This is a genomic window from Pseudobutyrivibrio sp. JW11, from assembly GCF_900115355.1.
Classification (GTDB): domain Bacteria; phylum Bacillota; class Clostridia; order Lachnospirales; family Lachnospiraceae; genus Pseudobutyrivibrio; species Pseudobutyrivibrio ruminis.
In genome coordinates, this window is the sequence record NZ_FOWB01000003.1 from 173015 (window position 1) to 230685 (window position 57671).

At 39.5% G+C, this 57671-nt stretch carries 56 protein-coding genes and 2 tRNA genes (1 of these 58 cut by a window edge); 47 read left to right on the top strand and 11 right to left on the bottom strand.

The window, feature by feature from the left end; all coding sequences use genetic code 11:
* Positions 1-9 precede the first annotated feature (9 nt).
* Positions 10-339 (top strand): rhodanese-like domain-containing protein, encoded by a 330-nt coding sequence (locus BM102_RS04665; protein ID WP_090479381.1) that lies wholly within the window; start codon positions 10-12, stop codon positions 337-339.
* A gap of 143 nt (positions 340-482) precedes the next feature.
* Here the strand turns inward: BM102_RS04665 and BM102_RS04670 are convergent, their stop codons facing one another.
* The 5 genes from BM102_RS04670 to BM102_RS04690 form a co-directional block, all read right to left on the bottom strand.
* Complete coding sequence (locus tag BM102_RS04670; protein ID WP_090479384.1) at positions 483-1340, bottom strand: hypothetical protein; 858 nt, start codon at positions 1338-1340, stop codon at positions 483-485.
* 205 nt (positions 1341-1545) lie between these two features.
* Positions 1546-1773: a hypothetical protein gene (locus tag BM102_RS04675; protein WP_090479387.1), complete on the bottom strand. Its 228-nt coding sequence runs from the start codon at positions 1771-1773 to the stop codon at positions 1546-1548.
* Positions 1774-1811: 38 nt separating this feature from the next.
* A complete protein-coding gene (locus BM102_RS04680; protein WP_090479388.1) occupies positions 1812-3227 on the bottom strand; it encodes a Y-family DNA polymerase in 1416 nt (471 codons plus the stop codon).
* A 147-nt stretch (positions 3228-3374) separates the two neighbouring features.
* Positions 3375-3887: an ECF transporter S component gene (locus BM102_RS04685; protein ID WP_090479391.1), complete on the bottom strand. Its 513-nt coding sequence runs from the start codon at positions 3885-3887 to the stop codon at positions 3375-3377.
* 12 nt (positions 3888-3899) lie between these two features.
* Positions 3900-4655: an amidohydrolase family protein gene (locus BM102_RS04690; RefSeq protein ID WP_028235459.1), complete on the bottom strand. Its 756-nt coding sequence runs from the start codon at positions 4653-4655 to the stop codon at positions 3900-3902.
* A gap of 216 nt (positions 4656-4871) precedes the next feature.
* On the opposite strand from BM102_RS04690, the gene BM102_RS04695 reads away from it, so the two are divergent.
* From BM102_RS04695 to BM102_RS04715, 5 genes are read left to right on the top strand one after another with little or no spacing between them, the layout of a single operon-like run.
* Positions 4872-5432, top strand: a complete 561-nt coding sequence (locus tag BM102_RS04695) for an ECF-type riboflavin transporter substrate-binding protein (protein WP_090479394.1) — start codon at positions 4872-4874, stop codon at positions 5430-5432.
* A gap of 60 nt (positions 5433-5492) precedes the next feature.
* The gene (locus BM102_RS04700) at positions 5493-7202 is read left to right on the top strand and encodes an ABC transporter ATP-binding protein (protein WP_090479397.1); all 1710 of its coding nucleotides are present in this window, start codon (positions 5493-5495) and stop codon (positions 7200-7202) included.
* Complete coding sequence (locus BM102_RS04705; protein ID WP_090479400.1) at positions 7192-8025, top strand: energy-coupling factor transporter transmembrane component T family protein; 834 nt, start codon at positions 7192-7194, stop codon at positions 8023-8025. The genes BM102_RS04700 and BM102_RS04705 overlap by 11 nt, the downstream gene beginning before the upstream one ends.
* Positions 8026-8040: 15 nt before the next feature.
* On the top strand, positions 8041-8892 hold the full coding sequence (locus BM102_RS04710) for an SAM hydrolase/SAM-dependent halogenase family protein (protein WP_090479403.1): 852 nt from the start codon (positions 8041-8043) through the stop codon (positions 8890-8892).
* 1 nt (position 8893) lies between these two features.
* A complete protein-coding gene (locus BM102_RS04715) occupies positions 8894-9736 on the top strand; it encodes an SAM hydrolase/SAM-dependent halogenase family protein (RefSeq protein WP_090479405.1) in 843 nt (280 codons plus the stop codon).
* 104 nt (positions 9737-9840) lie between these two features.
* On the opposite strand, the gene BM102_RS04720 is transcribed toward BM102_RS04715, so the two are convergent.
* Positions 9841-10875 carry a GGDEF domain-containing protein gene (locus BM102_RS04720; RefSeq protein WP_090479408.1) on the bottom strand — a complete coding sequence of 345 codons (1035 nt, stop codon included), beginning with the start codon at positions 10873-10875 and terminating at the stop codon, positions 9841-9843.
* A 635-nt stretch (positions 10876-11510) separates the two neighbouring features.
* On the opposite strand from BM102_RS04720, the gene BM102_RS04725 reads away from it, so the two are divergent.
* Entirely contained in the window at positions 11511-11879 is a 369-nt protein-coding gene (locus tag BM102_RS04725) for a desulfoferrodoxin family protein (protein WP_044937227.1), read from the top strand.
* A 49-nt stretch (positions 11880-11928) separates the two neighbouring features.
* On the opposite strand, the gene BM102_RS04730 is transcribed toward BM102_RS04725, so the two are convergent.
* Positions 11929-12486, bottom strand: coding sequence for an alpha/beta fold hydrolase (locus BM102_RS04730; RefSeq protein WP_090479411.1), 558 nt, complete (start codon positions 12484-12486; stop codon positions 11929-11931).
* 182 nt (positions 12487-12668) lie between these two features.
* On the opposite strand from BM102_RS04730, the gene BM102_RS04735 reads away from it, so the two are divergent.
* The 4 genes from BM102_RS04735 to BM102_RS04750 are packed head-to-tail and all read left to right on the top strand — an operon-like array spanning position 12669 to position 16058.
* Positions 12669-13346, top strand: a complete 678-nt coding sequence (locus BM102_RS04735; protein WP_090394453.1) for a polyphosphate polymerase domain-containing protein — start codon at positions 12669-12671, stop codon at positions 13344-13346.
* A 20-nt stretch (positions 13347-13366) separates the two neighbouring features.
* On the top strand, positions 13367-14038 hold the full coding sequence (locus BM102_RS04740) for a DUF4956 domain-containing protein (protein WP_044937233.1): 672 nt from the start codon (positions 13367-13369) through the stop codon (positions 14036-14038).
* Between the two features lie 12 nt (positions 14039-14050).
* Entirely contained in the window at positions 14051-15520 is a 1470-nt protein-coding gene (locus BM102_RS04745) for a carbohydrate-binding domain-containing protein (protein ID WP_090479414.1), read from the top strand.
* Between the two features lie 34 nt (positions 15521-15554).
* The gene (locus tag BM102_RS04750) at positions 15555-16058 is read left to right on the top strand and encodes a shikimate kinase (RefSeq protein ID WP_090479421.1); all 504 of its coding nucleotides are present in this window, start codon (positions 15555-15557) and stop codon (positions 16056-16058) included.
* On the opposite strand, the gene BM102_RS04755 is transcribed toward BM102_RS04750, so the two are convergent.
* Positions 16055-16759 carry a hypothetical protein gene (locus BM102_RS04755; RefSeq protein WP_044937238.1) on the bottom strand — a complete coding sequence of 235 codons (705 nt, stop codon included), beginning with the start codon at positions 16757-16759 and terminating at the stop codon, positions 16055-16057. The genes BM102_RS04750 and BM102_RS04755 overlap by 4 nt on opposite strands.
* 188 nt (positions 16760-16947) lie before the next feature.
* Here BM102_RS04755 and BM102_RS04760 point away from each other — a divergent pair, with 188 nt between their 5' ends.
* The 7 genes from BM102_RS04760 to xylB all read left to right on the top strand — a co-directional run bounded on the left by BM102_RS04760 (position 16948) and on the right by xylB (position 24618).
* Complete coding sequence (locus tag BM102_RS04760; protein WP_090479423.1) at positions 16948-18204, top strand: DUF6273 domain-containing protein; 1257 nt, start codon at positions 16948-16950, stop codon at positions 18202-18204.
* 10 nt (positions 18205-18214) lie between these two features.
* Positions 18215-18973, top strand: coding sequence for a GNAT family N-acetyltransferase (locus BM102_RS04765; RefSeq protein WP_090479426.1), 759 nt, complete (start codon positions 18215-18217; stop codon positions 18971-18973).
* Entirely contained in the window at positions 18973-19803 is an 831-nt protein-coding gene (locus BM102_RS04770) for an AraC family transcriptional regulator (protein WP_033153513.1), read from the top strand. The genes BM102_RS04765 and BM102_RS04770 overlap by 1 nt, the downstream gene beginning before the upstream one ends.
* 2 nt (positions 19804-19805) lie before the next feature.
* Positions 19806-20780: a ribonuclease H family protein gene (locus BM102_RS04775; protein ID WP_177194903.1), complete on the top strand. Its 975-nt coding sequence runs from the start codon at positions 19806-19808 to the stop codon at positions 20778-20780.
* Positions 20781-20906: 126 nt separating this feature from the next.
* A complete protein-coding gene (locus BM102_RS04780) occupies positions 20907-21527 on the top strand; it encodes a zinc ribbon domain-containing protein (protein WP_090479432.1) in 621 nt (206 codons plus the stop codon).
* Between the two features lie 144 nt (positions 21528-21671).
* Entirely contained in the window at positions 21672-23156 is a 1485-nt protein-coding gene (locus BM102_RS04785; RefSeq protein ID WP_090479435.1) for an L-fucose/L-arabinose isomerase family protein, read from the top strand.
* Positions 23157-23160: 4 nt separating this feature from the next.
* Positions 23161-24618, top strand: a complete 1458-nt coding sequence (gene xylB, locus BM102_RS04790; protein WP_090479438.1) for a xylulokinase — start codon at positions 23161-23163, stop codon at positions 24616-24618.
* Positions 24619-24706: 88 nt separating this feature from the next.
* On the opposite strand, the gene BM102_RS04795 is transcribed toward xylB, so the two are convergent.
* Positions 24707-24778: transfer RNA gene (locus BM102_RS04795), tRNA-Glu, on the bottom strand.
* A 270-nt stretch (positions 24779-25048) separates the two neighbouring features.
* On the opposite strand from BM102_RS04795, the gene BM102_RS04800 reads away from it, so the two are divergent.
* The 14 genes from BM102_RS04800 (at position 25049) to BM102_RS04875 (ending at position 38884) form a co-directional block, all read left to right on the top strand.
* The gene (locus BM102_RS04800; protein WP_090479441.1) at positions 25049-26188 is read left to right on the top strand and encodes a glucose-1-phosphate adenylyltransferase; all 1140 of its coding nucleotides are present in this window, start codon (positions 25049-25051) and stop codon (positions 26186-26188) included.
* Position 26189: 1 nt separating this feature from the next.
* On the top strand, positions 26190-27308 hold the full coding sequence (glgD, locus tag BM102_RS04805; protein WP_044937248.1) for a glucose-1-phosphate adenylyltransferase subunit GlgD: 1119 nt from the start codon (positions 26190-26192) through the stop codon (positions 27306-27308).
* Positions 27309-27414: 106 nt separating this feature from the next.
* The gene (locus BM102_RS04810) at positions 27415-27681 is read left to right on the top strand and encodes a dihydroxyacetone kinase (RefSeq protein WP_044937250.1); all 267 of its coding nucleotides are present in this window, start codon (positions 27415-27417) and stop codon (positions 27679-27681) included.
* A 26-nt stretch (positions 27682-27707) separates the two neighbouring features.
* Positions 27708-28988 (top strand): amidohydrolase family protein, encoded by a 1281-nt coding sequence (locus BM102_RS04815; RefSeq protein WP_044937253.1) that lies wholly within the window; start codon positions 27708-27710, stop codon positions 28986-28988.
* Positions 28989-29201: 213 nt separating this feature from the next.
* Positions 29202-29888 carry a F0F1 ATP synthase subunit A gene (locus BM102_RS04820; RefSeq protein ID WP_044937255.1) on the top strand — a complete coding sequence of 229 codons (687 nt, stop codon included), beginning with the start codon at positions 29202-29204 and terminating at the stop codon, positions 29886-29888.
* A 195-nt stretch (positions 29889-30083) separates the two neighbouring features.
* The gene (atpE, locus tag BM102_RS04825; protein ID WP_015548814.1) at positions 30084-30305 is read left to right on the top strand and encodes an ATP synthase F0 subunit C; all 222 of its coding nucleotides are present in this window, start codon (positions 30084-30086) and stop codon (positions 30303-30305) included.
* Positions 30306-30343: 38 nt separating this feature from the next.
* The gene (gene atpF / locus BM102_RS04830) at positions 30344-30826 is read left to right on the top strand and encodes a F0F1 ATP synthase subunit B (protein ID WP_090394462.1); all 483 of its coding nucleotides are present in this window, start codon (positions 30344-30346) and stop codon (positions 30824-30826) included.
* A gap of 2 nt (positions 30827-30828) precedes the next feature.
* Positions 30829-32844, top strand: a complete 2016-nt coding sequence (gene atpA, locus BM102_RS04835; RefSeq protein WP_090479444.1) for a F0F1 ATP synthase subunit alpha — start codon at positions 30829-30831, stop codon at positions 32842-32844.
* A gap of 3 nt (positions 32845-32847) precedes the next feature.
* Complete coding sequence (gene atpG / locus BM102_RS04840; protein ID WP_044937265.1) at positions 32848-33858, top strand: ATP synthase F1 subunit gamma; 1011 nt, start codon at positions 32848-32850, stop codon at positions 33856-33858.
* 12 nt (positions 33859-33870) lie between these two features.
* Positions 33871-35271 (top strand): F0F1 ATP synthase subunit beta, encoded by a 1401-nt coding sequence (atpD, locus tag BM102_RS04845; RefSeq protein WP_044937268.1) that lies wholly within the window; start codon positions 33871-33873, stop codon positions 35269-35271.
* Positions 35272-35274: 3 nt separating this feature from the next.
* Positions 35275-35688, top strand: a complete 414-nt coding sequence (gene atpC / locus BM102_RS04850) for an ATP synthase F1 subunit epsilon (RefSeq protein WP_044937271.1) — start codon at positions 35275-35277, stop codon at positions 35686-35688.
* A 307-nt stretch (positions 35689-35995) separates the two neighbouring features.
* Entirely contained in the window at positions 35996-37141 is a 1146-nt protein-coding gene (locus BM102_RS04860; RefSeq protein ID WP_090479449.1) for an MFS transporter, read from the top strand.
* Positions 37142-37399: 258 nt separating this feature from the next.
* Positions 37400-37479: transfer RNA gene (locus BM102_RS04865), tRNA-Leu, on the top strand.
* A 556-nt stretch (positions 37480-38035) separates the two neighbouring features.
* On the top strand, positions 38036-38884 hold the full coding sequence (locus BM102_RS04875; RefSeq protein ID WP_143085458.1) for a hypothetical protein: 849 nt from the start codon (positions 38036-38038) through the stop codon (positions 38882-38884).
* Between the two features lie 88 nt (positions 38885-38972).
* Here the strand turns inward: BM102_RS04875 and BM102_RS04880 are convergent, their stop codons facing one another.
* The gene (locus tag BM102_RS04880) at positions 38973-39932 is read right to left on the bottom strand and encodes a P1 family peptidase (RefSeq protein ID WP_090479459.1); all 960 of its coding nucleotides are present in this window, start codon (positions 39930-39932) and stop codon (positions 38973-38975) included.
* Positions 39933-40093: 161 nt separating this feature from the next.
* Here BM102_RS04880 and BM102_RS04885 point away from each other — a divergent pair, with 161 nt between their 5' ends.
* From BM102_RS04885 to BM102_RS04925, 9 genes are all read left to right on the top strand, one after another.
* Positions 40094-40453 (top strand): GntR family transcriptional regulator, encoded by a 360-nt coding sequence (locus BM102_RS04885; protein WP_074788734.1) that lies wholly within the window; start codon positions 40094-40096, stop codon positions 40451-40453.
* Positions 40453-41166 carry an ABC transporter ATP-binding protein gene (locus tag BM102_RS04890; RefSeq protein ID WP_090479462.1) on the top strand — a complete coding sequence of 238 codons (714 nt, stop codon included), beginning with the start codon at positions 40453-40455 and terminating at the stop codon, positions 41164-41166. Before BM102_RS04885 ends, BM102_RS04890 begins: the two co-directional genes overlap by 1 nt.
* Positions 41166-41906 (top strand): hypothetical protein, encoded by a 741-nt coding sequence (locus tag BM102_RS04895; protein WP_090479465.1) that lies wholly within the window; start codon positions 41166-41168, stop codon positions 41904-41906. The genes BM102_RS04890 and BM102_RS04895 overlap by 1 nt, the downstream gene beginning before the upstream one ends.
* A gap of 127 nt (positions 41907-42033) precedes the next feature.
* Entirely contained in the window at positions 42034-43449 is a 1416-nt protein-coding gene (locus BM102_RS04900) for an efflux RND transporter periplasmic adaptor subunit (protein ID WP_177194904.1), read from the top strand.
* 9 nt (positions 43450-43458) lie between these two features.
* On the top strand, positions 43459-44211 hold the full coding sequence (locus tag BM102_RS04905; RefSeq protein ID WP_033153562.1) for an ABC transporter ATP-binding protein: 753 nt from the start codon (positions 43459-43461) through the stop codon (positions 44209-44211).
* Positions 44211-45497, top strand: a complete 1287-nt coding sequence (locus BM102_RS04910; protein ID WP_090479471.1) for an ABC transporter permease — start codon at positions 44211-44213, stop codon at positions 45495-45497. The genes BM102_RS04905 and BM102_RS04910 overlap by 1 nt, the downstream gene beginning before the upstream one ends.
* A gap of 261 nt (positions 45498-45758) precedes the next feature.
* Positions 45759-47279 (top strand): efflux RND transporter periplasmic adaptor subunit, encoded by a 1521-nt coding sequence (locus BM102_RS14165; RefSeq protein ID WP_143085459.1) that lies wholly within the window; start codon positions 45759-45761, stop codon positions 47277-47279.
* Positions 47280-47289: 10 nt separating this feature from the next.
* Positions 47290-48021 (top strand): ABC transporter ATP-binding protein, encoded by a 732-nt coding sequence (locus tag BM102_RS04920; protein ID WP_044937303.1) that lies wholly within the window; start codon positions 47290-47292, stop codon positions 48019-48021.
* Positions 48015-49301: an ABC transporter permease gene (locus BM102_RS04925; protein ID WP_090479474.1), complete on the top strand. Its 1287-nt coding sequence runs from the start codon at positions 48015-48017 to the stop codon at positions 49299-49301. Before BM102_RS04920 ends, BM102_RS04925 begins: the two co-directional genes overlap by 7 nt.
* A gap of 34 nt (positions 49302-49335) precedes the next feature.
* Here BM102_RS04925 and BM102_RS04930 read toward each other — a convergent pair whose 3' ends face one another.
* Positions 49336-50973 carry an ABC-F family ATP-binding cassette domain-containing protein gene (locus tag BM102_RS04930; RefSeq protein WP_033153566.1) on the bottom strand — a complete coding sequence of 546 codons (1638 nt, stop codon included), beginning with the start codon at positions 50971-50973 and terminating at the stop codon, positions 49336-49338.
* A gap of 165 nt (positions 50974-51138) precedes the next feature.
* On the opposite strand from BM102_RS04930, the gene BM102_RS04935 reads away from it, so the two are divergent.
* The 6 genes from BM102_RS04935 to BM102_RS04960 all read left to right on the top strand — a co-directional run.
* Positions 51139-53442, top strand: a complete 2304-nt coding sequence (locus BM102_RS04935) for a RelA/SpoT family protein (RefSeq protein WP_090479476.1) — start codon at positions 51139-51141, stop codon at positions 53440-53442.
* A gap of 1 nt (position 53443) precedes the next feature.
* Positions 53444-54067: an MBL fold metallo-hydrolase gene (locus BM102_RS04940; RefSeq protein WP_090479479.1), complete on the top strand. Its 624-nt coding sequence runs from the start codon at positions 53444-53446 to the stop codon at positions 54065-54067.
* On the top strand, positions 54064-55503 hold the full coding sequence (gene hemZ / locus BM102_RS04945; RefSeq protein ID WP_090479482.1) for a coproporphyrinogen dehydrogenase HemZ: 1440 nt from the start codon (positions 54064-54066) through the stop codon (positions 55501-55503). Before BM102_RS04940 ends, hemZ begins: the two co-directional genes overlap by 4 nt.
* The gene (gene hisS / locus BM102_RS04950) at positions 55494-56753 is read left to right on the top strand and encodes a histidine--tRNA ligase (RefSeq protein ID WP_090479485.1); all 1260 of its coding nucleotides are present in this window, start codon (positions 55494-55496) and stop codon (positions 56751-56753) included. Before hemZ ends, hisS begins: the two co-directional genes overlap by 10 nt.
* A gap of 10 nt (positions 56754-56763) precedes the next feature.
* Entirely contained in the window at positions 56764-57582 is an 819-nt protein-coding gene (gene larE / locus BM102_RS04955) for an ATP-dependent sacrificial sulfur transferase LarE (protein WP_090479488.1), read from the top strand.
* Between the two features lie 81 nt (positions 57583-57663).
* On the top strand, positions 57664-57671 hold the beginning of the coding sequence (locus BM102_RS04960) for a tRNA threonylcarbamoyladenosine dehydratase (RefSeq protein ID WP_090479491.1). Its footprint extends 736 nt past the window's final position; 8 of the gene's 744 nt are visible here — the first part of the coding sequence; the start codon lies at positions 57664-57666; its stop codon lies off the right edge, out of view.

Genomic DNA, 57671 nt, shown 5'->3' on the forward strand with positions numbered 1-57671 from the left:
GGGGTGAATATGGGATTATTTAATCTTTTCAAACATGTAGATATTAATGCTGAAGTAGAGGCTATGAAGTCTGTAGAAAACGCAGTGCTTCTTGATGTGCGAACCGAAGAAGAGTATTCAGGAGGACACATTCCAGGAAGTAAAAATGTGCCAGTTGAGAATATAGAAAAGGTAGTGGATGTCATTAAGGACAAAGACACGCCTGTTTATGTATATTGCCTTCGTGGTTCCAGAAGTGCTTCTGCAGTATGTGCTATGAAAAAGATGGGATATACAAATGCTAAAAGTATCGGTGGCATCGCATCTTACAAAGGAAATACAGTAATAGGAAGCAAATAATGGGGTACATTAATTGAGATTATAGCGGACTAGTAGTTCACTGTAGATGTTATCCGCTAGAGTGGATTACTATGTTTTTCGCTTATCTTTAAACTTCTCGATATAACAAATTAGGCTGCCTTTTATTATTATGTATGTCTGTTTTATAATTTTCCATTAGCTTTTTTCTTAACATCCTCTACTGATAGATCATTATATTTCGATACGAAATACTCTAAAGAATATACACTATCATCTTTCACTGGAAAATGAGCAAATAAAACATCCCCAGTATTTTCATTTCCAAGAATCACTACAAGCATCAAATCATCCTCTGAGTATTCTTTTTCCCCTGCTATGTAATAGTAAATATCTTCATCCTTGAAATCATTTTTTAGAGTACTAATAACTGCTGTAAGATTGCCAGTTTCCGTGGCTGCGTTTTCTTCTAATTGTTGTTCAAGCTCATTTTCAAATCGAATTCTCTCCTGTCGTGCGCGTATTTCTGCACCTATAGTATCAGGCGCAACAATTAAAATTGGTATAAGAAATAGGATAATCGTAGTACGCCATTCTTTAAAAGAAATAGGCCTATCCATTTCTCCGTTTATAATACCTTTTATTATAGGTATCGAATCACTGTCATATAATTCTTCCGTTTTATATAGTTGACGAATATCTGCCATTCTTCGTCCTGATTTACATATAAAACCTATTGGGAAGGTGTAAAATAAGCTTAGTAACATTATTCCAATTCCCATTGTCAAAATCAGAAAAGCTGTATCTTCTGGACTCACATTTTCAAAGGTGTACTTAACAAGGTACGCAATCCCGGCTAGTATCGAAAAAATAAGCATAATTGCAAAAGACAAAAACTGTATTGCTAACATTTTCCATTTATTCTTCTTATAGTTTCTATACTCTTCTAGTGTTATGTCACCATTTGTATACAGTTGATTAAAGAACGTATTTAGTTCATCATAATAACCACCAGCAGCTATTTTTTTAATAAATTTTATCATCGTCATATACTTTCTTTAGAATACCGCTTTGTAAAACATCTTTCTTTGAGGATATTTTACCGAATTCATATGGAAAATATGTGTTGATGTCTCCTAGTCCAACAAACTACCCCAAAAGTTTTTTGCACTATTGTAAAAGATATTTTCATAATCCTTATTGGATTGCATTCTTTACTGAAAAATGGATTTACACATAGTGAATCTCCTATGGATATTCTTCTGCAGGTACATGTTCTAAGTCAGAGTAATTTGCTTCAAACGATTGCTCTGTACTTGCGATTTCTTCATTAAATCCTTTCAGTGCATCGAAAGGGCTGAATATTTTGGCACGTCTAGATAAATCCATAGCCGGATGTTTGATTGAAAAATCATCAAAAGGAGAGTGCTTTGGTTTGCCTCTTTCATACACTTTTCTGTATCTATCTGTAATCATATCATTTCATCCAATTTCATAAAATATAGGTTATTAAATTAAGCTTTATGTCCGCCGATTTGAACATTTCGCTCTCTTGTGGTAGCACCTTCTAGAAGGTTAATGCCTTTTAATATTGCATTTGCTCCATACCTAGTCCTTACCTCTAACAGTGCAGAATGAATGAGCTGCTCTTTGTTAAGCGCTTCATAGTCAGTGAATAGATCCATTTGAAAATAGCCACCGTCATTTTGGACATTACAAGCACATATGCCAAGTCGGCGGAATAGTATTCTATGGTCAGTTTTCTTTATCACATCATTCATGATTGCTTCAATTACTAGCTTAGAAGTGTTTGTCGCATTACGAAGGTTTACTGTGCCATTAGAATGTGCTGGATGGAGTCTACCATACCAATCTATAGCTAGTGGCCCATCGTAGTGAGGGCAGTATTCAAGACTTTTGTAGTCGTAGCTTACCCACCAGGTAAACTTTGAAGATACCAGATTCTTCTTATACATGTCGCAACATAGGATATCAATCATCTCTTTTAGGACAATACATGCCTCTTCGTACTTATATGGTCTAGGCAATACTTGTCCGTTGGAAAGAGAGTGGTTATCTGATTTGTAGTTTTTAATATCATGCATTGTAACAGGCTCGATTCCCCAAGCATGATCTATTAGTATCTCTGCATCAATGCCAAAGGTTTTATAAAACCACTCCTCATCTAGTTGAGATCGTTCTGCAACATCTCCCATGGTGAACATCATATTTCGTTCCAAGCGACGGGCCTTACCATTACCTATTTGCCAAAAGTCTGTGAGGGGTTTATGTGGCCATAGTAAAGTCTTATATGAATCTTCGGTAAGAGCAGCTATGCGGACGCCATCTTTATCGGCAGGAGCCTTCTTAGCAACGATATCCATGGCTACCTTTGCGAGATATAGATTTGTTCCAATCCCAACGGTGGCAGTAATGCCAGTTTGCTTGAGTACATCACTAATCATTGTCATAGCCATGATGTGAGCGGGGCTTTGGCCAGATTTTATAGCTGCAGTTTCATAAAGATGTAAGTAGGGTGTGCAATCAATGAAACTCTCATCGATGCTGTAAACATGGATGTCTTCTGGGGCTACATATTTAAGAAAAATACCGTAAATCTTGGCTGATACTTTCTCATATTCAAGCATACGGGGGACTGCAGTAATATAAAGAACCTTAGTATGGTGGATTCTTTCGTATTTCTCTATGGCTTGTTTTGCTTCAAATAGTCTAGGTCTACTTGGGACGCCTATAGCCTTGAGGGCAGGTGAGACTGCCAAGCAGATGGTTTGGTCGGTTCTACTTCCATCAGCGACTAGAAGGTTAGCTTTAAGTGGATCAAGACCTCTGGCAACGCATTCTACAGATGCATAGAATGACTTCATATCTATAGCTATGTAGCAGTTGGGGATTAGTAAATGCTTAGACATATCCAGTTGTCTTACCTCCTTGATAAAACGCAAACATACTTTCCGAAAATATGTTTGCTTTTGTAAGTAGATAATAAACCCGAACATGCATTCTTGTAAATCGAACAAATTATAAAATTTATTTAGTGCCAGTAAACTTAAAAAGGCCTATGAAATCACATCTTCTAACCTAATCTTGTTTTTCATCAATCCATAAAGGATATTTCCAAGTATTATTCCGCTTAATGTCTGAAGGCTAAGGGTTAGAAGAGTAGATAGTGCATAAGCAAGGCCAAACATAGGTATTTTTATAAATGTATATAAGGCTATGTGTACAAGTCCTCCAATTATAGCTCCAATCAAAAGGTTGTATTTAAAGTTCTTAAATAACTTAAAGGCAATAAATCCCATCACAAGAACCCAGGCTGCTTTAAAAGCCATTGTAGGCAATACCCAAGCTGTGTATCCGCCGATGAAATCGGCAAGGCCAGCGCCTAATGCTCCTGCTATAGCACCTTTTTTGGTACCGAGCAGGCATGTTGCAAGAATAATCATGCAATCCCCTAAATGAGTGTATCCAAAGGCTGTTGGAATCTTAAAATAAAAGGTCCCAATAAATACTAAAGCAATCATAAGCCCAACTACAGCAATATCTTTTTGATTATATCTTGTCTTTTCCATGAATGTATCCCCCTAATCTAAAAGTGATCCTAAAAAGTTCTTTGCATTGTTATAGAATATGTTCTCATAATCCTTTTCTTTTAATGGGCAAGAAAGAATCTTTTGGATTTCCACCTCTGGTGCATGAAATGGCGTATCTAGTCCAAACATAACTCTGTCATTTCCCACGTTTTTATAAGCATTGAAAATCTGAGCAGTCATTGAAGTGCCAGAAGTTTCAAGCCATATATTTTTATATCTTTTAGCAATAGTCTGAGCTGCCTCAACATATATTCCATGGCCATGCCCCATATGAAGCATTACAAATTTACATTTTGGATGTCGCTCTGCTAAAAGCCCTATCTGCCAAGGCAATGAGAAAGGTTCATGTCCTGAATGCACAAAGAAAGGCACATTATAGGATTCACAGATTTCAGCTACTGGATCTACTATTGGAGAATCAGCAGCATAGCCATCGAATAAAGATTGTATCTTTGCCCCCTTGCAGCCTTTATCACGAATTAAATATTCTAGTTCGTCATAGGCAGCTTGTTCTTTTGTGCAATCAACCCAAGGCACTGGAATAATCTTGTCTTTAGCCTTTTCATAAGCTTCTAGAATATCCGCGTTTTTAGAAGAATCAGAGGGGCATAAGACTGTCTTTTCTATATTAAATTTATCCATCAAATCAATAACTAAATTAATATCCCCACTAAAGTTAAATGGATTACCCCAGGTTCCAATATGCGAGTGCATATCAATCTTTTTAAAATCAGTAAATTCATACATAACAAGTTCTCCTCCTTTTGTTGGAGAAAATATTATAGGATTCCTGTGCACTTTGAAATGTCTAGTTTTGATTATTTTTTAGGGGTCAGTTTCAAAGGACTGCGTTATAAATATAATTTATAAATCATTCTCATTTTTTCCTGAGATATAAACAGTTGACCAGATAGTGGAATAGATTTATATTTACTACAAGATTATAAGAAGGGGGAATTAATAATGAAGAATAATTTTTCTACAAAAACAATTGTTGCTACTGGATTAGGTGCGGCCTTATTCCTAGTATTATTTATGTTTGTAAAGGTGCCTTCTCCAGTGCCAGAGACTAATCTGCAGATTGCTTATGGCGTATCTAGTTTTTTTGCAGCCTTGTTTGGTCCAGTTGCAGGACTTTTGGTAGCATTTGTAGGACATGCACTTTCTGATTTTATTCAGTATGGCTCACCATGGTGGAGCTGGGTTGTGGCATCAGGTGTTAGCGGATTTATTTCAGGATTTGCGGCAAAGAAAGTATCATCTGCAGTAGAAGAAGGAAGATTTGGAAAAACAGAAATCATTTTCTTTACAGTATGGGTTGTAATAGCAAATGCAATTGCTTGGATTCTGGTTGCGCCTGTCCTTGATATTGTTTTATATAGCGAACCAGCAAATAAAGTATTCATTCAGGGAGCAACAGCTTTTGTTGTGGATGCCATTGTTTCTGTAGTCGTAGGCATTATACTTTTGAAGGCTTATTCTGCTACAAAAACAAAAAAAGGAAGCCTGGCAAAAGAAGATTAAGCTAAGAAATAAAAGGGGAGGCTAAGAGGCCTTCCCTATTTTTTATTGAGGTTAGTATTGATGAATGATGTTTTAATAGAATTTAGGGATTATAGCTTTCAGTATTTTGAACAGAGTCAGCCCACCCTTAAAAACATAAATTTGAAAATAAAAAAAGGGGAAAAGGTACTGATACTTGGACCTTCTGGCTCAGGAAAAAGTACTCTTGGCAACTGCATAAATGGACTGATTCCATTTGCCCACAAGGGAAAGATAGATGGAAAGCTATTTGTGGATGGAATAGAAAATAAAAATTCCAGCTTATTTGAACTGTCCAACCATGTGGGAACGGTTCTTCAGGATAGTGATGGACAGTTTATTGGACTAAGTGTCGGCGAAGATATTGCCTTTGCCCTGGAAAACGATATGGTTGAGCAATCACTGATGCATGAACGTGTGCAGAAAATTGCCAACATTGTTGATATGGGGCAGCTATTAAACCAAAATCCCCACGATTTAAGTGGAGGTCAAAAACAGAGGGTATCATTAGCAGGAGTTATGGTTGATGATGTAGACATTCTTCTTTTTGATGAACCTCTTGCAAACCTTGATCCTAAGACTGGAAAAATAGCAATTGAGCTTATTGATTCCATTTCCCAAAATGATAAAACTGTCATCATAATAGAACATCGCTTGGAGGATGTGTTACATAAAAAGGTTGACAGGATTGTAGTGATGAATGATGGCTCCATTGTTATGGACGACACTCCAGATAATGTACTTTCCAGCGATATTTTGCATAAATACGGTATACGAGAGCCCTTGTATTTGACTGCAGCAAAATATGCCAAGATTGATATTGTGCCTGAATTGAAGCCTGCATATTTGGAAACCTTTAATGTAGAACTATGCAAGGACAAAATTAGAAGCTGGTATGAATCAAATCATGTCCGGGAGCAAAAGGAAAATAATTCACCACTTTTGGAAATTAAAAACATCTCCTTTTCTTATGACGGTAAAAGACCAATTCTTCAAAACGTAAATGCGATAATCAATGAAGGAGAAATGGTAAGTATAGTTGGCAAAAATGGAGCCGGAAAAACAACGCTTTCTTCTATTCTTTGTGGGTTCATAAAGCCTGACGAGGGCACTGTACTCATGGAAGGCAAAGACTTATCACAATACTCTATTTCTGAACGAGCCGAGTATATTGGAATAGTAATGCAAAACCCTAATCAGATGATTTCGAAGACAATGATTTTTGATGAGGTTGCATTTGGTCTTAGAATAAGGAATGTTGATGAGGACGAAATAAAAGAAAAGGTTCATGCAGTTCTAAAAATCTGTGGATTATATGAATTTAGAAATTGGCCAATAAGTGCTTTAAGCTTTGGACAAAAAAAGAGGGTTACGATTGCTTCGATTTTGGTATTAAATCCTAAAATACTTATTTTGGATGAGCCAACAGCAGGGCAGGATTTCTTCCATTATTCAGAAATTATGGAATTCCTTAGAAAGCTAAATGAGAATGGGCAGACTATTCTGCTAATAACCCATGACATGCATTTAATGCTTGAATACACAAATAGAGCAATAGTTATATGTGATGGAAAGAAGCTTGCAGACAAAAAATCCTATGAGGTATTGTGTGACCTAGATTTAACAGAAAAGGCAAATCTAAAGGAAACCTCATTATTTGATTTAGCGTTGAAGGCTGGAATTGATGATCCATTAAGCTTTGTGGAGTGTTTTATTCATTATGACAGGAGGGTTAGAAGAAATGAAAATTAAGGTCTTTTCTTACAGCAGTCTTGATACCCTTATTCATAAAATGTCTGGACTTTCAAAGCTTATATGTTTTTTGCTGCTTACAACAGCAATTATGGCTACGTATGATATTAGAATAATTATTGGCATCATGATATTTTCCTATGCAATGATGAAAATATCTCAAATACGGTTTTCTCAAATCAAAATGATGCTAATTTATGTAGGGATTTTTCTTGTATTTAATTTTATTCTGACCTTTTTATTTGCTCCAAAGTATGGAGTTGAGATATATGGTACAGAGCACGTTTTAGTTAATGTCCTTGGAAATTATGACATTACAGTAGAACAGCTTTTTTACCAGATTACCAAGACGGCGAAATATCTGTCTGTAATACCGCTTGGTATTATTTTCATATTAACCACCAATCCAAGTGAATTCGCATCTTCACTAAATAAAATAGGTGTAAGCTATAAAATATGTACCTCATTGTCTTTGACCCTTAGATATTTTCCTGATGTGGCAAATGATTATAACACAATATCACTAGCTCAGCAGGCTAGAGGTCTGGACATGAGTAAAAAAGCAAAAACCTCCGAGCGAATAAAAAATGTAGCTGCCATTTTAGTACCTCTTATTATGACAACCATGGATAGAATTGACATAATATCTAATGCAATGGATTTGCGTGGTTTTGGAAAGCATAAAAAGCGAACCTGGTATGCAGCCAAGCCTTTGAGAAAGGTTGATTATATAGGAATATTGATTTGTTTATTAATATTTTTACTTACATTATGGGTGAGATTTTTTATTAATAAAAGTATCTATTACAACCCATTCATATAATTAGGAGGAAAAGTGATGCAGGAAGTTTTACCAATTATGGTTTTTCAAACAGATTTTACATATAAGGAGGGGGCTGTAGCTGCAATGTACGGGGCAGTGCGCAGTGTTTCAAGGGATGTTGAAATAGTGACTGCTACCCACGAAATCCCACAATATGATATATGGTCCGCTTCCTATAGATTGCAGCAATATGTGCAATTTTGGCCTAAGGGAACAGTTTTTGTCAGTGTTGTTGATCCTGGAGTTGGAACCAGTAGAAAGGCATGTGTGGCACTGACTAATGACGGATATTATATTGTTACACCAGATAATGGAGCACTCACCCATATAAAAGCAAAGCACGGAATTAAAGAGGTCAGGGAAATTGATGAAAGCATAAATCGCTTAAAACAGACAGAAGGAACATCAGTATTTCACGGAAGAGATTTGTTTGGCTATTGTGGTGCCAGATTGGCTTCTGGAATAATTTCTTATGAGCAGGTTGGCAATGAATATAGTGTAGACGATATTGTAACACTTGATATTTCAACACCTGAAGGCAGCGAGGGATATCTCAAGGGGATAATAGAAATAGATGATCCTAATTTTGGAAATTGCTGGTCGAATATTCCTGTGGCAGAAATGTTTGAGAATGGTTTTTCCTACGGAGATGATGTGGCAATAACTGTTACTAAGGATGGAAAAAAGCTTTATGATCAAATTACCAGATTTGGTAAAACCTTTGGAGATGTAAAAAAGGGTGATGCTATTCTTTACAACAATGAATTGATGAATGTGTCACTTGCTCTTTCACAGGGGAGCTTTATGGAAAAATATAAGGTTTACTTTGGACCAGAATATATTATAGAAATCAGGAAGGTAAAATGATATGAGTAAGTTATTAGTTTTTCAAAGCGATTTTGGATTATCAGACGGTGCCGTTGCTGCCATGTACGGAGTAGCACTATCAGTTGAGCCTACTCTTAAGATCTACAATCTTACTCACGATATACCACCCTTTGACACTTTTGAAGCATCCTACAGATTGTTTCAGGCTGTTCCATTTTGGCCAAAGGGAACTGTCTTTGTTACAGTAGTAGACCCTGGTGTTGGAAGTGAAAGACGAAGTATTGTTGTCAAAACAAAAAGAGGGCAGTATATTGTTACTCCTGATAATGGCTCCATATCACATGTTAGTCGTGTAATTGGTATTGAGTCAGTAAGAGAAATCAGTGAGGAAGTTGGAAGGAGAAAGAATAGTGAGAATTCATATACGTTCCATGGAAGGGATGTGTATGGCTACACGGGAGCCCTTCTTGCTTCAGGTCAAATTTCTTATGAAGAGATTGGATCAGAGATACCTGTAGAAGAAATCGTCATAATGCAAGGCATGTATCCAGAAATTGGTGAAGATTTCATTGAAGGAAATATTGAAACCTTAGATGTACGATTTGGCTCATTGTGGACAAATATTGGACGAGAAGCCTTTGAAAAGATGTCATTTAAGGCTGGTGATTTGGTGGATGTGACAATTACCAGGGGGGAAACAACCATTTACCATTCTTTCGTGCAGTATGTTAATACCTTTGCTGATGTTAAAATTGGAGAAGCATTAATTTATGCTAATTCAATGGATTATATGGCTCTTGCAATAAACCAGGGAAGCTTTGCCAAGGCCTATAATATCGGAACAAGAGACCCTTGGAAAATCAGATTTTCAAAAATCTCTTAAGATAAGATAGGCATACACAAATGACACAATATGAGGAATTAGGCTATTGTATATATTAAAATGAAAAGTCCTTAGAAACTTCGGTTTCTAAGGACTTTTTCTTTTTATCTCACTACTTGATTTTTTCCATGGTTCTTTCCGTAGTATAGCTTTTCATCTGCTTCACTAATCCAGGTTTCATTTCCCTTGGCGTCGCTAGTTGTACAAGCAGCCATACCTATGGTTATTGTTACCTTTAGAGGAAATCCGTTGAATTTAAAGTCATAGGCTTCAACCTCTTTTCTCCTCTCATCAAAATAGGCATATGCATCATCTTCACTATCAAATTTTGCAAGTACCACAAACTCTTCGCCACCCCAGCGGCAGCAATTATCAATTTCGCTTTTTAAGACCATGTCACCTAGCGTAGATAATACGTAGTCACCACAATTGTGACCATAGGTATCGTTTATGCTTTTAAAATTATCAATATCAAATATAGCACACCAATATCCTTCTAATCCTTCTTCTTCCTTTATTTCTTTAACTTTGTCAGCAAAGTAATATCTGTTTGGAAGGCCTGTCAAGTGGTCATGAGATAATTGAAACTCTAGTTTTTTTTCTGAAGAAATTACAATCAGGATAAATATCTGAACTACAATCAGGGTGATAGAAACAACCACTATACCCAGAATAATATTTAGGAAAAAGTTTATATTTTTTGGCAGAGAATATGGTGCGCCATTAAAATAAACAATAATATATGAACTAAGATAAAGAGCCAGTCCTAAAAAGCCAAATGGCATCATTGGAATAACGTTTTTTATCTTTAAGTTTCGTCCAACATACTCAGAATAAAGAACAAGTACATTCATTCCAAGCATAGTGTATTGGAATCCGCTATCCCATCCCGTATAAATTACAGCAAAAAACATATGGATAATAACTTCAAGATATATCCCCACTGTAAATAATCTAAGCCATCCAAAGTGACAGCCAAATATTAAAAAGAAATAAAACAATACGCTGATAACATTTATTTTTGCCATCGGTGGAATGGAATACTTAATAAAAATAAATAGGAAAATTGCATGGATAACCATGAAATTGAAAGAAAAAATGCTTCCCATGATTTTAGCGTTTCTTAAATTCATTACCATTGCGGTACTCCTCCATATGTCATATATACGAGAATATTGTATTTACAATACTTTTTACTTACATCATGCAACAATGCAAAATAAAAGTATCATATAATTGTTAAAAAACAGCGTAGGGAATATGTATTTATTGCCCTCTGTGGCATATCTTTTTTGACCCTACGGGCGAAAGCTTTATTTTGATTTTCCAACCGTAGTGAAATGCCCACTACTGCATTAGTGTGTACCTATCTGGAATATAAATCGCTAGAGCATCTCGCTATCTATCTAGATAATATACATTGCTACACTCATGAGGCCTAGTTTATACACACAGGGGTCAAAAACTACGGGTGAAATCTGGATTTTGCAAATCTGGCGGTAGGATTTCAAAAATAGTCCCAGTGTAGGAACAAAAAAATATAAAGATACAACTCAATCTGAACTAATTGAGTCGAGAATTCTGCAATTAAAACTCAATTCAAAAATATTGGATATAAGAATTCAATTATCACAGCATACGACTAGCCAATCCGCTAACACAACTATATTTTACACAATAATTTGTGTGTTTTTTGTGTAGTTAAAGACTATTGGAATCCCATATGTTACAATGAAGCTACAGTTGGGGAGTATCTTGTAAAAGGAGGCTAGGTATGAAATTTTATGTATGTGAGGTTTGCGGCAATTTTGTTGGTATGATTAAGGAGTCCGGTGCTCCAATGTCATGTTGTGGTCAGAAGATGAAGGAACTTGTTCCTGGTACATCTGATGGTGCAGTTGAAAAGCATGTTCCTGTATGTAAGGTAGAGGGAAATGTGGTTACTGTTGAGGTTGGTTCTGTTGAGCATCCAATGGCTCCAGAGCACTACATTGAGTGGATTGCTATCGAAACAAAGCAGGGAGCTCAGAGAAAGGTCCTCGAGCCAGGTCAGAAGCCATGCGCTCAGTTTGCTCTTACAGATGGCGATTCAGTGGTTGCAGCTTATGCATATTGCAACTTACACGGATTATGGAAATCATAATGTTAATAAAAGCAAAGAGCTTTGGAGATAATCCAAAGCTCTTTTTTTATTAAAATAATCCATCAACTATTTTCATTATTCTATGAAGGTTTTGAATATCTGTATCCACATTGCCTGTTTCAAGGGAATGGTTTGCATCTGGGATGACGGCATATGTGATGGAAAGCTCATCACAAAGCTGGACGCACATATCAGTATCGCAAAGAGGATCATCGCTTCCGTGGAAGACAAAGCCTTCACAAGCATTGATATAGGCGAAAGTCATTTCGATTGGTGTGAAGACTATACTTTCTGCGTCGATGCCGTAGTCAAAGGCGTATTTGGCAGCGATAGCTGTACCGATGCTTTTGCCGATGAAGATTACATTATCATAGGAAGAAAAGTCGACATCCTTTAATTGCTCCACAACCTGCGCCAAAGCTTCATTGATTGCAGCTTCAGCCTGCAAGGCATCTGTCTTAATAGAATTCAAATCTTTAGAAAAAGTATATTTAACTTCTTTTATTTCATAGCCATGATTCTTGGCAAGCTTCTTTGAGTAGTATAAAAGTGGTTTATCTGAGTGATATCCAACTCCTGGAAATATTACAGCTAAATTCTTATCCATAGTGTTCCTTTCATTAATAAGAAAAATTCTACGAATCTATTATAGCAATCAAAAGTCCTTAGAAAAACCTAAAAAACACAAAACCTGTACCGATTTGTTCACATTACAATCATGTTGCACACACTTGACGGGATTAATATACCGCTAAATGATACAGAAGTAGCAACAGATAGGAGTGAATTATGGAAAAGAGGTATAGGCATGAATGGAAACACGCTATAACCTACGCCGACTTGCTAACAATAAGGCAAAGGATGTCAGCTATAGCGATACCTGATCCACATACAATCGACGGAAAATATCTTATAAGAAGTCTTTATTTTGATAATCTGAATGACAAAGCACTTCGTGAAAAAGTGGATGGGGTAAACATGCGAGAGAAATTTCGCATAAGATATTACAACTTCGATACTAGAATTATCCACCTTGAAAAGAAAAGTAAATTCAATGGTCTTGGAACAAAATACCATGCTCCATTAACAGCGGAAGAGGCACAGAAGATAGTGGATGGAGACATTGATTGGATGATTGATTCCCCACATTCCCTTATTCAGGAGCTGTATTGCAAGATGCGATATCAGGGAATGAGACCAATGACCATAGTTGATTACACCAGAGAGCCATTTATATATGGGCCTGGAAATGTAAGAGTTACGTTGGATTACGACATCAGAACAGGGATGAATAGAACGGATTTCTTAAATCCGGAATGTGTAACAATTCCAGCGGGTGACGCTCCAATCATATTGGAGGTTAAATGGGATGCATATCTGCCAGAAATAATAAGAGATGCTGTACAAATCCCAGGAACAAGAGTGCAGGCGTTTTCAAAGTATGCACAGTGTAGGATTTATGGTTAAGGATAGAAGGAGTGAAGATTATGACATTTAGCGATATTTTTAAATCAAGCTTTTTAAGCAATGTAACAAGTGTAACAGTTTTAGACATGGTAATTGCCATGGCATTATCATTTGCAATTGGTTTATTTATTTTCTTTATTTATAAGAAGACATATGCAGGAGTAATGTATTCAGCAAATTTTGGTGTGACATTAGTAGCTCTTACAATGATTGCGACATTCGTTATCTTGGCAGTAACCAGTAACGTAGTTCTTTCATTAGGTATGGTCGGTGCCTTATCAATTGTTCGTTTTAGAACAGCCATCAAGGAACCTCTTGATATAGCTTTTCTTTTCTGGGCAATTGCAGCAGGTATTGTGCTTGCGGCAGGAATGATTCCACTTGCAGTATTTGGTAGTGTGATTATCGGTGTAATGATTACCGTATTTGCGAATCGTAAATCAAATGTTAATCCATATATCGTAGTTCTTCGTTGTGAGGATTCTCTTACAGAGAAGGAAGCAATGCAGTATTTAAATGAGAAGACAACTAAGTGTGCAGTTAAGAGCAAGACTGCAAGAAAGGGCGAGATTGAACTGAATCTTGAAATCAGACTTAAGGAAGACAACACAGATTTCATTAACGAGTTATCAGATATGGAAGGTGTAGAAAGTGCAGTACTTGTAAGCTATAACGGCGATTACATGGGATAAGGAGGACAGATTATGTCAACTAATAAAAGAATTGACATCATCTGCGTAGTGGTCTTGATACTGGCCATCATCCTTACAGTGTTGTTTATGAACGGCGAGAAGCTTGGACTTACTGTGGTGGTTGATGAGGATGCTGAAACAGCCACCACATCGTCATATTTTACAACCAATGACATGGATGGGGACTGGGATACTTCCGAGGCGACAATTATTACATTAGAAGGAGATGACATAACTGTTTCGGGGTCAGGAGCTTATGTAAATGATGGTAATGTGTACATTGCCCAGTCGGGTTATTACCTAGTAAGCGGAGAGCTTACAGATGGAAGTATTGTTGTAGCTGCTGAAGATTACTCAAAGGTATGGATCATGCTTGATGGGGTAGATATTTACTGCGAAGATGATGCAGGAATTATCGTAGAGCAGGCAGACAAGGTATTTTTAACTTTGGCAGAAGGCTCTGAAAACACAGTTGAGACAGGTAGCGAGTATTCCGAAGAAGCAGTTGAAGATGATAGAGATGGAGCAATTTTCTCCCACGATGATTTAACTATAAATGGAAGTGGTAGCTTGACTGTTACAACCGGCTATTCACATGGCATTGTTTCAAAGGATGATTTGATTATCACTGGTGGAACAATCACCGTGACAGCTCCAGATGATGGCTTGAAAGCAAATGATGCTCTGAATATAACAGATGCAGATATTACTATTGATGTTGAAGATGATGGCATCACTTGCGATACCAGTGTATACATTGGCGGAGGCACAATTCTCATAAGCAATTCTTACGAAGGAATTGAAGCAGTCATTGTTGAAATAGAAGATGGAGATATCACTATCTATTCAACAGATGATGGCATAAATGCTAATGGAGGTTCGACAGAAGATGAAGAAACATACATTAGCATAAGTGGTGGAACATTAAGAATATTTAATGAAGGTGGTAACGACGCAGATGGCATTGATTCTAACGGTGATATTCGTATATCAGGTGGTACGATCTTTGTAAGTTTAACTGATGGCGGAATGAATAACGCGATTGACTACGCAAGTGAAAATGGTGGTGTTGCAGTAATCACAGGAGGAACAATTATTGCTGCAGGAAGTAGTGGCATGGCAGAATCCTTTGATAGTACATCCACACAGGCATCTATACTTTACATAACTAGCGCTTCTATGGAAGCTGGAACTACAGTTTCTGTTGTAGATGCAGATGGAAATGAAATCCTTTCATGGGAAGTTCCATATAGCTTCTCTTCAGTTAATATTAGTAGTCCGGATTTAACTGTAGGTGAAACCTATACAATCTGCGTAGGTGATGAATCCGAAACAGTTACACTTGAAGATGTGGTAACTACTGTAGGAGAGGCCACAGCAGGTGGCATGGGCCAGATGGGCGGCATGGGCCAGATGGATGGTGAGAACCAAATGGGCCCAATGGGTGGCGCTGGAAAAGGAAATCGTGTACAATACCCCTAACATTTATAGTGAATGATTAGGAGACATAATTAAAATGAAAGAAAACGTAGTTCTAATTGGTATGCCAGGTGTTGGCAAAAGTACTTTGGGTGTTGTATTGGCAAAGGAACTGGGATTTGAATTCGTAGATGCGGATTTACTTATCCAGAAGCGTGAAAAGCGTTTGCTTAAGGAGATTATTGCTGAGGAAGGTGTGGAAGGTTTTCTTAAAATAGAAAACGATGTGAATGCCAGCATTTCATCCACAAAAACAGTTATTGCAACTGGTGGTAGTGTTATCTATGGTGCGGAGGCTATGGAGCACCTAAAGGAAATTGGAACTATTGTTTATCTTAAGCTTGATTATGAAACACTTGATAGCAGACTTGGCAGCCTAAAAGGCCGCGGCGTTGTTCTTAAAGATGGGCAGAATCTTAAGTCTCTTTACGACGAAAGAATTCCCCTTTATGAAAAATATGCAGATGTTACCGTAGATGAGGCTGGCCTTGGCCTCGAGGAAACACTAGATGCGGTTATGAAAAAAGTTTCGGAAACTTAGGTTTCCGAAACTTTTTTGTAGCCAGTTTTTACAAGCCACTTCTGATCGATGATTTTGACTTCGTCTCCGAATAAGATGTGGAGACGTACAGATGATGGCTGCTTTTCAATTTCTTTGACTGTTCCCTCTCCAAATTTTGGATGAGAAACAACATCGCCTACTTCATATCGTATTTTCGAATTTTCCATATTTTTGTAAGCGCGCTGTGTGCGATAAGTATCAAGCATCTGAACCTGCTTGTGGTCTACTGTAGGACGCTTTAAAACTGAATCATAGTCTACCTTTTTAAGGCTCTGGCCTTCTACGTAGTAATCTGCAGGGATGGCGCCGATAAGGCTGCAGCAGTATTTCCATGCACTGCCGTGAACTCCTGGCTGCCATGTGTATTCGCTTGGGATGCTGATGTGACGTGTCATGTAGTGTGCATATTCATGCTTATATAAATTGATTCGATCGGCCTTTGAAAGCTGCTCATTTAAGCAGAAGCCGATGAAAAATAGTGAAAACTGGAATTGTTCTTCATCATCATATGAAGGTGGAAGATAAGAACCAAGGGCCTTTTCATCCATTCCAAATGTGATTGGAACTTCTGCACCGTGAAGCCCCAGCTTGTGATCTAAAACTGAGTACAATGCAGTGATTTCTGCACGAAGAACAGGCTCTTCATCGTGCAACATTTTAAACATTTCTTTCTTTGTCATTATGTCTCCTTAAAACTCGATATAACTTTATACAGAAGGATAGTATAGCAACTGAAATTGAAATTTACAATTATCAAAAATGATAAATTTGTTAATTATCCAATATTAATTTGACTTTAAAAATGCACGATATTACTATAAGGATATAAAGGGAATTATGCACATATTTTTGTGTTAGGAGATTATATATGAGAAGAGCAATCAAAGTTTCAAAAAAGATATTGGCCTTTTCGCTGGCCGTATTTATGGGGGTGGCAGTACTTGGACTGTCATTACAGGCGGATGCAGCTAAAAAGAAGTCATCGGGAACATATGCAGAAGGTGATGATATTGCTTTTGGAACATTGGATGGAAATATTATCAACTGGACAATTCTTACTTATGACGATACTACAAAGGTTGCCCTTCTTGTTTCAAGAAAAACCTTACATTCATATTCGGTACTTGCATACAGAGATTCAATTAACCAGATGTATTTAAATAGTAATTCCTCTGCTGGCTATGTTAAATGGGAGGACAACTATTGGAGAGGCTGGCTCAATCAGATTTTCTATAATCAGTGCTTTACAGATGCGGAAAGAGCCACAATTCAGAAGACATCTCTTACTGAGGAAGCAGCCCAGACAAGTCTTATGAATTTCTATCATGACACTACTTTGGATGCTTATTACCTTGCAGGAAATGTAAAGAACTCTCTTAATATGAATATTTACAACAATCAGAGTACAACTTCTGATTATATTTTCTTCCTTTCAACTGATGAGTACACAGAGTACAAGGATACTATGAAATACGAGACCAGCAACACATGGCCTCTTAGAACAAACGCTTATGATGATCCAGCTCAGGGACTTTTTGTAAATGACACAAAGAAGCTTATTGAAAGAAAGTACTATTATCTTGGCGATGGAATCAGACCAGCTATGTATGTAAAGCTGGGCAAGACTGATGAGGAGAAGGCTGCTGAATCAGGTACAGACACATCTTCAACAGACACCATTACTACATCAGATACTACAAGTAGTTCTTCAAGCAGTTCAACAAGCAGTTCGACAAGTACAACAAGCACTGCAAGTACAGCAAGCAGTGCAACCACAACAGCTGCTACAACTACATCAACAAGTAGCACATCTACAGCAAAGGCTACTTCTTCAAAGAAATATGCTAATAATGGTACTAATATAGGAAATATTACACTTCCAGATGATGCTTCCTATTCTATGACCAACGGCAGTACTGCACAGGTAGCGATTAATCTTGATTACTTAAACAGTACTGATAAGCAATACAATGTGACATACAAATCCTCAGATGCCAGTGTGTTCACTGTTGATTCTAATGGGTTGATTACATCAGTTGGCAAAGGAACAGGCACATTGACTGTAAGAATGAAGAAATCAAATGGCAAGACTTATACTATGACATGCCGTATTGATGTGACCTAGGAGTAGAGGCGTGACTCAGGAAAGATTCCTTAAAAGAAAAATAATAATAAACGATGTAACAGAATTACAGCCTGACTATGAGCCTGGCACTTTGGTGCTGACTGATAGCCAGGCTGTTGTTGATGAGTGCACAAGCAAGCATATACCGGTGGCGGCCTACGAAAAGGAAGGTGCTCAGCCTATTAATTGCTCCCAGGTACTTATTGATGTAGATGAAATAGAAGACGATGATTTTGAAAACATCTATAGGCGATGTGCAGGCATCCCTTGGGATATCGCATATACGGAGCGGTGTTTTATAAGAGAATTTGGGATGGCTGATTTGGATGCACTATTTGAATTGTATTCTGAGCCACATATGACTGATTATATGGAACCGCTTTTTGAGTATGAGGAAGAAAAGCAGTATGAGGAAAACTATATAGAATATATTTACAAGCTTTATGGTTTTGGAATGTGGTTGATTTTCGATAGATTCACGGGTAAATTAATAGGTAGAGCAGGTTTAGAAGTGCGGGAAACCTGCGATAGAGAAAACCAGGCGGAAATGGGCTTTGCTATTGCATCCAGCAGATGGAAGCAGGGATTGGCCTATGAGGTTTGCTCAAAGATAATGGAACTGGCTAGGGATGAATATGGGCTCACAAGCTTGATTGCTAGATGTGATCCGGAAAATTTAGCCAGCAGACATTTGTTAGAAAAACTCGGTTTCGTTATTGTGGGATACGAAACTGATGGAGATTGTAGGTATTTTAGGGAGATTTTGTAATGGATTTAAAGAACTATCAGCATGAAGTAGTAGTGACTGATGAGGGGCTTCCATTCAAGCTTTTTGCATTTGAAGGCCAGAATGGAAATTATGTAAGGGAAAAACACTGGCACCGTTCAATCGAGATTTTTGCTGTATGGGAGGGCAGATTGGAATTTACTCTCCAAGAAAAGCGTTTTCCTCTTAACGGTGGCGAGTTTGTTATAGTTAATAGCAACGAGGTTCATAGTATAGCAGCTCCAGATGTTAATAAAACTGTGGTATTACAGATTCCACAGGATACATTTGCGGAGTATTTTACAGATGAGCAGTTTATCTGGTTTTCACATGGAGACAGAGAAACAGATCATCGTGTGTTTACACTTTTGCAGGAGATGTATCTTATTTATACAAATGGAGAGGAAGCAAACAAGCTTCAGGTTCTTAGCTTATATTATGAGCTTCTTTATATTTTGGTTACAAAATATCGAAAGTTTAATGTTAACGAAGAGATACTTAAGAACAGTAAGCAATTGAAAAAGCTTTCAAATATCACGAGATACATGAAGGACCATTATGCGGAAAGCATTTCTTTGGAATCAATGGCGGAGCAGTTTAATTATTCTCCATCATATCTTTCCAGAATGTTCCAGAAGCATGCAGGTATCAATTTTAAGGATTATCTGCTTGGCATTAGATTAGAGCATGCAGTCCGGGAATTGGAAGAGACAAATGGCCAGATTGTAGATATTGCTCTGGGAAATGGATTCCCAAATTCAAAGGCATTTTCAAATGCATTCAGAGATAAATACGGAGTACTCCCAAGCGAGTACAGAAGGAGTAATGAATAATAATGGCAAAGAAAGTATATGCAGTCAGAGTAGGTAGAAAGCCTGGAATATATCACACATGGGATGAGGCTAAGGCACAAGTTGATGGCTTCAAGGGGCCTGTGTTTAAGGGCTTTACATCTATGGCAGAGGCAGAGGCTTTTATGAAAGGCGGCTCTGTAAGTAGCGGAGCTGCTAAATCTGCAACTGTTAAAAATGATATTGTGACTGCAGCTGATGCTTTCCAGAATCTTCAAAAGGTAACTGTAGAGGATGGAGGCAAATACAGCATTCTTGATTCTCAGATTAAGGAGCAGTGCATTGACAAGGTGGCACTTATTACAAAAGCCTTCAAGACTGCATTTGCATCGCCAGTTTCTATTGATGACATTAGCGCAAATGAGGATGTAAGGACTTTGATGTCTCGCTATGGCTGTGATTTTGACAGTGTTTCATCGGATGTAAATATTGCCTTCGTAGATGGTGGTGGCGATAAAGTGGGCGCCAATTTCGAAAGCACTAGAATTCTCTTTGGCGTAGTTTTCTATAATGCTGAGGAATCTAAATTCAGCTTATACAGATATGCTCTTGAAAGAGGTACAGACTTCGACTGGCTGTTTAGAGCATCAAATGTGGCAGGAGAGGAGCTTGCTGCATTGTTTGCTATGTACATAGCAGCTCGTCTGGGATTGAAACAAATCCACATTTATCAGGATAACAATCTTCCTGCGAAGTATTTCTCTGGAGCCTTTAAGAAAATCCATAAGATGGATGACTACATGCTTCAGATATTTATAAATGCCAGTCTTCAATACTTGAAGCAGGGCATGGAAATCAACTTCCTTTATGTGCCATCAGAGCATGCAGCCTACAAAGATAAGGCAAAAGCAACTAAAGGAAAGGCTGTTTACGAATCCCAGGATATACCAAAAGTATCCTTTGAAATGGCAGAATTCCTGAATGGAGTTTCTGATAGATTGGCAGATTATAGGAATTAATAGTATTTTTTAAATACTTTTAAAGTCGGGTATTGATATTTATTGCAATATAGTATATTATAATTTCAGCAGATAGATTTGAAGGGCGAATTCAGATCTAAAATAAAAGAAAAGAGGGAAAATGATATGTTTTGTAGTTCATGCGGTACACAGTTAGAAGAAGGTACACTATTCTGTCCAAACTGCGGTAATCCTGTAGCTCAGGCAAATGATACAGCTCAGACACAGGCAGAGGCTAGTGCAGCACAGGCTAGCGCTCCAGTTAATCCAGCACCACAGTTTGATGGTTCAACACAGTATTACACACCACAGCCAGTCCTTGGTTTGAAATGGGCACACTTCCTTGGATACTTTGCTTTGTGGGCAGGCGCAGTCTTAAATTTAGCTAGTGGTATTCAGTTTGTTACTGGTTTAATTTACAACGGTGATGCTAGTTTTATTTACGATTACTTCCCAGTTCTTCAGGTGTTAAATATTATTTATGGTGTTTGCTTACTTGGTACAGTTGCTTTGAATGTATTTGCAGCTTTATCTATCATTAAGTGCAAGAAGCAGACAGGATTATTGGTTTGCTTAGTATATGCTGTACAGGCTGGCTTATCTATTGTTTATGTTGCGGCTAGTTCAATCATCCTTTTCTCATTTGCAGGGGATGCATCAATCATAGTATCAGTTGTTGTTTCAATCGTTATGATTTTTGTAAACCACACATACTTCAACAACAGACGCGATGTATATGTTAACTAAATAAATGTCAAAAAATTGACATCACATAGTAAAGATTTAAAAGTCTCCAAAATGTTTTGTTTGATATCATTTGATTATCGAAAACGTTTTGGGGGCTTTATTTTTATGTAAAAGGAGCCGCGTTATTAAAGGAGGGTAATTACAATGAACAACATGCCAAATGTAAAAATTGGTGTAGTAGCAGTTTCTCGTGACTGCTTCCCAGAAAGCTTATCAGTAAACAGAAGAAAGGCACTTATTGAGGCTTATACAAAGAAGTATGGTGCAGAGCACATCTATGAGTGCCCAGTTTGTATAGTAGAGAGCGAAATCCACATGGTACAGGCTCTCGAGGATATTAAGAAAGCAGGATGTAACGCACTTTGCGTATATCTTGGAAACTTCGGTCCTGAGATTTCAGAGACACTTCTTGCAAAGCACTTTGAAGGACCAAAGATGTTTATTGCAGCAGCAGAAGAGTCAGGCAACAGCCTTCTTGATGGTAGAGGCGATGCTTACTGCGGTATGCTCAACGCTAGCTACAACTTACAGCTTCGTAACATCAAGGCTTATATCCCAGAGTATCCAGTAGGTGATGCTGAGGATTGCGCTGATATGATTCATGAGTTCGAGCCAATCGCTCGTGCCGTAATCGCACTTTCAGACCTTAAGATTATCAGCTTTGGACCACGTCCACTTAACTTCCTTGCTTGTAATGCACCAATCAAGCAGCTTTACAACCTTGGTGTTGAAATCGAGGAGAACTCAGAGCTTGATCTTTTCGAAGCATTCAATAAGCATGAAGGTGACAGCCGTATTCCAGAGGTTGTTGCAGATATGGAAAAAGAACTTGGCGCTGGAAACAAGAAGCCAGAGGTTCTTGCAAAGCTTGCTCAGTACGAACTTACACTTAAGGATTGGGTAAGAGATCACAAGGGATATCGTAAATACGTAGCAATCGCTGGCAAGTGCTGGCCTGCATTCCAGACACAGTTTGGTTTCGTTCCTTGCTATGTAAACTCTAGATTAACAGGTGAAGGTATTCCTGTATCTTGCGAAGTTGATATCTATGGATGTCTTTCAGAGTTCATCGGTACAGTTGTTTCAGAAGACATTGTTACACTTCTTGATATCAACAACTCAGTACCAAAGGATATGTACAACGAGGAAATCAAGGGTAAGACAAACTACACACTTCAGGATACATTCATGGGATTCCACTGCGGAAATACATGCTCTAAGAAGCTTGCATTCTGTGAGATGAGAAACCAGAAGATTATGGCTCGTACACTTCCAGAGGAAGTTACAAACGGAACACTTGAAGGCGATATCGCTCCAGGTGAAATCACATTCTACAGACTTCAGTCTACAGCAGACAACATCCTTCGTGCTTACATCGCACAGGGCGAGGTTCTTGATGTACGTACAAAGTCATTCGGTTCAATCGGTGTATTTGCTATTCCAGAAATGGGACGCTTCTATCGTCACTGGTTAATCGAAAAGGGATTCCCACATCACGGAGCAGTTGCATTCGGTCACTATGGAAAGGCTCTCTACGAAGTATTCAAGTACATCGGAGTAGAGGTAGACGAAATCGGATATAACCAGCCAGCAGGCGTACGTTACCCAACAGAGAATCCATGGAGATAATATTATGTATTATATAGGAGTAGACCTTGGTACATCGGCAGTTAAGCTTTTGCTTATGGCTGCCGATGGCACCATAGAAAAAATAGTTTCAAAAGAATACGCTCTTAGCTTCCCACATCCTGGCTGGTCTGAGCAGAAGCCTGAGGATTGGTGGGCTCAGTCTATGGCTGGCTTGAAGGAACTTACAGCAGAGGTTGATAAATCATTAGTAGCTGGTATTTCTTTTGGTGGTCAGATGCATGGCCTTGTAACACTTGATGCAGATGACAACGTTATTCGTCCTGCAATTCTTTGGAATGATGGACGTACAGGAAAAGAGACAGAATATCTCAACAATGTAATTGGAAAGGACAAGCTTTCTGCCTACACAGCAAATATTGCTTTTGCTGGTTTCACAGCTCCAAAGATTCTTTGGATGCAGGAAAATGAGCCAGACCTTTGGGCTAAGGTAGCAAAGATTATGCTTCCAAAGGATTACTTGGCATACAAGCTTTCTGGAAGCTTCTGCACAGATTATTCTGATGCCAGTGGTATGCTTTTACTTGATGTTAAGAATAGATGCTGGAGCAAGGAAATGATGGATATCTGCCATGTTTCTGAGGCTCAGCTTCCTAAGCTTTACGAGAGCTATGAAGTGGTTGGCACTATCAAGCCAGATGTTGCAGCAGAGCTTGGATTTACAAATGATGTAAAGATTATCGCAGGTGCTGGTGACAACGCTGCCGCTGCTGTTGGTACAGGTACAGTTGGAGAGGGCAAGTGCAATCTTTCAATAGGTACTTCTGGAACAATCTTTATTTCAAGCAAGAACTTTACAGTAGACCCTGCCAATGCACTTCACTCATTTGATCATGCAGATGGTGGATATCATCTTATGGGCTGCATGCTTTCAGCAGCATCTTGCAATAAGTGGTGGATGGATGAAATTCTAAAGACAAAGGATTATCCTGCAGAGCAGGCTGGTATTAAGAATCTTGGTGAGAATCGTGTATTCTATCTTCCATACCTTATGGGAGAGCGTAGTCCTCACAACAATCCTGATGCACGTGCAATGTTCATCGGCATGTCTATGGATACAACACGTGAAGATATGACACAGGCTGTTCTTGAAGGCGTAGCATTTGGTCTTCGTGATTCGCTGGAGGTTGCACGCAGCCAGGGTATCGTTATTGAGCGAAGCAAGATTTGCGGTGGCGGCGCAAAGTCTCCATTATGGCAGCAGATTATTGCATCAGTTATGAATCTGAAGCTTGATATTTTGGAGAATGAGGAAGGCCCAGGACTTGGTGGTGCAATCCTTGCAGCTGTAGGATGCGGTGAGTATGCTTCAGTAGAAGAGGCTTGTGATAAGCTTGTAAAGGTAAAGACAACAGTAGAGCCTGATCCAGAATTAATTCGTAAATACGAAGAGAGATATCAGGAATTCAAGAAGCTTTATCCTACAGTAAAGAGTTTATTCTAATAAATAAGGCGCTAGCATAGGAGCTGGCGCCATTTTTATTTATATTGATATATGCAAAAAAAGAGCATCGCATTTGCGATGCTCTTAGCAGTTCCTAGCGGAATCGAACCGCTGTTTTCGCCGTGAGAGGGCGACGTCTTAACCGCTTGACCAAGGAACCATATGTCCTAACGACAAGACATATAATACTATGGCCCAGCCCCTAAGTCAAGAGAAAACCCACAATTTTTTTAAATTCAGAATTATTCGAAAATTAAGACAATACAGAACAATATTTTGATTATGTTGTGCTCAACAAATGTAAGAAAAATGCATAAAAAAATGCTCAAAACATTGCCTTATTTGTGCAAAACTATTAAAATATTATCTATAAAACGTGTGTTGTTTGTTTACTGAAGGAGATAAAAGAAGAAAGTTAGGGGGGGATAATATGGCTCAGACAAGTATGCTAGCTATGATTCTAGCAGGTGGTCGTGGTAGCCGTCTGCATGAGTTAACCAAGAAAGTTGCTAAACCAGCCGTTGCTTATGGTGGAAAATATCGTATTATCGATTTCCCACTCAGTAACTGTGCTAATAGTGGAATAGATATCGTAGGTGTTTTGACACAGTATGAATCTGTTTTGCTAAACAGTTATGTTGCGGCAGGTGGAAGATGGGGATTGGACACAAAGGATAGTGGTGTCTTCGTCCTTACACCTAGAGAGAAGGCAGACTGTGGTCTTGATGTATATCGAGGTACTGCAGATGCTATTTCACAGAACATTGATTTTATTGATGCTTATGATCCAGAGTATATTTTGGTACTGTCAGGTGATCATATTTACAAAATGAACTATGACAAAATGCTTACCTTCCATAAGGAGATGGGAGCAGATGCTACAATTGCTGTTCGTGGTGTGCCAATGAAAGAGGCAAGTCGATTTGGCATAATGAACACAGATGATAATCGAAGAATCATCGAGTTTGAGGAGAAGCCAGAGAAACCAAAGAGTAATCTGGCATCTATGGGTATTTATATCTTTACCTGGAAGACTATGAGAAAGCTTCTGATAGAGGATATGAAGAATCCTGACTCAAGCCATGATTTTGGTAAGGACATTATTCCGGTAATGTTAAATGGAGATAAAAAGCTTTATGCCTATGAGTTCTCAGGTTATTGGAAGGATGTTGGAACTATTGATTCCCTTTGGGAAGCCAATATGGATCTTCTGGATAGCGACAATGAGCTTAATCTGGATGATACATCATGGAAGATTTACACAGAAGATACGGGAATCATTCCTCAGTATATTGCATCCTCTGCAAAGATTGATGGTGCATATATCAACCAGGGCGCTCACATAGGTGGAGAGGTTTCCAGGTCGGTTATCTTTTCAAATGTGAAGATTGCACCTGGTGCAAAGATAATAGATTCAGTGCTTATGCCGGGGGCTATTGTTGAAGAAGGAGCTACTGTAACAAGAGCTCTTGTGGCTGAAAATATCAGAATAGGAAAGAACGCCAAAGTAGGAAATAAGAAGAGCGAGGAAATCCTTCTTGTTGCAAAAAATGTAAAGGGGGAGGATTAATATGGCAAACAAAGCATTTGGCGTGATTAATTCCGCCGCAAACTATATAAGAGTAGAAGGTCTTCATGACTATAGACCAATTGGCGCTTTCTCATTCCTGGGAAGATTTAGAGTTATCGATTTTCCTATCTCAAATATGAGTAATAGCGGTATAAATCGTATACACGTATATTTGAACAGTAGACCACGTTCCATTGTTGAACATATCGGTGATGGACGCCACTACAATATCAATTCAAAACGAGGCAACATCCAGCTGTTATTTACACAGAATAATGGTCACAGTTCTATCTACAACACAGATATTAATGCCTATCTGGAAAACCTGGAGCAGATAGAGCGCATGCCTCAGGACTATGTAATCGTGGCTCCTAGCTACATGATTTACAAACAGGATTATCAAAAGCTTTTAGACGAGCATGTGGCATCTGGAACAGATATTACCCTGCTTTATCATAAGGTAGACCAGGCGAAGGAATACTACAGAGCATGTAATGTGGTTACCTTGAATAAGCAAAAGGGCGTACAGTCTTTGGAACGCAACATGGGTACAGCTAAGGAAAAGCTTATCAGTATGGACACCTATGTAATGTCGAAAGAAATATTTGTTGATTTGATTAAAAAGGCCAAGAAAGAATCATCTGCATATTCTCTTGCGGACATGATTGCATTAGCGTGCGAGACACTGGATGTGAGAGGCTACCAGCACAAAGGATTCTTTGCAGCAATAACAAGCCTGGATGACTACTACAGGGCAAACATGGAGATGCTTGAATATGCAACGGCAATGGACTTTTTCACAAGTGATTGGCCATTCTATACCAAGACAACAGACGCTTGCCCAACACAATATTTCCACGGCGCAAGTGTTACCAATTCAATGGTATGTAATGCCGGCTTGATAGAAGGTACAGTTGAAAATTCCATTATCGGACGAAATGTTCATATTGGAAAAGGGGCAGTAGTTAGAAACTCAATTATTCTTTCCTACGCTGATATTGGAGATGGAGTTTATATCGAAAATGCGGTAGTAGATAAATGGGTTGAGGCGAAGAAAATCAAGAAGATTGTATCAGAATCTGTCACCCCTACATATGTAAAACGTAATGATAAACTTTAATTAAAAGCGAGTCAGTCTAAACTAACAGACTGACTCGCCTTTTTTTTATAGATGTGGTAAAGTATTTCTGTAGTTTTTCGAAAAGAAAATATTGGAGGAAATAAATATGTTACCAGAACAGACAATTGAATTTAGATATGACACACAGCTTCTTATCGAGGGTGAGGACCTTGATGAGGATGCAATCAACGATTACATCACAGAGAATTTTGTTGGCGACAGCTTACTTGCAGTAGGTGATGAGGAGCTTATCAAGATTCACTATCATACAAACGAGCCATGGAAGGTTCTTGAGTACTGCAGAACACTTGGCGAGATTTACGATATCGTAGTTGAGGATATGGATAGACAGGCTAGAGGTTTACAGGGCTAGGCTGCATCTTCCTGTTAGGTATTTATATGAACGAAAGTTTTGTACTACGAGGAGGCATTGCTTTCTCGGAATCAGAAAAGAGAATAACTACATATTATAGAGGTTATCTTGTTTGTGTGGATGGCATTTGTAAAGGTGCCTTCACAGAGCTCCCTGAGCAGTACAGGGGATTGCAGCTGTATGATTACGGCGAGCGTTTAATCATTCCGGGCATGACTGATTTGCATGTTCATGCACCTCAGTACACATTCCGAGGAATTGGTATGGATGAAGAGCTTCTGGAGTGGCTTACCACTTACACATTCCCAGAGGAAGCCAAATACTCTGATATGGAATATGCAAAAAAGGCATATGGGTATTTTGCAGAGGATTTAAGACGTTGCTTTACAACTCGTGCAGTTGTTTTTGGAACAATGCATAATGAAGCAACTATCAACCTCATGGATCAGCTAGAGGATACTGGTGTGATCACATACGTTGGTAAGGTAAATATGGATAGAAACGGTGGCGAAGGTCTTCAGGAGGAAAGCGCCGAAGCATCCCTCCAGGCAACTTTAGATTGGCTTCAGGCCATCGAGGGTCGCTATAAGAACACAAAGCCTATCCTGACACCTCGATTCATCCCATCATGTTCAGATGATTTAATGAGAGGCTTGGGAAAGCTTTCTGCTGAAAGAGATTTGAGAATCCAGTCTCATCTTTCTGAAAATCAGTCGGAGGTCGCTTGGGTAAAGGAATTGGTTCCTGAATCAACTTCCTATGCAAATGCATACGAGCTATTCGATACTATGGGTTCGGCAGAATTACCTACCATCATGGCTCACTGCGTATACTCAGGCGAGGAGGAAATGAGCATTCTTAAAAAGCATGGTGCTTACATTGCTCATTGTGCCGATTCCAATATGAACCTTACAAGCGGTATCGCTCCAATCCGAAAATTTATGGATGCTGGTATCAAGGTCGGTCTTGGTACAGACGTGGCTGCCGGTTCATCTATGAATATGCTTAAGACAATGCTTATTACATTGCAGGCATCTAAAATGTACTATCGCCTGGTTGATACAGATGTTAAGCCACTTTCTTTTGAAGAGGTTTTCTATCTTGCTACAGCAGGTGGCGGAGAGTACTTTGGCAAGGTTGGTACATTCAAGGATGGATACGAATTCGATGCAGTTGTTATCGATGATAGCAAGATGTATTCAATGAGAGATATGTCCATCAGAGAGCGTATTGAGAGAATGTGTTACAACGATGCCGATGCCATTATTAAGGATAAATTTGTCAAGGGCAAAAAGGTATATTGCTAATTGCTAAAAAGTCTTGAAAAAAGTGTTAAATAAAAGTGTCCAGCATTGACTGGACACTTTTTTTAGGTGTATGGTGAAAACATACGGAGTAAATATCCGGTAAATTGCGTGTCAAACATTTTCTTTATACACATTGCTCAATTTGTATCTTATATTTTTGTGCGAAAGGTATAAAATGGGTGGCATGAGAAAAAATGAATAGGAGGTGTTTTCTTGACTTTAGCAGAAAAGCTTGTAGAAGAGCTAAATTGCGAAGAGGTATTCAGGCTCCATATCGGAGGATTTGATATTCCGATTTATGAATCAGTCGTAGTTACCTGGATCGTAATGGCCGTGCTTATTCTCATAGCCATATTCTTGACTACGGGACTAAAGACACAAAACATCAGTAAAAAGCAGGCATTTGCCGAGCTTATTTACGAGAAACTAAATGCCATTGTTGGTGCAACCTTAGGTGAAGAGGGAAAGGCATATACCGGTTACCTTGTCACAGTACTTTTGTACATTGGTTTATCTAACATCATTGGTTTGTTTGGTTTCAAGTCACCTACTAAGGATGTAAATGTTACAGCAGCACTTGCTCTTATGAGTATTATTTTGGTAGAAGCTGCAGGTATTTATCACAAAGGCGTAAAGAAATGGTTACATTCATTTGTTGAGCCGGTTGCTATAGTAACACCATTTAACATTCTTGATGTATTCACAAGACCATTGTCGTTATGTATGCGACTTTTTGGTAATGTACTTGGTGCTTTTGTTATCATGGAACTTCTTAAAATCGTCGTTCCACCAGTTATCCCTGCTGTATTCTCATTATACTTTGATTTGTTCGATGGATTACTTCAGGCATATGTATTCGTATTCTTAACTTCTTTATATTTAAAGGAAGCTATTGAATAAAGAATCGAAAAGAAAATTTTTATGGTATTTTTAATCAAGTAGAAGAGCCGACTCAAAAAAGATAATGAGCTTGTAGATATCAAGCTCTTATGATTCTCAAGCGAGACATGTAGTCGAGCGGAGAATCTATAAGGCTTGTAATCGTAACAAGCTTACACAGAGTGAATGTCGGCGAACTTTAGGAGGAAAAATTTTATGAACACTTTAATCGCAGTTGGAGCAGGTATTGCAGTAGTAACAGGTCTTGGTGCTGGTATTGGTATCGGTATCGCAACAGGTAAGGCTTGCGAAGGTATTGCACGTCAGCCAGAAGCAGAGAGCAAGATTCAGAAGAACCTTATCTTAGGTTGTGCCCTTGCAGAGGCAACAGCTATTTACGGTTTCGTTATCGCTCTTATGATAATGTTCGTATTGTAATAACAAGTTCTATTAATAATAAAGGATAGGTAATAGATATGATTAACATTCAATTTTGGAGTATTCTTTGGACAGTAGTCAATCTTCTTATCCTGGTTGTAGCTTTCAGAATCTTCTTCTTTAAGCCAATTGGCAAAATTATTGCTAAGCGTCAGGAAGAGGCAGATGAGGTTTATGCAAAGGCTACAGCAAAGGAAAACGAGGCTAATGAACTTGCTGCACAGTACGAGCAGAAGGTTGCAGAGGCTGAGACAGAGAAGAAACAGATTATTGCTGAAGCAAGAAAGAGCGCTGATGGTCAGTATCAGAAGATATTAGAAGATGCTAAGACTGATGCAAAGAGCATTCATGATGCAGCAGTTGCAGAAGCTAATCACGAGAAGAGCCAGATCATCGCAAGTGCAAAGAAAGAAATTGCAGATATAGTAGTTGATGCAACTACAAAAGTTGTTGGTAGCAAAACAGGAGCTGATATCGATAGCAAACTGTTTGATGAATTTTTAGGTAAAGCAGGTGAATAAAAGTGACAGAGAAATCTTTAAACTATGCCCGTGACCTACATAGCATAGATAATGCAGAAGCACATTTGCAGTCTGCCGCTTCTATACTAGAGGCTGTACCTGCAATTGGAGAGGAATTATCAGATCCTACAGTAGCAATCGCTAAGAAGCATGTTGTTATTGATAGCATCTTCCCTCACGAAATCCGCAATTTCTTCAAATTGCTATGTGATAACGGAGATTTTGATTTATTTAATGATATTAGAGCTGCATACAAGGAATCTCTTCAGACTAAGACTGAAAAGGTTGACAGAGCGAAGCTTCGCTATGTTACAGCACCTTCTGATGAGCAGCTTGCAGGTATCAAGAAGTTCCTTGCTAAGGAAACTGGTAATGGAGACATCCAGCTTGAATTAGTACAGGACGATACACTAAAGAGTGGTTTCATTCTTTCAGTGGGTACAAAAGAATATGACTGGAGCGAGCAGGGCCGTATCGAGCAGTTCGCTACAAAGATTAATAAGGCAGTTGGTGTTTCAGCTGTTGATGAGAGCATTCTTTCAATCCTCAGAACAAACGTAGAAGACTTCAAGCTTGAAGCAGAGCAGAAGGAAGTCGGTATCGTTAACTGGGTAGGTGATGGAATCGCAAATGTAGACGGTATTGATCATGCATTCTACGGTGAAATCGTTATTTTCGATTGCGGCGTTAGAGGTATGGTTCAGGATGTTCGCCGCGATGAAGTAGGTGTTATCCTTTTCGGCCGTGATACAGAAATCAAAGAAGGTTCAAAGGTAGTACGTACAGGCAAGATGGCAGGTCTTCCAGTAGGTAACGGCTTCCTTGGACGTATTGTTGATGCCCTTGGTTCTCCACTTGATGGAAATGGAGAAATCCAGGCAGATGGATTTAGACCAGTTGAGTGTCCAGCTCCAAGTATCGTAGATAGACAGTCTGTTAGCCAGCCAATGGAGACAGGTCTTCTTTCAATCGATTCAATGTTCCCAATTGGTAGAGGACAGCGTGAGCTTATCATTGGTGATAGACAGACAGGTAAGACATCTATCGCTACTGATACAATCATCAACCAGAAGGGCAAGGATGTTATCTGCGTATACGTAGCTATCGGTCAGAAGGCATCTACAATTGCAAAGCTTGTTAACACATTAAAAGAAAACGGTGCAATGGATTACACAATTATCGTCAGTGCAACAGCATCTGATCCAGCACCACTTCAGTATATTGCACCATATTCTGGTACAGCACTTGCAGAGTACTTTATGTATTCAGGCAAGGACGTACTTATCGTTTATGATGATTTATCAAAGCATGCGGTTGCATACCGTGCAATCTCATTGTTGTTAGAGCGTTCACCTGGACGTGAAGCATATCCTGGTGATGTTTTCTACTTACATTCAAGATTATTGGAGCGTTCTGCAAGAATCACACCAGAAGCAGGTGGCGGTTCAATTACAGCTCTTCCAATTATTGAGACTCAGGCTGGTGACCTTTCAGCTTACATTCCTACAAACGTAATTTCTATTACTGATGGTCAGATATTCCTTGAGTCAGAGCTTTTCAACGCAGGTCAGAGACCAGCCGTAAACGTAGGTCTTTCAGTATCCCGTGTTGGTGGTGCTGCCCAGACAAAGGCTATGAAGAAAGCCGCTGGTTCAATTCGTATCGATTTGGCTCAGTACCGTGAGATGGAAGTCTTCACACAGTTCTCATCAGATCTTGATGATGCAACAAAGAAGCAGTTGGCTCATGGTCGTGCCCTTATGGAATTATTGAAGCAGCCTCTTAACAGACCATTCTCAATGGCAGAGCAGGTTATCATTCTTGTAGCTGCAAACGCTCATATCTTTAGTGATGTTGAGCTTTCAAAGCTTAAGAAGTTTAGAGCAGATATGCTTGAGTTCTTTGCAACAGAGCATAGCGCTATTATCAGCCAGCTTGAGTCAACAAGGGATTTGTCAGAGGATATTAAGGCTTCTATTGTTGACGCAGCAGAGGAGTTCAAAAAGAATCAGGAGTAAACCATGGCAAGTACAAAGGAAATCCTAAATAGAATAAATAGTATTCAGGATACAATGAAGATTACAAGAGCCATGTACATGATGTCTTCAATGAAATTGCGTAAGGCAAAGTCAAAGCTTGAAGAGACATTGCCATTCTTTGAAGGAACCCAGAAAGGTATTGCAGAAAATCTTGTTAGAATGCCTAACATCCGACACATCTATTTTGATAACCGTGTTGAGGATGATCAGGAGACCATTAAAAAGCGTGGATTCGTAGTATTTACAGGTGACAAGGGTATGGCTGGTGCATACAACCACAACGCCATCAAGTTTGCACTTCAGCGAATCGGAGGCTTATCTAAGGACGAATACAAGCTATTCGTTGTAGGTGAGACTGGTAGAGCGTTTTTTATTAACAATGGATATAATGTAGACGAGAATTTCAGATATTCTGCAAACAATCCTTCAATGCATAGAGCGCGTGTCATTTCCGAGTATCTTATCGATTTATACAACAGAGAAGAGCTTGATAGAATCGATATTATTTACACAAAGATGCTCAATTCTGTTACAGAAGAGACTTGCGTAGAACGTTTGCTTCCTTTAAAAACACACAAGTTTATTAAGGAGCAGGTTCAGGAAATCGAATCTGATACAGAGGGAACAAGTAAAGTAGCTACTGAGATGAAGGAAGGAACAAAACACGTTCACTCAATCAATAACTACGAGCTTGAAGCTTTCAAAGAAGGCGGAGATTCATGGTATCCATTCTATCCATCTCTTTCATCGGTTTTGGAACATTTGGTACACAACCACTTTACAGCTTTCATCTATGGAGCTTTGGTTGAGTGTTCAGCCAGTGAAGAGAATGCGAGAATGATGGCTATGCAGTCAGCTACTGATAATGCGGAAGCGATTCTTCGAGAGTTATCTATCGAATACAATAGAGTGCGTCAGGCACAGATTACACAGGAAATTACTGAGGTAATCGGTGGTGCGAAGGCGCTTAAAAAGAAAAAAGCTAAAAGGTAAGAGAGGTTAAACATGTCAGAGTTAAAAGGAAAAATCGTCCAGGTTTCAGGACCTGTTGTCGATGTAGAATTTAAAGATAATGACCTACCTGCCATTAGAGATGCCCTATACGTTATGGTAGGGGATGAGAAAAGAGTAATGGAGGTCTCTCAGCACATCGGTTTAGGCGTGGTTAGATGTATCATGCTTGCTCCTTCTGAGGGACTATGTAGAGATATGGAAGTAACTGCTACAGGTACTGGTATTTCTGTACCAGTTGGTGAGCAGACACTTGGTAGACTTTTCAATGTATTAGGTGACACACTTGATAATGGTGAGAAGCTTGATAATGGAGAGCATTGGTGCATCCATAGAGAGCCACCTACATTCGAGGATCAGAGCCCAGTTGTTGAAATGCTTGAGACAGGTATCAAGGTTATCGACTTACTTGCTCCTTATGCTAAGGGTGGTAAGGTCGGACTTTTCGGTGGTGCCGGTGTAGGTAAGACAGTACTTATCCAGGAGCTTATCCATAATATCGCTACAGAGAGCGGCGGTTACTCAATCTTTACTGGTGTAGGAGAGCGTTCTCGTGAAGGTAATGACCTTTGGACAGAAATGGCTGAGTCAGGAGTTCTTGATAAAACAGCCTTAGTGTTTGGTCAGATGAACGAGCCACCTGGAGCACGTATGCGTGTTGCTGAAACAGGACTTACAATGGCTGAGTATTTCCGTGATGTTAAAAATCAGGATGTGCTTTTATTCATTGATAACATTTTCCGTTTCGTACAGGCAGGTTCAGAGGTTTCAGCTCTTCTTGGTCGTATGCCATCAGCCGTTGGTTACCAGCCAACACTTGCAAACGACTTAGGTGAGCTTCAGGAGAGAATCGCTTCTACAAAGAACGGTTCTATCACATCAGTTCAGGCTGTATACGTTCCTGCTGATGACTTAACTGACCCAGCTCCAGCAACAACATTCTCACACTTGGATGCTACAACAGTTCTTTCTCGTAAGATTGTTGAGATGGGTATTTACCCAGCTGTAGATCCACTTGAGTCTACATCACGTATCCTTGAGCCAGACGTAGTTGGTGAGGAGCATTATCAGGTTGCACGTGGAGTACAGGAGATTCTCCAGAAGTACAAAGAATTACAGGATATTATCGCTATCCTTGGTATGGAAGAGCTTTCTGACGAGGATAAGATTACTGTATATCGTGCAAGAAAGGTACAGCGTTTCCTTTCACAGCCATTCTCAGTTGCTGAGAACTTTACAGGTGTTAAGGGACAGTTCGTAACTGTAAAGGATACTATCCGCGGATTTAAGGCTATCCTTAATGGTGAGATGGATGATTATCCAGAAGCAGCATTCTTTAACGTTGGTACAATTGAGGATGTCAAGAAAAAGGCTGCAGATCTTGTAAAGGAGTAGTATATGGCATCATTATTTAATCTTAAAATAATCGCTTGTGATGGCGTGTTTTATGATGGTGACTGCGAAATAATTATTATTCCTAGTCCTGATGGAGAGTCTGCAATCATGAATCATCATGAGATGATGACTGGTGTAGTTTCTGTCGGTGAAATACGCTTTAAAACAGGCGATGGAACATGGCGAAGTGCCATTGTATCTGATGGATTAGTATCTGTTTACAAAGACGGCTCAGTAAAGATGATTGCATATTCTTGCGAGCGTCCAGAAGATATTGATACATACAGAGCTCAGGAAGCTTTAGAGCGTGCTCAGGAGCAGCTTCAGCAGAAACAGAGTATGGTTGAATACCAAATCTCTACTGCTAATATGGCTCGTGCTATGGCTCGATTAAAGGGAGCTAGCAGACACTCATAGCTTTAATATGATTTATAAACACCTCTTTACTAATGTGTTCGCTGTTTTGGACACATTTGATAAAGAGGTGTTTTTTTACTTTACTTCGAAAATACGATATGGTAAAATCCACATTGTTAACATCAAAGTTTTAAAGAAAGGAGGGCGTAGTATGACTTGGAAAACAATTAATATGCATCTTACAAAAGGTTCTATTTTTGCAGTTTACGGGGATAGTGCGCCCTTTTTTAAGCGATAGAAATTAATTGCTTATAACATCGTGCCGCACTATCTCCTTATTCTAAAAAATAGATAAGGAGATTTTTTTATGGAGATTTATAATAAAGAATTAGAAATTCAAGGAAATAATGAGCTTCGTGCAAGAAGCAAAAAGATAAATATAAAAGCACAGCTAAGAAAGATTTATGCTATAGACAGCTTTGGCGCATTTATGATTGCAGGCGCTTCTTGGGTTGCGCTGCTGGCAGCTCGCGGTTTCTCAACACTGGAGATAGGCTGGTTTGAAAGTATTTTTCATGTGGTAAGCATGGTATGTGAAGTACCATCTGGCGCGGTGTCAGATGTGTTTGGACGAAAGAAATCTATGGTGCTTGCCCAGATAATGTCTATGTTATCTGCAATGATAATGATATTCACTGATTCCTTCATCTCAATTGCTTTCGCTATGGGAGTGAGTGCATTGAGCTATAACTTAGCGTCAGGAACTCGCGAGGCATTGGCATACGACAGTATGAAAAAGGCTGGCGTCGAAAAGAATTACGAAGACTTCTTTTCAAAAGATATGATTATCTATGAGATATTCAGTTCATTAGCTACACTTCTTGCGGGAGTGGATTTAATGCTGGGTTACCGTAGAGCATATTTGGTTGATATCATCATTGGAAGCGTAGCTTTAGTATTTGCATTATCGTTGACGGAGGTTCATGCTGAAGGCCATGAATCAATGGACGTGGCTGGCAGATTCAAAGAAGTTGCTATTGGCTCAATCAAGTTTTTAAAGGAGAATCGCAAAGCGAGACTGATAATTCTATTTAATGCTGCAATCGGGGCAGTGGCGGTTTTGATAGCATTCTTCATGCAAGCAAAGCTTCCTGAAGTTGGCTTGAGACCTGTGTTACTTGGTCCAGCACTGTTTATTATAGGCTTGTCAGGTGCCCTTGGTTCAAAGGTAGTCACATTTTTCAACAAGCTAGGATATAGGACTATTGGTCTTATTTCCTTTTTGGGAGTTGTCCTTGCCTTTGCCTCAGTATTAGTTGGCAATCCATATGTAATGATTGTGGGAGCGTGCATTGGTTCTTTTGCAGACAGCTTTATTGAAATCAGATCAGATGTAGTGCTGAACGACATGATTCCATCAGGCCAGAGAGCCACTTTGATGTCAGTAAATTCATTTACATATTCGGTTATAATGATTCTGTTATCACCGGTGTTTGGATGGATTTTTGGATAGAGCTTTAGGTGGAGTATCGGGGTGAGTTTCAGGTAGAACTTTAGGTGGAGTCTCCGGGTTTGTTTCAGGTAGAACTTTAGGTAGTGCTTTGGTCATTGGAAATGATAAAATCTGGTTGAATATTTAGATAATTGGTAGGTCTTTCAGATGTATTCTGAAAGGCCTATTTTTTGTTGCATTGGGAGTAGCAGTGTGATATATTATTGGAGTCGATGAGCCGACATCGAGGTCGTAGACTTGGTCAAGACCTTGATTCACGCGGGTGTGGCGGAATTGGCAGACGCGCTAGATTTAGGTTCTAGTGGGAGACCATGCAGGTTCAAGTCCTGTCACCCGCAGTAATCTCACATACTTCTGTATGTGAGATTTTCTTTTTTTCATTTGCTATCATTTCGATAGCGATTTTCACGAAACAGGTCATACAATTGCTAGTTTTTGGTGTATGTAATAGATTGGCAATTGCGGGGAAAATGAGTGTTATTGTGATTTGGTATTAGGAAGTGTGGTGAGTTAAGTAATTTTGGAGTAGTACGGATTAGGAAAGCATTAATTGGGGCTGATAGGACCGGTTTTACCACTAGCGGGTAGTCAGATGTTGTTTGCTAGAGGTACAAAATATGTACATTACCACTAGCGGGAGATGGAATACTGAGAGCTAGAGGTACGAAATTGTTGGTTTACCACTAGCATAATCAGAACTGAATTCTGCTAGTGGTAAAAAATGAGAGACATACCACTAGCGTAAGTGTGATTGCTTCATGCTAGTGGTATAGGTGCAAAAGAATACCTCTAGCTGTCACAGAAATACTATTTGCTAGAGGTAAAGTGACGAAAAGATACCACTAGCAAGTTAAAATAGCTGGAATGCTAGTGGTAAATGTAGGTTTGAGAGCTATGATTAAGGAGGTAGAGTTATTGAAAAGCTTCATAGATGCAATAAATCAAGAGATAGATAATATTAAGGGAGAAATAGAATCACTAGAAAGGAGGTATCCAAAGGATGATGGATATTTCCTTGAAATAAAGAAAAATCGGGGGAAATATACTCAATTCTACAAATGTAAAATGATTCCTGGACAAGGAAGATTTAAGGTAGAGAGAACTTTTATAAAACGAGATGATATTGATGTGGCTAGGAGATTAGCACAAAAGGATTTTGATTTTCAGTTGCTAAAGATATTGAATGAGCAATTGATAGCATTAAATGGGACGATACAAGAGTTCCCTAAACTAGACGGGATGATGCTATATAATGAATTGTCAGATGCGCGCAAGGCTCTGATTGACAGCAAATATATAGATGATCAAACTTATATAGAATGTTGGCTAGCCCAATACAACGAACAGGATGCAGCAGATTCTTTCCAAAACAAATATCCAATTGAAACATCCTACTACACAGATAATGGGGAGCATGTTAGATCTAAATCAGAGAAGATTATTGCAGATAAGTTTGCAAAAGAAGGAATTCCATATGTATATGAGCCTGTTTGTGAGTTGAACAGAAAGGGGCTGCATCCCGACTTTGTGTTATTAAATCAAGAGACCAGACAGACATATTTCTATGAGCACTTTGGCATGATGGACAAGCCAGAATACGCTATAGCTGCAGTGAAGAAAATTGCGAAATATAGAGAATTAGGGTATGAGTATGGCAAGAACTTGCTTTATTCTTTTGAGACTGGCGTTGATGGATTAAACATAAATGATTTGTATAGGATAATTTTAGAGAATTGTAAATAAAAAAGAGTAGGTATTTGTTCTCCGTGATTAGATACCTACTCGATATATACAGTCAAAAAGGCTATTGCACAATGCAATAGCCTTTTACTTATTTTACACTTCTTTTTATAGCTTCACACATTACGTGGTTTGCGAGGGTTCCTACAACATCAAGGGGCGCTTCTACATTTCCTAAAGACATGGCGTAGATGCTGTCGCCGTCCATTGATGTGTGGATAGGGCGTATGCATCGAGCGTAGCCATCGTGGGTCATGCCGGCTACTTTACAGAGCTGTGTTTTGTTGAGCTTTGCATTCGTAAATACGATACCAATGGTAGTGTTAGTTGGTGCGCCGGCAGGGGCTTTATCGGCAGAGTCGGAAGGCTTTCCAGCCATAGCCATGGTGTACATTAATTCTTCGCAGGAAACATCATTAAGTGATTTACCGTCTTCTGCTAAAACACCAGCTATTCTTTTTCCATCAACATAATCATATACATCGCCAACAGCGTTAGTGCAGACGATTGCTCCGACTTTTAATTCATCAAGTTCTACAGCGTAGCTGCCAATTCCTGACTTTGTGCATCTGTCAGGACCAAGCATTTTTCCGACAGTTGCGCCACATCCTGCACCATGACTACCATTTTCAAAGTTGCCATGTTCTCCTTCGAAAGCTTTAATGCAAGCTGCATATCCCATTTCTTTATCCGGATATACGTTAGAAGCTTTATAGCCTAGATCAAAGATATCTGACTGGCAAACAAGTGGTACAACAACATCTCCAACAGGGAAGCCAATTCCTTTTTCAGCTAAACATTTCATAACGCCACCGGCTGCATCCAAACCGAAGGCTGAGCCTCCGCCTAAAACAACAGAGTGAATAACCTCTGCAGCAGCAAGAGGATCCATCAATCCTGATTCACGGCTGGCTGGGCCACCGCCGCGAATATCGAGACCGCATGGTGCTCCTTCTGGGGCAACGATAACAGTGACACCAGTTCCAGCGTCCTGATTTTCAGCCTGTCCTATCTTAAAATTTCCAATCTGGAAAATATCAATTTCTTTCATAAAAACCTCCTAAAAAATTATTAAGTAGGGGCAGTAAACAAAGCCCTAGAAAACATTTTACAACAAAAAATAAAAATGTGTAAAAAAACTATTGACAGCACTAATAACCTAGTGTACTATTCAGATAGTACAGTAGTACATGACACAGGAGGAGTGTGAATATGCAGTTTGATTCAAAGACACCCATTTACTTACAAGTAATTAACTCTATCAAAATGGATATCGTTAACGAACGTATTAAATGCGGAGAAAAGCTTCCATCAAGCCGAGAGCTGGCTGTTAAATATACAATCAATCCAAACACGGCCGCTAGGGTTTACCAGGAGCTAGAAAGGGAGGGTGTATGTTACACCAAAAGAGGCATGGGCACGTTTGTGACAGATGATGTAAATATTATCAAAGCATGTCGACAGGAAATGGCGCAGGATGCTTTAAATCTATTCTTGAAAAGCATCATGGAGCTTGGAATTACTAATGAAGAAGCAATAGAAATGATTAGAAGTAGAAAGGACGAAATGTGATGTTAAAAAGTGTTGATGTTACTAAAAAATTTGTTGGCAAAACCGCGGTAGATGGCATAACAATGAGCCTCGAACCAGGACACATTTATGCAATGCTAGGTCCTAATGGAAGCGGTAAGACTACTTGGATGAAGATGGCAGCAGGCCTTATAAAGCCTACATCTGGCGAGGTGCTTTACAAGGATACTCCAATCGGTATCGAAAGCCGTAAGGAAATCGCCTATATGTCTACTGAGCCATATTTCTATGATTGGATGACAGTTGGGGATGTTGGAAAATATTATAAGGATTTCTTTGCAGATTTCTCTATGGATAACTACAGAGATATGGTTATTAGCATGGATTTGGATATGAAGCAAAAGGTGAAATCACTTTCATCAGGTATGATGGCTAAGCTTAAGGTTGCAGTTACTATGGCTAGAGATGCAAAAATCTACATGCTAGATGAGCCATTAAATGGAATTGATTTGCTTGCAAGAGATGAGGTTATGAACATGATTCTTGATGCAGCATCAGATGATAAAATTCTTCTCATTTCAAGCCACTTGGTTGAAGAGCTGGAGTCAGTTGTTGATAAAGCAATCTTTATTAAGCAGGCACAGCTTGTAGGTGTATTTGATGTAGAAGGTTTACGTATGGCAGAAGGCGTATCTTTGGCTGATAAATATCGCCAGGTATTTTCAAATATTACATGTATGGAGGGGATTGCATAATGGGAAACTTAATTAAATACGAATTCAGAAAATCATGGTCAATGAAGGGAATAATCCTTGTTATAACAGCTATATTTGAGGTGTTGTTTTTAATTGGTGTTTTCATGCAGAAGGAAACCTTTTTAGCAATAGGTGTAACCCTTCTTTCTATGATAGCTGTGTGTTCAGTGTTTATTATTGGTATATTTGGTATTTACACACTTAGTCGTGATTTGAACACAAAGCGAAGCTATATGCTTTTTATGACACCAAATAATAGCTTTAAGATTTTAGGCGCAAAGCTTATTGAAAATGCAAGTTCTATTATAGTAGTAAGTGTATGTTTTGTGGCACTTGCAATTGCTGATGTTTCTATTTTGGCTGCTACTTACGGAGAGTTTAAAGAGTTATTCCAGTTTATAAATGCCCTTTTAGGCGAAAGCTATTACGTTGATTCATATAGATTTGCCATGATTAGTGCTGCATCAGTTGTAAATTGGATTTCCACAGTATGCTTAGGTTTCTTTGCCGTAATCATCTGCGCGACATTATTAAACGGCAAGAAATACAATGGATTCCTCAGCTTCTGCATCTTCATCGCAATCTCAATTTGCCTTAGCAAGTTACTTGGCGTGTTTATCGACGATGGATTGGATTTTAATACAACACGTGTAATCATCCAGATTGTTTATTATGCAGTTGTTTCAGTAATTCTTTATGTTGCATCAGCATGGTTAATGGACAATAAGCTTTCAGTGTAAATCTAAAAAGATTCTTAAATAAAAATTAAAAGTATTTACATTACAGTGGATTATATTACACTAAACAAGATATGAAAAAGTTATACGAACATACCTTACCCAGGATATGTTCAAAAGGAGGATGAAATTGGGCGTTATAAAGAAAATAGGTGGCTTCTGTAAAAAGCATTTGAAGCTAATCATTATTCTGGTTGTTATTATTGGCGTAGTGTTGTTTATAAGACACAAGGCTCAGGTTGCGGCTCAGGCTATGCTTGATGCTCAAAACGAACCTGTCACATCTACTGTTGAAAAGATGGATTTGAAAAAGTCTGTTGGTGTTACTGGAACACTTACAGCAAATGAGACACTTACTGTTACATCAACACTTGGTGGCACAGGGGTTACAGGCGTAAAGGTTTCTACTGTAAATTATGAGGTAGGAGATTACGTTGAAAAGGGCCAGACAGTAGTTGAGTTTGACGGTGATGATTATGAGCGTAAGCTTACAGAGCTCAATCTTCAGAACGATATTACAAACACTGAAGCTAGCATGAGCATCGAGGATATGCAAAAATCCATCGAAGATACTCAGAAGAAGATTGATGAAAAGCAGAAGTGGCTTGATGATAACAAGGCAATCTATGAAAATCTTAAGGATGCCTTTGATCAGTACGAGAAATACAAGGATTCTGACCCATCTGTAGTAGAGCGTTGGAACAGAGAATCAGCAGCGGCAGCCGGCAGAAGCGAGCCAGTTTCAGTTCAGGGATATGAGGCAGTTGAGGATGAGGTTGATGCTCTTAAGGAGCAAATCCGCACAACTCAGAACAAGATTGAACTTGCTCAGATGCAGCAGAACTATGCTCAGAATTACACACAGGTAGATGCTAAAAATGATCTTTACGAGAGCATGGATAAGACAAAAGTTGCGGCACCTATTTCAGGATATATCCTTACAATGAACGTTGAAGAGGGTAACAACTATACACAGGGCAATACCGTATTTACGATAGCTGATACAAGCGGATTCATTGTAGAGGCAACAGTTAATGAATATGATGTAGCGAATATCCAGAAGGATTTACCAGCTACAGTCAAGTTTGAAGCTACAGGGGATGAGGAATTCACCGGTACAGTTTCATTTGTATCAATTGCATCTGAGGCAACAACAAGTTCATCAGCTGCTTCATCAGCATATGGCGCAGCTACAGCATCGTCAGCTGCAGGAAGCGCTGCATCATACAAATTAAAGATTAAGATGGATGGAACAGACGATAGATTCCGTGTTGGTATGACAGCAAAGGCAAGCATCGTTCTTGATTCTGTTTCAGATGTACTTGCAGTACCTTATGACTGTGTTCAGCAGAAGGACGACGGAAGCTTCTTCGTAACATCTATCGCCGATGATGGAACAAAGAAGGATATCCCAGTTAACAAGGGACTTGAAAGCGATTATTATGTAGAGATTTCTGGTGATGGAATCAAAGAAGGCATGACTGTAGAGGCAATCGTTAGCGATGCACCTAGTACAGATATTATGGATTATATGACTTTTGAATAGGAGGTCGTTATGGCAGCAGGAGATTTAATGCTAGACCTTCGTGATATTCATAAGAGCTTTTTCATCGGTACACCAAATGAATTTGAGGTTCTTCATGGAATTAATCTTACCGTCAATCAGGGAGAGTTTGTTTCCATTGTAGGACAGTCAGGTTCCGGTAAATCTACATTGATGAACATAATCGGTGCCTTAGATAGACCTACACTTGGAGAGTACACTCTTGATGGAGTAGATATTGAAAAAGCAAAAGATCATGAATTGTCTGCACTTAGAAATAAAAAGATAGGTTTTGTATTTCAGACCTACAATCTTATTGCGAGAACCAACGCACTTAAAAACGTTGAGCTCCCAATGATGTACGCAGGAATGGGACGTGGTGAGCGTACAGACAGAGCAAAGATGCTACTTGAAGAAGTTGGCATGACAGATAGAATGCACCACAACCCAGATGAGCTGTCCGGTGGTCAGAAGCAGCGTGTAGCCATTGCAAGAGCTATGGCTAACGACCCAGCTATCATCCTTGCAGATGAGCCTACTGGTGCGCTGGATTCAGCTACTGGACGAATGATAATGGATATTTTCCACAAGCTCCACGAGGAGCAGGGAAAGACAATTCTTCTCATTACCCACTCACCTGAGCTTTCGCAGGAGACTGACAGAATTATCACTATCAAGGATGGAACAATCCTGGGTGAGTCAAAGGGCAATTGGAAGGGACTTTCTTCTGATGAACGCGCAGGCGTAAAGAAGGAGGTGGAGTAATGTTATTTACAGAAAACATACTGGTTGCCTTAGCAGGACTTAAGGCTAATATAATGCGCTCCCTTCTGACTATGCTTGGTATCATCATTGGTATTGCATCCGTTATTGCAATTATGACCGTTGGTAATTCCATCACATTGATTGTAAACAGCACTATGCAGGACCTTGGAGCAAACAACCTTGAAATGGGTGTTATGCAAAAATCCACAGACCAAACTAATGAAGATGGAACAAGTTACGGTGATGGATATGTCAGAGAAATGACTGACAGCGATTTGATTACTGATGAGATGATTCAGGCGTATAAGGATGAATTCCCTGATGATGTTCAGTATATCCTGAAAATGGAAAATGTTGGTGACAAGGGTAAGGTTGTTGATGGCAATAAAAATGCCAATGTCCAAATTGTTGGATATAACAAAGATACCTTTGAATTTAAGGATTACAAAATGGTTGCAGGACGTCAATTCCTCAACCAGGACTTTGAAAATGCAAAGAAGGTTTGTCTTGTAACAGACAAATTTGTTGAGCGAATTTATGATGGTGATAGCGAAGCAGCTCTTGGCCAGGAGGTTGAGGTTAATGTAGCTGGCACATACTATAATTACTACATAGTAGGTGTTTACGAATACGTTGAGGATAAGTTCTCATTTGGTGTTTCAGACAATCCAACAACAGAGCTTGTAATTCCTTACGAGACAGCTAGAACAGCTAATCACAATCAAAATAAAGGCGATTACTACTTCACAATCGTTACATCAGTAAATACAAACAACGACGATTTTGCTATAAAGACACGTGATTTCTTTAATGTAAATTACTATTCTAGAAATGACACTTACGAGGTAATGGTTGTAAGTATGACATCTATGATGGATTCAATGAATTCCATGATAGGTATGATTCAGCTGGCACTTTCTGTAATTGCCGGCATATCACTTGTAGTTGGTGGTATAGGTGTTATGAATATCATGCTGGTATCAATCACAGAGCGAACCAAGGAAATCGGTACACGAAAAGCCCTTGGTGCTACAAATAGTTCTATCCGAATGCAGTTTATAACCGAATCAGTTGTTATCTGCGTAATCGGTGGAATCATCGGAATTATACTTGGTGTAGTTCTTGGTACAGTTGCTGTTAAGCTGATGGGATATGAAGCTGCAGTATCTGCACAGAGTATCATAGTTGCCGTAGCCTTCTCAATGGCTATCGGAATATTCTTTGGATACTATCCAGCCAACAAGGCGGCCAAGCTAAATCCTATAGATGCCCTAAGGTATGAGTAGCATGGTGTGTGAATTATAAAAAACATTCTGTAGTTAGCAAGCTCTACTATTTCTCAAGCGAGACGTGTTGTCGAGCGGAGAAATCAGTAGGCTTGATAACGTAACAGGATGTTTTTTTTATTGAATTTGTACATTCTGAGAACCCCATGTGACGACCATCTGAATTATTCTGAAAGGTATGTGGAATCCGTTTACTTGGGGGAAAAATCCTAGTAAAGTGTGTGAAGTTAATCAAAAACATATTTTACCAGGAGGGACAAAATGCCGAAGGATTCTCAAAAGTTTTCTATCCTTTCTAAATTGGGTAGTTTTGTAAAGCGCTTTGGGCGTTTTATTAAAAAACATTTATTACTATTTATCATTCTTATTATTTTAATCGTAGTTGGAATTATATTTGGAAGAAAGTATCTGATGAAGACAAACTCACATGAAGTTGAGGAAACACAGACACTTACAACTTCTGTAGAAGTAATGGATTTGCAGTCTTCCATTAGTGTAACTGGTACACTTGCAGCAGGGCAGACACAGTCTGTAACATCAACAGTTGCAACAGGTACTGAGGTTGCAGCAGTTTACTATGAAGTAGGTGACTATGTTGAAGCTGGAACGGTTATCGTAGAGTTTGATGCAGATGACTACGCCACAAAGCTTGCTGAGTTAAATGCAAAATACAACATCTCTGATATCGAGGATGCTCATACTCTTCAGGATTATTTAGATCAGATTGAAGATAAGCAGGAAGAGATGGCTGAGATTCAGGAATACTTAGATGAGTGGGCTGATGTTTATAACAACCTTGTGGATGCCTACAATGATTATCTTGAGTACGGCGATTCAGATTCTTCAGTAGCTAGCCGTTGGACAACAGAGTCAAATGCAGCAAAGACCCTTGATGATGGTAACGGAGTTACAATTTCAGGATATGAGTCAAAGCAGGAAGAACTTGAAACAATTCAAGATGAAATTGAAGAGCTTCAGTATCAGTATGAGTTAGAGCAGTTGAATCAAGAGTATGACAATACATATACAAAGTCAGAAGAGTATGATTCAGTAACAGAAAGCCAGTCAGGCACACAGGTTGTTGCTCCATTTTCTGGATACATTACAGCAATCAATGTAGAAGAGGGAAATAACTATACACAGGGTAATACCGTATTTACAATATCAAATACAGATTCATTTGTTGTAGAAGCAACAGTTGATGAGTATGACATTGCATCTCTTAGCGAGGGACTTTCAGCAGTAGTTAAGTTTGACGCTACAGACGATGATGAGTTTACAGGTACAGTTTCATATGTTGCAGTTACATCTGATTCTACAACATCAAGCTCATCTTCAAGCACAGGCAGCACATCTGCAAGCTACGAAGTAAAGATTACACTTGATGATACAGACGATAGACTACGTGTTGGTATGACAGCAAAGGCTTCAGTTATCCTTGAATCAGTAACAGATGCATACGCAGTACCATATGATTGTGTTGAGACAGATGCAGATGGAAATAGCTATGTAACAGCTGTTGATGATGAAGGAAATGAGACAAAGATTGAGGTAACGCTTGGTCTTGAAAGTGATTACTATGTACAGATTATCAGCGATGAATTATCAGAAGGACTTCAGGTAAAGGCAACAGCATCAAGTACATCTACTAATTCATCAGATGAGTCACAGGATGAAAACAACTCATTACTTAACATGGGCGGCGGCCAAGGTGGCGGCGACATGGGCGGTGGTGCTCCAAGTGGTGGCGGCGGCCAGGGTGGCGGCCCAGGTGGAATGTAGGAGGTGAATTATGGCAGCAGGAGATATCATGTTAGATCTTCGTGACATCCATAAAAGCTTCTTCATCGGAACACCAAACGAATTTGAAGTTCTTCACGGCGTTAATTTTAGCGTCCGTGAAGGAGAATTCGTATCTATAGTGGGACAGTCTGGTTCAGGAAAGTCAACACTTATGAATATTATTGGTGCCTTGGATAGACCTACAAGTGGTGAATATACACTTGATGGTGTGGACATAGAAAAAGCGAAGGACCACGAATTATCTATTCTAAGAAATAAGAAAATTGGATTTGTATTCCAGACCTACAATTTGATAGCGAGAACAAACGCTATTAAGAATGTAGAGCTTCCAATGATGTACGCTGGCATTGGAAGAGCAGAGAGAAATGAAAGAGCAAAAATGCTTTTAGAGCAGGTTGGCATGACAAACAGAATGATGCACAACCCAGACGAGCTCTCCGGTGGACAAAAACAGCGTGTAGCCATTGCAAGAGCTATGGCAAATGACCCTGCAATCATTCTTGCTGATGAGCCTACAGGTGCCCTTGATTCTGCTACTGGACGATTAATCATGGATATATTCCATAAGCTCCATGAGGAACAGGGCAAGACTATTGTTTTGATTACGCACTCAAATGAGCTTTCGTTGGAGACAGAGCGCATCATCACACTTCGAGATGGTGATATAAGAGGCGAGTCTAAAGGTCAGTGGGAAACAATAAAGGAGGATTTAGCATGCTAATTATGGAAAACGTCCTCCTGGCACTGGCAGGACTAAAGTCCAATATAATGCGTTCCCTGCTTACAATGCTTGGTATCATCATCGGTATTGCGTCAGTTATTGCAATCATGACAGTTGGTAATTCTATCACTGTTATGGTTAACACGCAGATGCAAGAGATGGGTGCAAATAACTTAACAGTTGGTGTATCGGCAAAGAGTACTTCGGAGGAGACTACTTCTTCGGGACTTCATTTCGGCGCCGGAAATCGTAGATCTATGGACACGGAGGATTACATTACCGACGATATGATAGATTCCTTCCTTGAGGAATACAGCGATAACATCAAATATACACTCCTCTCATCAACTGTTGGTTCTGGTACTGCCATCGACGGTGATTTGTATGCCTATGTTAATGTTGTAGGTTATAACGAGGATTATATGGAATATAACGACCCAGAAATACTTGCAGGTCGTACATTCATAGAAAAGGATTATGAAAATGCTCAGAAGGTTTGTATTGTTTCAGACTACTTTGTCAATAACATGTTTGATGGGGATACTTCCGCTGCTTTGGGCTCTGCTGTAGAAATCAGCATAAACGGAAAGTATTATACATACTACATCGTAGGTGTTTACGAATACGATGATAGTACATGGTCTAGTGATTCTACTGAGGATACAACAACGGATTTATATATCCCTTACGATACAGCTAGAACACAGCTTCATACAATTAATGATGGATATGAAAGCTTTACACTTGTAACTACAATCGATACAGATTCAGAGGAGTTTGCAGATACTGTTGAAACTTATTTCAACACAATGTATTACTCTAACAATGATGATTATGAGGTTTCAGTTACAAGTATGGCCAGCATGATTGAATCAATGACCACAATGATTGGAACAATTGAGCTTGCACTTGCGATTATCGCAGGAATCTCCCTTGTTGTTGGTGGTATTGGTGTTATGAATATCATGCTTGTATCAATCACAGAGCGTACTAAGGAAATTGGTACTAGAAAAGCTTTGGGAGCAACAAATGGTTCCATCAGGCTTCAGTTCATTACAGAATCAGTTGTTATCTGTATAATGGGTGGACTTATCGGAATAATACTTGGTGTTGTTCTAGGATCTGTAGCTGCCACATACATGGGCTACTCAGCATCCGTATCAATCGGCGCCATCATAATTGCCGTAGCCTTCTCTATGGTCATTGGAATCTTCTTCGGATACTATCCAGCTAACAAAGCTGCGAAATTAAATCCAATCGAGGCTTTACGATATGAATAAAAAAATGCCAGCCCTCTGGGCTGGCATTTTTTTATTAATCATCAAGTTCATCAGAAGATAACTCAAGTACTGTACGCTTACGAGCCATTTCGTCTGACTCAAGGTATTCGTCGTATGTAGTCATCTTGTCAATCATGCTTCCGTTAGGAAGGATTTCGATGATACGGTTTGCTGTTGTCTGTACGATTTCGTGGTCACGAGAAGAGAAGATGATAACTCCTGAGAACTTCTGGAGACCAGTGTTAAGTGCAGTGATTGATTCCATATCAAGGTGGTCAGTAGGCTCATCGAGCATGAGTACGTTTGAGTTTTCAATCATCATACGTGAAAGAAGTACACGTACCTTTTCACCACCAGATAATACCTTCATTTTCTTAGCTCCGTCATCGCCTGCGAAAAGCATACGACCAAGGAATCCACGAACATAAGTAGCATCCTTGATTTCAGAAAACTGTGTAAGCCAATCTACAATGAGAAGGTCTGTGTTGAAAATCTCTGTGTTGTCCTTAGGGAAGTATGACTGAGATGTTGTAACACCCCACTTGTAGCTTCCTTCGTCTGGCTCCATCTCACCAGCAAGAATCTGGAAGAGAACTGTCTTAGCCTTTTCGTTTGAACCAACTAAAGCAATCTTGTCCTCACGGCCAACGTTGAATGTAAGGTGGTCAAGGATAAGCTCGCCATCGATTGTCTTTGTAAGGTTTTCTACTGAAAGAACCTCGTTTCCGATTTCACGAGCTGGTCTGAAATCGATGTAAGGATACTTACGGCTAGATGGGCGGATGTCATCAAGCTGAATCTTCTCTAATGCACGCTTACGTGATGTAGCCTGCTTAGACTTAGAAGCGTTAGCAGAGAATCTCTGGATGAACTCCTGTAATTCTTTAATCTGCTCTTCCTTTTTCTTGTTAGCTTCCTTACGCTGTTGAATGATAAGCTGTGAAGACTGATACCAGAAATCATAGTTACCAGCGTAGAGCTGAATCTTGCCGTAGTCGATATCTGCAGTATGTGTACATACCTTATTTAAGAAGTAACGGTCATGGGATACAACGATGACTGTGTTTTCGAAGTTGATAAGGAACTCCTCAAGCCATGCGATAGCATCCAAATCAAGGTGGTTAGTAGGCTCATCGAGAAGAAGTACATCAGGTGAACCGAAAAGTGCTCTTGCAAGAAGAATCTTGACCTTTAATGCACCAGGAAGCTCTGACATCTGTGTGTAGTGGAACTCTGTATCAACACCAAGGCCGTTAAGAAGAGTAGCAGCATCTGCTTCTGCATTCCAACCATCCATCTCAGCAAACTCAGACTCAAGCTCAGCTGCGCGGATACCGTCCTCATCAGAAAAGTCTTCCTTCATATAGATAGCGTCCTTTTCTTTCATAATGTCGTAAAGACGCTGATTACCCATAATTACTGTATCAAGAGCTGTGAACTCATCATACTTGAAGTGATCCTGCTCTAAGAATGAAAGTCTGTTACCAGGGCTCATTGTGATTTCGCCACTAGTAGGCTCTAACTGTCCAGATAAAATTCTAAGGAAAGTAGACTTACCAGCACCGTTAGCACCGATGATACCGTAGCAGTTACCCTCTGTAAATTTGATATTAACCTCTTCGAAAAGGGCTTTCTTGCCGAAACGAAGAGTAACGTTATTAGCTTGTATCATATAAATAATCCTTTCATAAATCAAACTATGTCAAACCTGACATATGATATCAAAAATTTTTAAAATTGTCTAGAAAATTGCCTATTTTTAGCCCCCTTATTATTGCTTTTTAGCCTGTTAAATTATATAATATTTAATAATTTTTTCATGGAAGGTGGTGATATCATGGCAGTTCAAAACAAGGACGAATTAGAAAAGCTAGAAAACAATATTGCCTTTGAAAGCCAGGGTGTCATCGCTACTGCGGACTTTGTTGATCCGGACGAGCTCTACAAGGAGCTCATTGATAGAGTGCGCAAATATCATCCTAATACCGACATTTCTATGATTGAAAAGGGCTACAACCTTGCGCGTAAGGCCCATGAGGGACAGGTGCGTAAATCTGGTGAGCCATATATCATTCATCCACTTTGCGTTGCAATTATCCTTGCTGATTTGGAACTTGATAAAGAAACAATTGTGGCTGGTCTTCTTCACGACGTTGTTGAGGATACCATCTACACAAAGGAAGAGATAGCAGCAGAGTTCTCTGACGAAGTTGCAGAGCTTGTGGATGGTGTTACAAAGTTAGGACAGTTGAATTACGATGCGGATAAGGTAGAAATCCAGGCGGAAAACCTTCGTAAGATGTTCCTTGCTATGGCAAAGGATATCCGTGTCATCCTTATCAAGCTTGCAGATAGACTTCACAACATGCGTACCTTGAAGTACATGCGTCCTGAGAAGCAAAAGGAAAAAGCGCGTGAGACCATGGAAATCTACGCTCCACTTGCTCAGCGTCTTGGTATTAGCAAGGTTAAAATCGAGCTTGATGACCTTTCACTTAAGTATCTAGAGCCAGATGCTTACTATGACTTAGTTGAAAAAATCGCACTCAGAAAGAGTCAGCGTACAGAATATATTAATTCTCTTGTAGAGGATGTTTCAAAGCACATAAAGGATGCGGAAATCGAGGCCGAGGTTTATGGCCGTGCAAAGCATTTCTTTAGCATCTACAAAAAGATGGTTAATCAGCACAAGACCATCGATCAAATATACGATTTATTTGCAGTTCGAATCATTGTAGATTCTATCAAGGACTGTTATGCGGCACTTGGCGTTATCCACGAAATGTACACTCCTATTCCTGGTCGTTTCAAGGACTATATTGCTATGCCAAAGCCAAACATGTATCAGTCTTTGCATACTACAGTTATCGGACCTAATGGTGCGCCTTTTGAAATCCAGATTCGTACATACGAAATGCATCGTACCAGCGAATACGGTATCGCTGCCCACTGGAAATACAAGGAGAGCGGTGAAGGCTCCACTGTTATGGGCGAGGAAGAAAAGCTTTCTTGGCTGCGAGAAATCCTTGAGTGGCAGCAGGAAATCTCTGATAACAAAGAGTTTTCTTCCTTATTAAAATCAGATCTTAATCTGTTTTCTGACACAGTATTTTGCTTTACCCCATCAGGTGATGTTAAGAACCTGCCAAACGGTTCTACACCTATTGATTTTGCCTATGCGATTCATTCTGCAGTAGGTAACAAAATGATTGGCGCAAAGGTCAATGGCAAGCTTGTGCCTATCGATTACGTCATCCAAAACGGAGACCGTATCGAGATTGTCACATCTCAGAATACAAACGGCCCAAGCCGTGACTGGCTGAGCATTGTCAAAAGCTCTCAGGCCAAAAATAAAATCAATCAGTGGTTCCGCAGTCAGTCCAAGGATGAAAATATCGCCAAAGGTAAGGAACTTCTTATTGGTTCGGCAAAGCAAAAGGGTGTTGATTTAGGTGATATCAACAAGCCAAAATATCAGGAAATCATCATAAATAAATACGGATTCCACAGCTGGGAGGATTGCCTTGCAGCAGTAGGTCAGGGTGCCATAAAAGAAGGTGCTGTCATCAACAGAATGTTCTCGGCATGGCAGAAAGACCACCCAGTTAAGGTTACTGACGAAGAAATATTGGCAGAGCATTCTGGCTCAGGCAAGGAAGCTAAGCCAAAGTCTAAAAATGGTATTACAGTTAGCGGACTTTACGATGTTTCAGTTCGTTTTTCAAAGTGTTGTAATCCAGTTCCAGGTGATGAAATCGTTGGTTTTGTTACCAGAGGAAGAGGTGTATCAATTCACCGTACCGATTGCATCAATATGATTAATCTTCCAGAATTCGAAAAAGAGCGTCTTATCGAAGCCGAGTGGGCCCGCGACGCAGAGGAAGATGGCAAGAAGGGTGGAGTATACCTTACAGAAATCAACATTTACGGAAATAACCGTACAGGACTTTTGGTTGATATTACTCGCATATTCACCGAAAGAGAGATAGATATCGATTCAATCCATTCAAAGACAAGCAAGCAGGGCGTTGCAACTATTACTATCAAGTTTGGTACACAAAGCCGCGAGCAGCTTCGTTCACTTGTTGAAAAGATTAAACAGGTTGAGTCTATCATCGATGTAGAAAGACCTAGAGGATAAGATGAAAGTAGTAAAAGTACTTTTGCCGGCAGCGGCAGAAAACTGCTATATAGCCATAAATGGAGACACAAATGAATCAATCATAATTGATCCAGGCTCAGCTTTTGAGCGTATCAAGTCTGCAGTGGAAAGCACTGGCACAAAGCCGGTTGCTATCCTTTTGACACATGGTCATTTCGATCACGCCGGGGAGGCTGCATCCACAGCAAAGGAATATGGCATAAAGGTTTACACACACGAGGCTACAGCAGAGGAGCTTAAAAATCCAAGCATCAACTTATCTGGAGATATGTTTGGAGATTCCAAAAGCTACAGCGCAGATGTTTTCTTAAAGGATGACGAGGAAATAGATTTAGCAGGACTTCATATCAAGTGCCTTTTCACACCAGGTCACACACCAGGTGGATGCTGTTTCTATTTTCCTAATGAAGATATAGTTTTTACCGGAGATACATTGTTTAGTGGTTCTGTGGGACGCACAGATTTCCCAGGTGGTTCCATGAGCCAGTTGGTTGGGTCAGTCAAATCAAAGCTTATGACTCTTTCAGATGATACTATCTGTTACCCAGGCCACAATGAGCCAACCACTATCGGTACAGAAAGGATATACAATCCATTTTTATGATTTACATACAATTAAACGAAGATAATTTTGAATATGATATTTATTCACTAGTTAAAGCCTTTTATCCAAAGGAAGAGGTCAAAATCTCTACAGAGCCCACACCTGAGGATGCAGGGCTTCTTTTTTCGATGCAGGTTAATTACTCAGACAATGTTCTTACATTAGATGGTAAGGAAATCGAAATCGACTATTCTGACCGCCCAGATACAAAGAACCGTTTGAAGCTTGCAATATACGAAAGCCTTAGCAAACGCACTGGTAAGGAATTGCCATGGGGCACTCTTACAGGCATCCGCCCAACCAAAATTAGCCTTGGTATGATAGAAGAAGGAGCAGATGATGCTGACATTGCTTCATACATGAAGGATACCTACCGCACCTCGGATGCTAAAATCAATTTGAGTCTTCAGGTTTCTCACAAGGAGCATGAGCTTTTATCAAAGATAGATTACGACAATGGTTATTCGGTCTATATTGGCATTCCATTTTGCCCTAGCACCTGTTTGTACTGCTCATTCACTTCATATCCAATAGGGCTGTGGAAGAAAAAGCTAGATGATTATCTGGATGCTCTTGAAAAGGAAATGGCTTTTACAGCTGAAGCATGCAAAGAAAAGAGCCTTACTACAATTTACATCGGCGGCGGTACACCAACATCTCTTGACGAGGAGCATTTGGAAAAGCTTCTTACACTTGTAGATAAGTACTTTGACACAAAATCCCTTTTGGAATACACAATCGAAGCTGGCAGACCGGATTCCATCACATACGAAAAACTACAGATTATGAAGAATCATCCAGTTAGCCGTATTTCAATCAATCCACAGACAATGAATCAAAAGACTTTGGATTTGATTGGCCGATTCCACAAGGTTGAGGATATTCGCCGTGTATACGGATGGGCTCGAGAGCTTGGCTTCGATAACATCAACATGGATTTGATTCTGGGACTTCCTGGGGAGACCATTGAGGATGTGAAGTACACTCTTGATGAAGTTGAAAAGATGGCACCGGACAACTTAACTGTTCATTCTTTGGCACTTAAGCATTCCGCACGTCTCAATATTGACAGAGAGTCGTATGATGATTATTTAATCGAAAACTCACAGACTCATATGGATATTTGTCTGGACTGTGCACATCATATGGGCATGAATGCATATTATCTTTACCGCCAGAAAAATATGGCTGCAAATCTTGAGAATATTGGTTATGCAACCCCAGGTAAAGAGGGGCTTTACAATATCTTGATAATGGAAGAGAAACAAACTATAATGGCACTTGGTGCTGGCTGTTCATGCAAGTTTGTTGCTGACCATGGCAAGACAGTTACTAGATGTGAAAATGTCAAGGACGTTCAATTATACATTGACAGAATTGATGAAATGATAGATAGAAAAAGAGAAAGACTTAGAGAGGATTTAAAATGGCTTTAAACAAGAAACCAGTTAATGGAATGAAAGACATCCTTCCATACGAAATGGAAGTTAGAGACTACGTTACTTCTATAATCAAGGACACATATCGTTCTTTCGGCTTCACTCCAATCGAAACACCTGCAATGGAGTCAATCGGCAACCTTTCTAATAAGCAGGGTGGCGAAAACGAAAAGCTTATCTTCAAGGTAATGAAGCGTGGAGAAAAGCTTAACATACCTGAGGCACAGACTGAGGATGATGTAGTAGATTTTGGTATGAGATATGACCTTACAGTACCTCTTTGCCGTTTCTATTCAAATCACGCAAATGAGCTTACATCACCATTCAAGTCACTTCAGATTGGTTCTGTTTGGAGAGCAGACAGACCTCAGCGTGGTCGCTATCGCCAGTTTACACAGTGTGATATCGATATTCTTGGTGAGCCTAGCAATCTTGCAGAGATAGAGCTTATCCTTGCTACAACTACAACACTTGGACGTATTGGTTTCAAGAACTTCGAAATCCGCATCAACGAGCGTCGTATCCTTAAGGCAATGGCAGCTTATGCAGGTTTTGCAGAGGAAGATTACGATTCAATCTTCATCACACTTGATAAGATGGACAAGATTGGTCTTGATGGAGTTTCTAAGGAGCTTCTTGAGTCAGGATATTCACAGGAGTCAATCGACAAGTATGTTGGTCTTTTTGCAGCACTTGAAAATGTTAAGGATGTTGCAGAAGGCATGAACATTCTTCTTGATAAGCTCGGTGATTTCCTCGATGTGGAAGTTGCAGATTGGATGAGAGAAATCGCTTCTGCAGTAAACGCTACAAAGGAAGCTGATTTTGAGCTTGTATTTGATCCAACACTTGTACGTGGTATGAGCTACTACACAGGTACTATTTTTGAAATCGCCATTCCTGAGTTCGGCGGAAGCTGCGGTGGTGGCGGACGTTACGACAAGATGATTGGTAACTTTACAGGCCAGAATACACCAGCCTGTGGTTTTTCAATCGGCTTTGAGCGCATCATCCTTCTTCTTATGGAGCAGAGCTTCAAGGTTCCAGGAGCAAGCAAGAAGATTGCTTACCTTGTTGAAAAAGGCTATCCAGCAGAGAAGCTTGCTGAGGTTATGGCTCAGGCAAAGGCTGCACGTGCAGAGGGCAATACAGTTCTCGTTGTTCGTATGAACAAAAATAAAAAGTTCCAGAAGGAACAGCTTTCAGGTGAAGGCTACGAGGAATTTGTAGAGTTCTTTAATCGATAAAAGGTAGATTATGAATCAGGAATTAATGGACAAATACGATAGACTAAAGGACTACTTTAAGGATTTAGGAAAGGTTGCGGTAGCGTTTTCCAGTGGAGTTGATTCCACATTTCTTCTTTATGCAGCACATGATGCTATAGGGGACAATGCTATTGCAGTGACTGCTTCTTCCTGTTCTTTCCCAAAGAGAGAACTGAACGAAGCAATCGACTATGCTAAATCACTTGGAGTTAGACATTTTATCGTTGAATCAGAAGAATTAGAAATAGACGGGTTTGCACAGAACCCACCAAATAGATGTTATCTTTGTAAGAAGGAGCTTTTTGAAAAGATGTTTGCACTTGCAAAGGAGCAGGGGATAGAGTACGTTGCTGAAGGTTCCAACCTTGATGATAATGGTGACTATCGCCCAGGTTTACAGGCTGTTGCTGAGCTTGGAGCAAAAAGCCCACTGAGAGATATCGGATTTACGAAGTCAGAAATCCGTCAGCTTTCAAAGGAGCTGGGGCTTCCAACAGCAGAGAAACAGTCATTTGCTTGTCTGGCAAGTCGTTTCCCATACGGAGAGACAATCTCAGAAAAGAAGCTTTCAATGGTTGATAAGGCAGAACAGTTTTTATTAGATGAGGGCTTCAAACAATTTAGAGTACGTATTCATGGAGACAATGTTGCGAGAATTGAGCTTAGTCCTTCTGATTTTCCTAGAATGTACGATGAAGCATTCAGATTAAAGGTATATGATAAGCTCAAGGAATACGGTTTTGCATATGTGGCACTTGATTTAAAGGGCTATCGCACAGGCAGTATGAACGAAACATTGGGCTTGTAATATTGACAAATAGCATTATAAAAAATATTATATGAATACCTACTGATTTGGTAGGTATTCATTTTTTGTATAGAGGTATTTATGTTAAA

Coding starts and splice junctions, on each gene's coding strand:
- BM102_RS04665 (WP_090479381.1), top strand. CDS start 10: ATGGGATTATTTAATCTTTTCAAACATGTAGATATTAATGCTGAAGTA.
- BM102_RS04670 (WP_090479384.1), bottom strand. CDS start 1,340: ATGATAAAATTTATTAAAAAAATAGCTGCTGGTGGTTATTATGATGAA.
- BM102_RS04675 (WP_090479387.1), bottom strand. CDS start 1,773: ATGATTACAGATAGATACAGAAAAGTGTATGAAAGAGGCAAACCAAAG.
- BM102_RS04680 (WP_090479388.1), bottom strand. CDS start 3,227: ATGTCTAAGCATTTACTAATCCCCAACTGCTACATAGCTATAGATATG.
- BM102_RS04685 (WP_090479391.1), bottom strand. CDS start 3,887: ATGGAAAAGACAAGATATAATCAAAAAGATATTGCTGTAGTTGGGCTT.
- BM102_RS04690 (WP_028235459.1), bottom strand. CDS start 4,655: ATGTATGAATTTACTGATTTTAAAAAGATTGATATGCACTCGCATATT.
- BM102_RS04695 (WP_090479394.1), top strand. CDS start 4,872: ATGAAGAATAATTTTTCTACAAAAACAATTGTTGCTACTGGATTAGGT.
- BM102_RS04700 (WP_090479397.1), top strand. CDS start 5,493: ATGAATGATGTTTTAATAGAATTTAGGGATTATAGCTTTCAGTATTTT.
- BM102_RS04705 (WP_090479400.1), top strand. CDS start 7,192: ATGAAAATTAAGGTCTTTTCTTACAGCAGTCTTGATACCCTTATTCAT.
- BM102_RS04710 (WP_090479403.1), top strand. CDS start 8,041: ATGCAGGAAGTTTTACCAATTATGGTTTTTCAAACAGATTTTACATAT.
- BM102_RS04715 (WP_090479405.1), top strand. CDS start 8,894: ATGAGTAAGTTATTAGTTTTTCAAAGCGATTTTGGATTATCAGACGGT.
- BM102_RS04720 (WP_090479408.1), bottom strand. CDS start 10,875: ATGGTAATGAATTTAAGAAACGCTAAAATCATGGGAAGCATTTTTTCT.
- BM102_RS04725 (WP_044937227.1), top strand. CDS start 11,511: ATGAAATTTTATGTATGTGAGGTTTGCGGCAATTTTGTTGGTATGATT.
- BM102_RS04730 (WP_090479411.1), bottom strand. CDS start 12,486: ATGGATAAGAATTTAGCTGTAATATTTCCAGGAGTTGGATATCACTCA.
- BM102_RS04735 (WP_090394453.1), top strand. CDS start 12,669: ATGGAAAAGAGGTATAGGCATGAATGGAAACACGCTATAACCTACGCC.
- BM102_RS04740 (WP_044937233.1), top strand. CDS start 13,367: ATGACATTTAGCGATATTTTTAAATCAAGCTTTTTAAGCAATGTAACA.
- BM102_RS04745 (WP_090479414.1), top strand. CDS start 14,051: ATGTCAACTAATAAAAGAATTGACATCATCTGCGTAGTGGTCTTGATA.
- BM102_RS04750 (WP_090479421.1), top strand. CDS start 15,555: ATGAAAGAAAACGTAGTTCTAATTGGTATGCCAGGTGTTGGCAAAAGT.
- BM102_RS04755 (WP_044937238.1), bottom strand. CDS start 16,759: ATGACAAAGAAAGAAATGTTTAAAATGTTGCACGATGAAGAGCCTGTT.
- BM102_RS04760 (WP_090479423.1), top strand. CDS start 16,948: ATGAGAAGAGCAATCAAAGTTTCAAAAAAGATATTGGCCTTTTCGCTG.
- BM102_RS04770 (WP_033153513.1), top strand. CDS start 18,973: ATGGATTTAAAGAACTATCAGCATGAAGTAGTAGTGACTGATGAGGGG.
- BM102_RS04775 (WP_177194903.1), top strand. CDS start 19,806: ATGGCAAAGAAAGTATATGCAGTCAGAGTAGGTAGAAAGCCTGGAATA.
- BM102_RS04780 (WP_090479432.1), top strand. CDS start 20,907: ATGTTTTGTAGTTCATGCGGTACACAGTTAGAAGAAGGTACACTATTC.
- BM102_RS04785 (WP_090479435.1), top strand. CDS start 21,672: ATGAACAACATGCCAAATGTAAAAATTGGTGTAGTAGCAGTTTCTCGT.
- xylB (WP_090479438.1), top strand. CDS start 23,161: ATGTATTATATAGGAGTAGACCTTGGTACATCGGCAGTTAAGCTTTTG.
- BM102_RS04800 (WP_090479441.1), top strand. CDS start 25,049: ATGGCTCAGACAAGTATGCTAGCTATGATTCTAGCAGGTGGTCGTGGT.
- glgD (WP_044937248.1), top strand. CDS start 26,190: ATGGCAAACAAAGCATTTGGCGTGATTAATTCCGCCGCAAACTATATA.
- BM102_RS04810 (WP_044937250.1), top strand. CDS start 27,415: ATGTTACCAGAACAGACAATTGAATTTAGATATGACACACAGCTTCTT.
- BM102_RS04815 (WP_044937253.1), top strand. CDS start 27,708: ATGAACGAAAGTTTTGTACTACGAGGAGGCATTGCTTTCTCGGAATCA.
- atpE (WP_015548814.1), top strand. CDS start 30,084: ATGAACACTTTAATCGCAGTTGGAGCAGGTATTGCAGTAGTAACAGGT.
- atpF (WP_090394462.1), top strand. CDS start 30,344: ATGATTAACATTCAATTTTGGAGTATTCTTTGGACAGTAGTCAATCTT.
- atpG (WP_044937265.1), top strand. CDS start 32,848: ATGGCAAGTACAAAGGAAATCCTAAATAGAATAAATAGTATTCAGGAT.
- atpD (WP_044937268.1), top strand. CDS start 33,871: ATGTCAGAGTTAAAAGGAAAAATCGTCCAGGTTTCAGGACCTGTTGTC.
- atpC (WP_044937271.1), top strand. CDS start 35,275: ATGGCATCATTATTTAATCTTAAAATAATCGCTTGTGATGGCGTGTTT.
- BM102_RS04860 (WP_090479449.1), top strand. CDS start 35,996: ATGGAGATTTATAATAAAGAATTAGAAATTCAAGGAAATAATGAGCTT.
- BM102_RS04875 (WP_143085458.1), top strand. CDS start 38,036: ATGATTAAGGAGGTAGAGTTATTGAAAAGCTTCATAGATGCAATAAAT.
- BM102_RS04880 (WP_090479459.1), bottom strand. CDS start 39,932: ATGAAAGAAATTGATATTTTCCAGATTGGAAATTTTAAGATAGGACAG.
- BM102_RS04885 (WP_074788734.1), top strand. CDS start 40,094: ATGCAGTTTGATTCAAAGACACCCATTTACTTACAAGTAATTAACTCT.
- BM102_RS04890 (WP_090479462.1), top strand. CDS start 40,453: ATGTTAAAAAGTGTTGATGTTACTAAAAAATTTGTTGGCAAAACCGCG.
- BM102_RS04895 (WP_090479465.1), top strand. CDS start 41,166: ATGGGAAACTTAATTAAATACGAATTCAGAAAATCATGGTCAATGAAG.
- BM102_RS04905 (WP_033153562.1), top strand. CDS start 43,459: ATGGCAGCAGGAGATTTAATGCTAGACCTTCGTGATATTCATAAGAGC.
- BM102_RS04910 (WP_090479471.1), top strand. CDS start 44,211: ATGTTATTTACAGAAAACATACTGGTTGCCTTAGCAGGACTTAAGGCT.
- BM102_RS14165 (WP_143085459.1), top strand. CDS start 45,759: ATGCCGAAGGATTCTCAAAAGTTTTCTATCCTTTCTAAATTGGGTAGT.
- BM102_RS04920 (WP_044937303.1), top strand. CDS start 47,290: ATGGCAGCAGGAGATATCATGTTAGATCTTCGTGACATCCATAAAAGC.
- BM102_RS04925 (WP_090479474.1), top strand. CDS start 48,015: ATGCTAATTATGGAAAACGTCCTCCTGGCACTGGCAGGACTAAAGTCC.
- BM102_RS04930 (WP_033153566.1), bottom strand. CDS start 50,973: ATGATACAAGCTAATAACGTTACTCTTCGTTTCGGCAAGAAAGCCCTT.
- BM102_RS04935 (WP_090479476.1), top strand. CDS start 51,139: ATGGCAGTTCAAAACAAGGACGAATTAGAAAAGCTAGAAAACAATATT.
- BM102_RS04940 (WP_090479479.1), top strand. CDS start 53,444: ATGAAAGTAGTAAAAGTACTTTTGCCGGCAGCGGCAGAAAACTGCTAT.
- hemZ (WP_090479482.1), top strand. CDS start 54,064: ATGATTTACATACAATTAAACGAAGATAATTTTGAATATGATATTTAT.
- hisS (WP_090479485.1), top strand. CDS start 55,494: ATGGCTTTAAACAAGAAACCAGTTAATGGAATGAAAGACATCCTTCCA.
- larE (WP_090479488.1), top strand. CDS start 56,764: ATGAATCAGGAATTAATGGACAAATACGATAGACTAAAGGACTACTTT.